Origin of the sequence: Streptomyces sp. NPDC005794 (assembly GCF_042871445.1) — a bacterium.
Classification (GTDB): domain Bacteria; phylum Actinomycetota; class Actinomycetes; order Streptomycetales; family Streptomycetaceae; genus Streptomyces.
In genome coordinates this window covers 285,512-342,408 of sequence record NZ_JBIAIN010000005.1, presented here as the reverse complement: position 1 = coordinate 342,408, position 56,897 = coordinate 285,512, and the positions used below count along the sequence as shown (strand labels likewise).

Genomic DNA, 56,897 nt, shown 5'->3' with positions numbered 1-56,897 from the left:
TCGGCGCGGCGCTCGCCGCGGCGGGCGAGCAGCTCGTCACGCCGGGGCGTGAACCGCCGGTGCAGCTCGGTCACGAACGCGAGGGCCGCATCGGTCAGGACCTCGTCCTGCCTCGGCAGGGGCTCGGCATCGACGATGGCCAGCGGGGACGGCGCTGGTGCGGACATGAGCTGTCACTCCTTCAGCGGGGTGGTACGACGGCATCCCACGGCCGCCGGGGCGCCCGGGACGGCACGGGGTGCCAGGGCTCCGAGATACGGCCATGGGTACCGCCGAGGACCGGAAGCGGAACCATGAGCTTCTGATTAGTGGATATTAGTTTCCTCATGGTGGAAGTTCAATGGTTTGTTGATGTCGAGATTCTCCGGGTCGACAGGCGTGCGGCCGCGGTGGCGCGGCGTGCCAGGTCCGACACGGTCCGTTCACTCCAGGTGGGTCAGGTCCTCGGTCGTGTCGATGTCGTACGCCTGAGCCACATCGGAACACTCGACGAGCCTGAGCGCATCGCGATGCGCCCGCAGGTACGCCCGCGCCCCCTGGTCGCCCACCGCACCCGTGGAGACGTCCGCCCACCGGTCGGCCCCGAACAGCACGGGATGGCCGCGCTCCCCGGCGTACGCGGCCGCCGCCAGGGCCGTCCGGGAGCGGTACGCCGAGCGGACCCGCGCCACCGCCTCCGCCCCGATGCCCGGCTGGTCGACCAGGAGCACGAGGGCGGCGTCCACGTCCGCGCCGGAGAGGGAAGCCAGCCCGGCCCGGAGCGAGGAGCCCATCCCCTCCTCCCACGACGGGTTCACCGTCACCGCGCACGCCGAGAGGTCCGCCAGGGCCTGCACCTCCTCGGCCGCCGCGCCCAGGACGACATGGACCGGGCCGCACCCCCCGTTGCGCAGCGCCCGCACCGCGTGCTCGACCAGGGGGCGGCCGCGGTGTTCCAGCAGGGCTTTCGGCCGTCCGCCGAGGCGACGGCCGCCACCTGCGGCGAGCAGCACTCCGGCGATCACGGGGGTTCGTTGTGTGTGAGCCATGTGCCCTGGATACCACTGCCCCGTCCGTAGCGGCAGCAGGGTTGTCACCCCTCGGAAGTAGGCTGATTCCTTGACCGCGCAGTGGCGCACGCCGCCTCGGATGGCGTTAACTTGCGGACGGCCCCAGGCGTTTGGCCGCCGCCCGGGGGCAGGCCGACGCACCGGCACGACGACGTGCGAGGGGGAGTGCTTTGTTGCGAAGTGTGGGGCAGGGGCGGTTGACCGGTAGTGACGAGGATCCGAGAGTGACGGAGCTGCGTACGGCCGTCTCCCGGCTCCGCCGAGAACTGGCCGGTCTTCCCGCCGAGTTCCCGGACCGGGGCATCGCCGAGGAGGAGCTGGCCTCGCTGGACGCCATGATGGTCAGCGGAGCGCCCGAGGTTCCACGCCTGCGCCGTTCGCTGCTGCTGGTCGCGGGGGCGGTCGGCTCGGTCAGCGCGCTGGCCCCGGGTCTCCAGGACGTACGCGTCGCCGTCGATCTCTTCGGGGAGCCGCCGCGCCGCACGTGACGTCAGCGACGCACATGGCGTCAGCGTCGGCCCGTGCGCGCATCGCGGGCAGTCCGAACCCGCCGCTGCTGCTCGTCACCGGTTCGGCAGCCGTGTCGAATCCGTGGCCGTCGTCCACCACGTCCAGGGACACCGATGTCTCCATGACGCTGAGTGTGATCTCTCCGCCTGCCGCGCGCCCGAGTGCCGCACCGCGTTGGCCAGAGCCGACTGCGCGGTACGCAGCAGCGCCACCTCGTACGGGGTGGGCAGCTCCACCGGTCTGCCGCTGACCGCGAACTGCACGATGAGCTCCGGTGCCGAGGTGCGGGAGGAGAGACGGGACAGGGCCGCCGCCAAGGAGCCCTGCTGCAGATCCGGCGGGGTCAGCGCGCGGACGAAGCGGCGTGCCTCGGCCAGATTGTCCTGGGCGGCCTCACGGGCCCGCCGGACGTGGGCCGTGGCGGGTGCGTCCTCGGGGAGCGAACGCCCGGCGGCCCGCAGCAGGAGCTGGATGCTGGACAGCCCTTGGGCGAGGGTGTCGTGGATCTCCCGGGCCAGCCGCTCCCGCTCGGCGAGGGTGCCCGCGGCGCGCTCCGCCCCGGCGAGTTCCGCTCGGGTGGACACCAGCTCGTCGATGAGCTCGCGGCGCCGCTCGCTCTCCCGGAACAGCGCGTCATAGCCGAGCACGGTCGCCACGGCCACCGCCGCCCCGAGCGGCGGGCCGATGAAGGTGCCGGGGGAGACCTCCTGCCCGTGCAGCAGGAAGCCGGTGATCGCCGCCCCGGCCGTGATCGTGACGGCGGGCAGGCCCCAGCGCACCGGCAGCAGGTGCAGCTGCAGGAAGGAGAGCGGGAAGGCCACCCACAGGGCGTCGGGAGACAGGGCGAGCATCGCCAGCCACACGGCGCCCAGCGCGGTGAGCCAGACGGCGGCGGCCCGGGTGTGCGGCTGGACGACGGGGGCGTTGACGACTCCCCCGAGGCGATCGGCTCCTACCGGGCCGAGAACGGCTCGCTCCAGCTGATGCGCGGCTTCCTCTTCGTCATCTCCGCGCTCGTCATCGGCGCCTTCTTCACCGTGTGGACCATCCAGCGCAGCGGTGACGTCGCCGTGCTCAAGGCGCTGGGCGCCTCCACCCCGTATCTGCTGAAGGACGCGCTCGGACAGGCCGTGGTGATGCTCGCCGCCGGTACGGGCCTGGGCACCGCGCTGGCCTCGGGGATCGGCGCGCTGGTCGGCGGGGACGACGACGCCGTGCCGTTCGTGCTCGACGCGTCGACCGTTCTCGTACCCGCCGGCGTGATGATCGTCCTCGGCGTGCTCGGGGCCGCCCTGTCCATCCGGCGGATCGCCGCCGTCGACCCCCTCACCGCACTCGGGAGCGCCCGATGACCCTCACCCTCACCGATGTCACCCTCACCTACGCCGACGGCGACACCCGGCTCACCGCACTGGACCGGGTCTCCCTGGACGTGCCCGCCGGCACGCTCACCGCGGTCGTCGGACCGTCCGGTTCGGGGAAGTCCAGCCTGCTCGCGGTGGCGGCCACGCTCGTCACGCCGGACCGTGGACGCGTCGTGGTGGCCGGTACGGAGATCGCGGGGCTCAGCCGCGCCGCCAAGGCGGCCCTGCGCCGCGACCGCATCGGCATCGTCTTCCAGCAGCCTCATCTGCTGCCGTCACTCACGGCCGCGGAACAGCTCCAGGTGATGGCCCATCTGTCGCGCGGTTCGGTACGCGCGGCACGGGGCCGGGCGCTGGATCTCCTGGACGCCGTCGGTCTGGCCGACAAGGCGGACCGCAGGCCGCACCAGCTGTCCGGCGGTCAGCGCCAGCGGATCAACATCGCCCGGGCCCTGGTGAACGAACCGTCGGTGCTGCTCGTCGACGAGCCGACCGGTGCCCTCGAGCACGAACGCGGCGCAGCGGTCCTCGACCTGCTGCTCGGCCTGACCCGGGAACGTTCGACGGCCACGGTCATGGTCACCCACGACCGGGCGCATCTGGACCGGGTGGACGGGACGGTCGGCATGGCGGACGGGCGCCTGTCGGAGCCCGCCCCGGCCTGAGGAGCCCACTGCGAACGGAGGGGGCTCGGTGCGGGCCGGTGTCAGCCGGCCGAGCCGCCGTTGCTCGCCAGCGCCTCGGACAGCTCCTTCGCGATCTGCTGCAGGATCGGCACGATCCGCTCGGTCGCCGTCTCCGTCACCCGGCCCGCGGGCCCGGAGATCGAGAGGGCGGCCGAGGTGGGGGAGTCCGGCACCGGGACCGCGAGGCAGCGGACCCCGATCTCCTGCTCGTTGTCGTCCACCGCGTAGCCCGCCCTCCGCACCTGTTCGAGCGCGTCGAGGAAGCCGTCCGGCGTGGTGATCGTCTTCTCGGTGGCCGCGGGCATGCCCGTACGGGCCAGCAGGGCCCGCACCTCGTCCGCCGGGGTGTACGCGAGGAGGGCCTTGCCGACACCGGTGGAGTGGGGGAGCACCCGGCGGCCGACCTCGGTGAACATCCGCATCGAGTGCTTCGACGGCACCTGGGCGACGTAGACGATCTCGTCCCCGTCGAGCAGCGCCATGTTCGCCGTCTCGCCCGTCTCCTCGACCAGCCGCTGGAGATACGGCCGCGCCCAGGTGCCCAGCAGCCGGGACGCGGACTCGCCGAGGCGGATCAGACGCGGACCCAGTGCGTAACGCCGGTTGGGCTGCTGGCGCACGTAGCCGCACACGACCAGGGTGCGCATCAGCCGGTGGATGGTAGGGAGGGGGAGTCCGCTGCTCGCGGAGAGTTCGCTGAGCCCGACCTCGCCCCCGGCATCCGCCATGCGCTCCAGCAGATCGAAGGCGCGCTCGAGGGACTGCACGCCGCCACTGGGGCCGGCGGGCTTGGAGTCGGAAGTGCTGGCGTGGGACGGCGGCACGTCAACGGTCCTTTCGAAGCGGAGGCAAGGCAGCAGCCTACCGGGCTGTTCCCGATCGGCCCACTGCTCCCGGTGCGGCGTCCTCGCCGGTCAGGGCCTGTTTGTCCTGGTGTCGGCGGTCCGGGCCGCGTTCGGCCCCGACGCGTGGTGGTGCCGCACCTGGCCCATTCTACGTTCCGTCTGTCGAAATTGAACTTTTACTTCGTGGAAATATCCAACCGATGTCGTTCGGGGTCCACGGGTTGCCGCGCGAGGGCGGGGAGGTCTTGACGGGGCGCTTTCCCGAGTGAAGACTCCTTCAACAAATCGTTGAATCTGCGTGAGGAGCACAGGTGCCCGGTGTGGACATGAAGCTGGTACTCCGCTCGACACGCGTCGTCACCCCTGAGGGCACCCGCGCCGCAGCGGTCCTCGTCGCCGACGGGGCGATCGAGGCGGTCCTGCCGTACGACACGGAGGCGCCCGGCGGTGCCCGCGTCGAGGACTTCGGCGACGACGTCCTGCTGCCGGGGCTCGTCGACACCCATGTCCATGTGAACGACCCCGGCCGCACCGAGTGGGAAGGCTTCTGGACCGCCACCCGCGCAGCGGCCGCGGGTGGCATCACGACCCTGCTCGACATGCCGCTCAACTCCCTCCCGCCGACCACCACGGTCGAACACCTGCGCGTCAAGCGGCAGGTGGCCGCTCCCAAGGCGCACATCGACACCGGCTTCTGGGGCGGCGCTGTCCCCTCCAACACCAAGGACCTGCGCCCGCTGCACGAGGCAGGGGTCTTCGGCTTCAAGTGCTTCCTCTCGCCTTCGGGTGTCGAGGAGTTCCCCGAGCTGGACCAGGAGCAGCTGGCCCGTTCCATGGCCGAGATCGCGGGCTTCGGCGGACTGCTGATCGTGCACGCCGAGGATCCGCGCCACCTGGCCGAGGCGCCGCAGCGGAGCGGGGAGAAGTACGCCGACTTCCTGGCCTCGCGCCCCCGCGACGCGGAGAACACCGCGATCGAGGGTCTCATCGCCCACGCCGAGCGGTTGAACGCCCGTGTCCACGTCCTGCACCTGTCCTCCAGCGACGCCCTGCCGCTGATCGCCGGGGCCAAGCGCGAGGGCGTACGCGTCACCGTCGAGTCGTGCCCGCACTTCCTCACCCTCACCGCCGAGGAAGTCCCGGACGGGGCAACGGAGTTCAAGTGCTGTCCGCCCATCCGTGAGGCCGCCAACCAGGACGCGCTCTGGGCCGGGCTCGCCGACGGCACGATCGACTGCGTCGTCTCCGACCACTCGCCCTGCACCACCGACCTCAAGACCCCGGACTTCGCCTCCGCGTGGGGCGGGATCTCGTCGCTGCAACTCGGCCTGCCGGCCGTCTGGACCGAGGCGCGCCGGCGCGGTCACACCCTCGACGACGTGGCCCGCTGGATGTCCGCGGCCCCGGCCGGCCTCGCCGGACTCACCCGCAAGGGCGCCATCGAGGCCGGGCGTGACGCGGACTTCGTGGTCCTCGCCCCCGACGAGACCTTCACCGTCGACCCGGCCGCTCTCCTCCACCGCAACCAGGTCACCGCCTACGCCGGCAGAACCCTGCACGGCGTCGTCAAGTCCACCTGGCTGCGCGGCACGCGGATCGCTGCCGACGGCGTACTCGCCGAACCAACCGGCCGGCTCCTCGAAAGGAACCACTGACCATGACGGCGACACCTCACTTCACCGGCGACGCGAGCCCGTACGGGGGAGGCGACCCGTACGCCGACTACCGCACCGCGGACTTCCCCTTCGCCTCCCTCGTGGACCTCGCGGACCGCCGCCTCGGCGCCGGTGTCATCGCCGCCAACGACGAGTTCTTCGCCGAGCGCGAGAACCTGCTGAAGCCGGGGCCCGCGGAGTTCGACCCCGAGCACTTCGGTCACAAGGGCAAGATCATGGACGGCTGGGAGACCCGCCGTCGACGTGGCGCGAGCGCCGCCGAGCCGCACCCCACCGACGAGGACCACGACTGGGCCCTCGTACGCCTCGGCGCTCCCGGTGTGGTGCGCGGACTGATCGTCGACACCGCGCACTTCCGCGGCAACTACCCGCAGTCGGTCTCCGTCGAGGCGACCTCGCTGCCCGGATCCCCGTCGCCCGAGGACCTCCTCGCGCCCGACGTGACGTGGACAACCCTCGTCCCCCGTACGGCCGTCGGCGGCCACGCGGCCAACGGCTTCGCCGTCGACGCGGAGCGGCGCTTCACCCACCTCCGGGTCAACCAGCACCCCGACGGCGGCATAGCCCGCCTGCGCGTCCACGGCGAGGTGGCCCCCGACCCGGCGTGGCTGGCCGCCCTCGGTACGTTCGACCTGGTGGCCCTGGAGAACGGCGGCGAGGCCGAGGACGCCTCCGACCGCTTCTACTCCCCGGCCACCAACACCATCGCGCCGGGTCGCTCCCGCAAGATGGACGACGGCTGGGAGACCCGCCGCCGGCGCGACAAGGGCAACGACTGGATCCGCTACCGGCTGGCCGAGCACGCGGAGATCCGGGCGGTCGAGATCGACACCGCCTACCTCAAGGGCAACGCGGCGGGCTGGGCGGAGATCTCGGTGAGCGACGGACAGGCCGGCGACCCGGTCCAGCTCCTGCCTCGCACCCGGCTGCAGCCCGACACGAACCACCGCTTCGTCCTGCCGGAGCCCGTACGCGGCACGCACGTCCGGATCGACATCTTCCCGGACGGCGGGATCTCGCGGCTGCGGCTCCTCGGCTCACTGACAGAGGAAGGGGCGGCGCGGCTGGCCGCCCGGCACGAGGAGCTCGGCGGATAGCCTCCCCGCGCGCTGCGCGGTCCGCGGGCGGGTGTGCCGGTTCATGACCGCCTGTGGGGATATGCGACCCTGGTCGGTACTTCGCCGCACCGACCAGGAGTCGTCATGATCTTCATCGCCGTCAAGTTCACCGTGCGTACCGCCGAGCGGGACAACTGGCTCCCGGCCGTCGAGGACTTCACCCTCGCCACCCGTCAGGAGCCGGGCAACGTCTTCTTCGACTGGTCCTACAGCGTCGAGAATCCGGACCAGTTCGTCCTGCTCGAGGCGTTCGCCTCGCAGGAGGCGGGCGTGGCGCACGTGAACTCCGAGCACTTCAAGGCGGCGATCGACACCATGTCGGATCTCGTCAGCGAGGTCCCGGAGATCATCAACGTCGAGGTGCCCGGCGACGACTGGTCCCGGATGTCGGAGGTCACCCCGCGCAACCGGTGACCGTCGCCGCCTCGTCGGCCGGTGGCCGCCGTCCTCAGAACTCCTCGTGGGTGTCGGGGTCCCCACCGAAGCGGTGCGGCGGACGGGCCCCGATGCGGTCCAGCTCCCGCTGCGTCAGCTCGAAACCGAACAGGTCGAGATTCTCCCGCTGCCGGCCGGGATCGGCGGACTTCGGGATCGGTACCGCGCCCAGCTGGGTGTGCCACCGCAGCACGACCTGGCCCGGCGTCACACCATGGGCCTCGGCGATGGAGATCACCTCCGGGGCCTCGAGCACCTGACGACCCCGGGCCAGCGGACTCCAGCTCTCCGTCACGATGCCCTTGGCGGCGTGCACCGCCCGCAACTCCTCCTGCGGGAGCAGGGGGTGCATCTCGATCTGGTTGACCACGGGCAGCACACCCGTTTCCCGCTCCAGCCGGTCCAGCTGCTCCGCCGTGAAGTTGGAGACGCCGATGGAGCGTACGAGGCCGTCGTCGCGGAGCTTGGCCATCGCCTTCCAGGTGTCCACGTACCTGTCCACCCGGGGCAGCGGCCAGTGGATGAGATACAGGTCGACGTACTCCAGCCCCAGCTTGCTCCGGGACTCCTCGAAGGAGGCCAGCGTCTCCTCGTAGCCGTGGTGGCGGCCGGGCACCTTGGTCGTGACGAAGACGTCCTGCCGCGGTACACCGGAGCGGGCGATGCCGCGCCCGGTGCCGGTCTCGTTCCTGTAGTTCAGCGCGGTGTCCACGAGCCGGTAGCCGAGCCGCAGCGCGTCGGCGACGGCCTTCTCGGCCGCGTCGTCGTCCAGTGGCCAGGTGCCGAGGCCCACCGCGGGGATCGTGCTGCCGTCGTGGAGGTTGCGGACCGGGGGCGGTGTCCGGCTCATGGTCTCCCCTTTCGTTCACGTACCGTCCCCGCCAGCGTAGGGCGGGGCACGGGACGCGGCTCCCTCAACAGAGGTCGTTGTGCCAGTCGCCGTCCTCCAGCACCCAGGAGGACCGCTCGTCGTACGTCGGCTCGCCGACGCCGTAGGTCACCTGCGCGTTGCTCGCGTGGATGTCGTCCACGGACAGCCGCCGCACGGTGTACGTCTTCCCGAGCTGCTCGGCCGTCTGTGAGGCCCGGTCGGCGAGCGCCCCGAACTGTTCCTCGGACCATTCCTTCCGGCAGCGCGTCGAGAGCAGCGCGTACGCGGCGCCGGTGTCGGGCCCGTAGTAGGCCTTCACGTACGCGCGCACGGACTCTTCCAGTGCCGCTGTGTCCACCGGGGGCGCGGAAGACGCCGGAGGCGAGCCGGTGGCGGGTGACCTGGACGGCGCGGCTCCAGGTGTTGCTTCCGGTTCCTGGGAGCAGGCGGTCAGCGCGGCCAGAGCGACGAGCGCGGGCAGTGCGGTACGGGTGATGTGTGTGGTGCGCATGCGCCCTCTCTATCGAAGATGTGTGCGAGATGTGGGTGATGTCCTCGATTCGTGGCCGTTGTGGGGGCGCGATGGCGGATTCCGTCGGGCGTACCGATGAGTTCCGGCCGAGAGTGGGGTCGGAACAGATGGAAGCTCACGGGCTGCCGGGATCCATGACTCGTGGCCCCTGGCGGCAAGGCGAAGGAGCGGGATCATGGCGAAGCTGACACTCACCACGTTGTTGTCCCTCGACGGCGTGATGCAGGCGCCCGGAGGCACCGACGAGGACACCACCGGCGGGTTCGAGTACGGCGGCTGGGTCGTGCCCTTCGTCGACGAGGGCATGCACGCCTTCGCCGGTGAGGTCTTCGACCGCGCGGGCGCCTTTCTCCTCGGGCGGCGTACGTATGACATCTTCTCGGCCTACTGGCCCAAGGTCACCGACCCGCAGGACCCGATCGCCTCACGTCTCAACACCCTGCCCAAGCACGTCGTCTCCACCACCCTGACCGACCCGGCGTGGGAGAACACGACCGTGGTCTCCCGGGACGTCCCGGCCGAGGTCGCGCGGCTCAAGGAGCGGACGGCGGAGGGCGAGCTCCAGATCCACGGCAGCGGCACACTGGCACAGTCCCTCCTCGGGCACGATCTGATCGACGAGGTCAACCTGCTCGTCTTCCCTGTCCACCTGGGCAGCGGCAGGCGGCTCTTCCCGGACGGCGGGCAGCCGACGGCCTACGAGCTGATCGGCGCCCGTACGACCGGAAGCGGCATCGCGATCCACACCTACCGGCCCACGGGACGGGCGCAGTTCGGCACCTTCGAGGTCGGGGTGTGACGGAACGCGGGCCGGGGACGCCGCGGCTCAGGGAACGGCCGGCAGCAGGGAAAGGTCGGCGTCGGCGGCGTGCAGCCGTCCCAGGATGGCCCGAGCCGCCTTGGTGTAGCCGGGGCTGTTGTTGTGCAGTACGGACTCCGCGTTGGCCAGCTCCATGAACGCGATGAGCTCGAAGGCGAGCTGCGAGACGTCCGTGTCCGTGGCGAGTTCGCCCCGCACCCTGGCCTCCTCGAGCGTCTCCTCCACGAAGGTGACCCAGCCGGTCTGCGTGGCGGCCAGTGCGTCGTGCACCTTGCCCTGCCTGGAGTCGAACTCGGCGATGGTCGCGTAGAAGAAGCAACCGCCGCTGAACACCCGGCGCCGCGAGTAGGAGAGCCAGCTCTCGCACATCCGCCAGACGCGCGCCAGGCCGGGCGGTGCCGCCCTCGTCGGAGTCAGCACGTGCTCGACGAAGACGGTCACGGCGGCGCGCACGGTGGCGAGCTGCAGCTCCTCCTTGGAGCCGAAGAGGGCGAACACGCCGCTCTTGCTCAGCTTCAGTTCCGTGGCGAGCCGGCCGAGCGACAGGCCCTCCAGCCCCTCGGTCGAGGCGACGTGGACCGCGCGCCCCAGCACCAGCTGTCTGGTCTGGTTCCCCCGCTCGACCCGTCCGTCCAGCCGCGCTCCACCCATGTGCCAACTCCGTGTGTCCGAGCGTCCCAAGACCGACATTCTAGGAGGACCCGGCACCGGCGGGAGACCGCTTCGACCGGTGGCAACCCCTGCGAACAGGTGGCCGAGTCACCCGGTGGACAGAGGTTCCCCGAGGGGAGGTGGCCGTTCGGTACGGTGATCGCTCCCCGTGTGAGCCGGCACAGGCGACGTCCTGATGCTGCTCGCGGCCCTCGCCCGTACGGCCCATGCCGTCTCGGCGCGCCGGGCGCGGTACTCGTCCTGGCGGGGGGTCCGCGTGGGGCGCCGCCGCGCTCCACCCGAGCGCCGCCACGGTCACGGCGCACGTCTCCCGGATCCTGGCCCGGCTCGAACTCAACAACCGTGTACAGGCAGCCCTGTTGGTGCAGGACGCGGGTCTCCTCCATGAGGACGAGGACGGGACGCGGGACGGCCGCCTAGGCTGAACCGATCAGACCGGATGAGGGGCGGGACGATGACAGTGATCGATCTGCGCGGGGCGCGGGACTTCAGCGCGAACCCGTATCCGTACTACGCGAAACTGCGCGCCGAGGGGCCGGCGCACGCCGTCCGTACCGATGACTTCGAGCGGGTCTGGTTGATCGTCGGTTACGAGGAGGCCCGCGCGGCCCTCGCGGACCAGCGGTTCAGCAAGGACTGGCGGACGACGGAACGCTTCTCGGCGACGAGCAACCCGATCAACGCCAACATGCTGGAGATGGACCCCCCGCACCACACCCGGCTGCGCAAACTCGTCGCACGCGAGTTCACCGCCCGGCGGATCGAGGCGATGCGCCCGCGCGTCGAGCAGATCACCGCGGACCTCCTCGACGCGATGGTGCCCGCCGGGAGCGCCGACCTCATCGACGCTTTCGCCTTCCCGCTGCCGATGACCGTGATCTGCGAGCTCCTCGGCGTACCCGACATCGACCGGGACGCCTTCCGCCTGCTGTCCAACGCCGTCGTGACGCCCGTCTCGCCGGAGAAGGAGAGCGAGGCGGTCCACGCCATGGGCGCCTACCTCGTCGAGCTGGTCGAGGGCAAGCGGCGTGCCCCGGGCGACGACCTGATGAGCGCCCTCATCCAGGCACGTGACGACGACGGTGACCGGCTGTCGCCGGACGAACTGATCGGCATGGCCTTCCTGCTCCTGGTGGCCGGACACGAGACCACCGTGAACCTGATCGCCAACGGCGTACGGGCCCTCCTCGACCATCCGGAGCAGCTGGCCCTGCTCCGCGCCGAGCCGGAGCTGATCGACGGGGCCGTCGAGGAGATGCTCCGCTACGAAGGGCCCGTCGAGACGGCGACCTTCCGCTTCACCCGCGAACCCGTCCAGGTCGGCCCGGTCGTCATACCGCGGGGTGAGGCGGTGCTGGTGGCCCTGGGCTCCGGGGACCACGACCCCGGCCGCTATCCGGATCCGGACACCTTCGACATCCGGCGTGAGGCGCAGGGGCATCTGGCCTTCGGGCACGGCATCCACTTCTGCCTGGGTGCACCTCTGGCCCGGATGGAGGGCCGCGTCGCGATCCGCGCGCTGCTGGAGCGCTGCCCCGGCCTCACACGGGACTCCGACGACGAGGACCTCGACTGGCTGCCCGGACTGCTGCTCCGGGGAGTCCGCCGTCTTCCGGTGCGCTGGTGAGGTGGGATGGCGTCCATGACTGAACTCTCCCTCGGCGCGGCGCGGCAGATCCTCGACAGCCAGCCGTTCAGCGGGCTCGTCGGCGCACGGATCACGGAGTTCGGGGACGGCGACGCCGTCCTCGAGGTGGATGTGCGCGAGGAGCTCACTCAGCAGAACGGATTCCTGCACGGCGGCGTGGTGTCCTACGCGGCCGACAACGCCCTGACCTTCGCCGCCGGGACCACCCTGGGGCCCGCCGTCCTGACCGGCGGTTTCTCCATCCAGTACGTGCGACCCGCGAGCGGCCGCACTCTGATCGCCCGCGCGTCGGTGGTGCACACGGGCCGCAGGCAGGCTGTGGTGCGCTGCGACCTGTACACCGCGGACGACACGGGGACCGAGACGCTGTGCGCGGTGGCCCAGGGAACCGTTCTCTCCGCCCGGCCGACCTGAAGGAAACCTCGGTGACCACGGAAACCACGCTCGACCTCGGGGCACTCGGCGACGACTTCATCCGCGACCCCTATCCGGTATACGCGGGGCTACGCGCCCGTGGTCCGGTGCACCGGGTCCGTATCCCGGAGGGTGCGGAGGCCTGGCTCGTCGTCGGGTACGAGGCGGGCAGGGCCCTCCTCGCCGACCAGCGACTCTCCAAGGACTGGGGCAGGGCGTCGCCCACACTGGGCCTCAGGAAGGTGTCCGCGGGGACGTCCATGCTGGGCTCGGACGCCCCGGCCCACACCCGGCTGCGCAGACTCGTGGCCAGGGAGTTCACCGCACGCCGGATGGAACAACTTGTGCCGCGTGTCCAGGAGATGACGGACTCCCTGCTCGACTCCATGCTGGCCGGGCCGGGCCGGAGCGCGGATCTGGTCGAGGCGCTGTCGTTCCCGCTGCCGATGGCCGTCATCTGTGAACTCCTGGGTGTGCCGTCCCTGGACCGGCAGGCCTTTCGCGAGTGGTCCAACACGGCGGTGTCGTCCCTTGACGCCGAGGCGCGGGGCCGGGCCACCGCGTCCATGACGGCGTACCTGGGCGACCTGATCACCGAGAGGCGCGCGGCACCGGGGGACGACCTGATGAGCGCGCTGATCCACACGGCCGACGACGGCGGCGACCGTCTCTCCGCCGAGGAACTCATCGGCATGGCGTGGCTGCTGCTCGTCGCCGGACACGAGACCACGGTCAACCTCATCTCCAACGGGGCCCTCTCGCTGCTGAACCACCCGCACCAACTGGCAGCACTGCGAGCCGACTTCGGCCTCATCGGCAACGCGGTCGAGGAGACACTCCGTTACGAGGGGCCCGTCGAGACGCCCACGTACCGCTTCACCACCGAAGCGCTGGACGTCGCGGGCACGGTGATCCCCGGCGGCGGCGAGCTCGTCCTGGTCGCCATGGCCGACTGCGACCGCGACCCCGCCCGCTTCCCGGACGCCGACCGCTTCGACATCACCCGGGACACCCGCGGGCACGTCGCCTTCGGCCACGGCATCCACTACTGCCTGGGTGCGCCCCTGGCCCGCATCGAGGCCCGCGTAGCCCTCCGGTCGCTCCTGGAACGCTGCCCGGAGCTGCGGCTCGACGCCGACCCGGCCGGCCTGTCCTGGCGCACGGGCATGCTGATCCGGGGGCCGTTGTCGCTGCCGGTGGCCTGGTAGAAGGGCTCAGACCTCGGCGATCTCCGTCATCCGTACGGGACGGTGCTGCTCGCGCGACAGCTCGCACGCCTCGGCAACGCGCAGCGCGTGCAGCGCCTCCCGGCCGTCGCACGGGTTCGGCAGTCCTCCGTCCACGACGCGCAGGAACGCGTCCAGTTCGGCCTCGTACGCCGGGGCGAACCGCTCCAGGAAGCCGGGCCACGGCTTGGCCGGCGCGGGCGGTCCCTGCGGCTCGGCCGAGGTCAGCGGCGTACGGTCGTCGAAACCGACCGCGATCTGGTCCTGCTCGCCCGCGAGTTCCATGCGTACGTCGTAACCCGCCCCGTTGCACCGGGTGGCCGTCGCCGTGGCCAGCGTGCCGTCGTCCAGCGTCAGCAGCGCCGCCGCCGTGTCCACATCGCCCGCCTCCCGGAACATCGCCGGGCCCGCGTCCGACCCGGTGGCGTACACCTCCGTCACCTCACGGCCCGTCACCCAGCGCAGGATGTCGAAGTCGTGCACCAGGCAGTCCCTGAACAGGCCGCCGGAGAGCGGCAGATACGCGGCCGGCGGGGGAGCGGGGTCGGACGTCGTCGCCCGTACGGTGTGCAGCCGGCCCAGTGCGCCGCCCCGCACGGCGGCACGCGCCGCGGCGTACCCCGCGTCGAACCGGCGCATGAACCCCAGCTGGAGCACACTGCCCGCCCGCTCGACCTCGCGCAGCGCGCCCAGGGTCCCCGCCAGGTCCAGGGCGATCGGCTTCTCGCAGAAGGCGGGCAGGCCGGCCCGTGCCGCCCGGCCGATGAGATCGGCGTGCGCCGAGGTGGCCGAGGTGATCACGACCGCGTCCACCCCCGCGCCGAGAACCTCCTCGGCTGACGCGACGGCGGTCGACCCCGTCCGCGCCGCGACCTGTGCGGCGCGGACGCCGTCCGGATCCGTCACCACCAGGCCGGCGACCCCGGGATGGCGTGCCAGGACGCCCGCGTGGAAGGAACCGATCCGGCCCGTGCCGATGAGTCCGATGCGCATGAACACAACGTGCCGCCCCCCGGGCGCACTGTCAACTATATGTCCTGACAAATCGAAGGGTGCGGCGCGACCGCAGGAGGTACGCTCCGTGCCGTGCCCAAACCCACCGCCGACTCCGCCGCCCTGGGGCTGGGCGTGGACCGCACCAGCCCCGTCCCCCTCTACTACCAGCTGGCCCAGCAACTGGAGGCGGCCATCGAGCACGGGCGACTCGCGCCCGGCAGCCTCCTCGGCAACGAACTGGAGCTCGCCGCACGGCTCGGACTGTCCCGGCCCACCGTCCGCCAGGCCATCCAGTCACTCGTCGACAAGGGGCTGATGGTGCGCCGGCGCGGTGTCGGTACCCAGGTCGTGCACAGCCGCATCAAGCGCCCGCTCGAACTGAGCAGCCTCTACGACGACCTCGAGACAGCCGGCCGCCACCCCACGACCCGGGTGCTGCGCAACACGGTCGAGCCGGCGACCCCCGAGGTCGCCGCCGCGCTCGGCGTCGAGGAGGGCAGTGATGTCCACCTCGTCGAGCGGGTGCGTTCCACGCATGACGAGCCCATGGCGCTGCTGCGCAACCACCTGCCGCCGAACCTGCTCGATCTCGGCACCGAGCGGCTGGAGTCCACCGGCCTGTACCGGATGATGCGTGCGACGGGGATCACGCTGCACAGCGCCCGGCAGTCCGTCGGGGCCCGTGCCGCCACCGCAGAGGAGGGCGAACTGCTCGCGGAGCCCGCGGGGGCGCCGCTGCTGACGATGGAGCGCACCACCTTCGACGACGGCGGCCGGGCGGTCGAATTCGGTTCGCACGTCTACCGGGCCTCGCGGTACGCCTTCGAGTTCCAGCTGCTGGTCCGGCCCTGAGATCTCCGGCGGACCGGTCTCGGGGGCGCCGGGTAAGAATGTTCGGACAAAAACATTGACGCGGTCATGCTCGGTCGCTAGAACGACGGGGGGGCGCGGCCCGCGCCCCTGCCGGGCCATGCCGGTCGGGGCTCGGGGATACTTGGCCCGCCGGGCGGCGAGTCCGCCGTCCACGGTTTCACCAGGCAGCACAGCGAGCAGCACAAGAAGGGCACGGCGTCGTGGCAAGGGTTCGGACAGGGGTACGCGCGATGGGCGCCGTTCTGGCAGCGGTACTGGCGGCCTCCCTCGCGGGATGCAGCAGCACCGGCGGCAAGCGGGCGGAGGAGCGCGCCCAGCAGGCCGCCGAGGGCCGGTCCGCGGTGAACACGCCCCGCTGGACGTTCGCCATGGTCACCCACTCGGGCGATGGCGACACCTTCTGGGACATCGTCCAGAAGGGTGCCGACCAGGCAGCCGACAAGGACAACATCAACTTCCTCTACTCGCACAACGACGAGGGCCAGCAGCAGGCCGAGCTCGTCCAGACCGCGATCGACAAGAAGGTCGACGGCCTGATCGTCTCGCTCGCCAAGCCCGACTCGATGAAGGCCGTCGTGGCCAAGGCGGTCAAGGCCGGCATCCCCGTGATCACGGTGAACTCCGGGTCCGCCGAGTCCAAGGCCTTCGGCGCGCTCACCCACATCGGCCAGGACGAGTCCATCGCGGGCGAGGCCGTCGGGGACGAGCTCGACGAGCGGGACCGCAAGAAGGCGCTCTGTGTCCTGCACGAGCAGGGCAACGTCGGCCACGAGCAGCGCTGCGCCGGGGCGAAGAAGTCCTTCGGCGGGACGATGCAGAACCTCTACGTCGACGGCACCAACATGCCCGACGTCCAGGCGTCCATCGAGGCCAAGCTCGACTCCGACCGGAGCATCGACGCGGTCGTCACTCTCGGCGCCCCCTTCGCCGCGGCCGCCGTCAAGGCGAAGCAGACCGCGGGCAGCAAGGCCGAGATCGACACCTTCGACCTCAACGCGAGTGTCGCCACCGGCCTGCAGAACGGATCGCTCGGCTTCGCCGTCGACCAGCAGCCCTTCCTCCAGGGGTACCAGGCAGTCGACCTGCTCTGGCTCTACCGCTACAACCAGAACGTGCTCGGCGGCGGCCGGCCCGTCCTGACCGGCCCGCAGGTCATCACCGCCGACGACGCCGACGCGCTCGCCGAGTACACGAAGCGGGGGACGCGATGACAGCGACCGGGCAACCGGCGGCGCCCCTCACCGACGAACGCCTGCTGCGCACCTCCCCCCTGCGTAAGCTGCTCGGCCGGCCCGAGCTCGGCTCGGTCGTCGGTGCCGCGGCCGTCTTCCTCTTCTTCGCGATCGTCGCCGACAGCTTCCTCCGGGCCTCCAGCCTCGGCACGGTGCTGTACGCGGCCTCCACCATCGGGATCATGGCGGTGCCCGTCGCGCTCCTGATGATCGGCGGCGAGTTCGACCTCTCCGCCGGCGTGATGGTGACCAGCTCCGCACTGATCTCCTCGATGTTCAGCTACCAGATGACCGCCAACGTCTGGGTGGGCGTCTTCGTGTCGCTGCTGGTCACCCTGGGGTTCGGTGCCTTCAACGGCTTCATGCTGACCCGCACCAAACTTCCGAGCTTCATCATCACGCTCGGCACGTTCCTGATGCTGACCGGCCTGAATCTGGGCTTCACCAAGCTGATCAGCGGCACCGTGTCGACCAAGGCCATCGGGGACATGGAGGGCTTCGACTCCGCCCGCAAGGTCTTCGCGTCCTACCTCACCCTCGGCGACGTCGAGCTGAAGGTCACCATCCTGTGGTGGGCGGTGCTCGTCGCGATCGCGACCTGGATCCTGATCCGTACGCGCTTCGGTAACTGGATCTTCGCCGTCGGCGGGGAGGCCGACGCCGCCCGCGCGGTCGGTGTGCCCGTGATCCGTACGCGGATCGGGCTCTACCTCGGTGTCGCCTTCGCCGCCTGGGTCTCCGGCCAGCACCTGCTGTTCTCCTACGACGTCGTGCAGTCCGGCGAGGGCGTCGGCAACGAGCTGATCTACATCATCGCGGCCGTCATCGGCGGCTGTCTGATCACCGGCGGATACGGTTCCGCGATCGGCTCCGCGGTCGGCGCGATCATCTTCGGCATGACCAGCAAGGGCATCGTGTACGCGGAGTGGAACCCCGACTGGTTCAAGTTCTTCCTGGGAGCGATGCTGCTCCTGGCCACCCTGCTCAACGCATGGGTACGCAAGCGTGCGGAGGCGACGAAATGACGGCCACCCAGGCTCCGGCTCCCCGGGACACGGCCGGCCCGGCGCTCGTCCAGCTCGACGACGTCAGCAAGTACTACGGCAACATCAAGGCCCTGGAGAACGTCTCGCTGGAGGTCCGCGCGGGCGAGATCTCCTGTGTCCTCGGCGACAACGGCGCCGGCAAGTCCACCCTCATCAAGATCATCGCGGGGCTGCACCGGCACGACGCCGGGACCTTCCTGATCGAGGGTGAGGAGACCACGCTCGTCAACCCGCGCGACGCCCTGGACCGGGGAATCGCCACCGTCTACCAGGACCTGGCCGTCGTCCCCCTCATGCCGGTCTGGCGCAACTTCTTCCTCGGCTCGGAGCCGACGAAGGGCTCAGGCCCGTTCAAGCGCCTCGACGTGCGGCGGATGCGGGAGACGACCCGCGCGGAACTGCTGCGTATGGGCATCGACCTGCGCGACGTCGACCAGCCCATCGGCACCCTGTCGGGCGGCGAACGCCAGTGCGTGGCCATCGCGCGGGCCGTGTACTTCGGTGCGAAGGTCCTCGTCCTCGACGAGCCGACCGCGGCGCTCGGCGTCAAGCAGTCGGGGGTCGTGCTCAAGTACGTCGCGGCTGCCAGGGACGCCGGACTCGGCGTGGTCCTCATCACGCACAACCCCCACCACGCCTACCTCGTGGGTGACCGGTTCGTGCTGCTCAAGCGTGGCGCGATGTCCGGGAGTCACACCAAGGACTCCGTCACGCTGGACGAACTGACCCGTCAGATGGCGGGTGGGAGTGAGCTCGACGAGCTCAGCCACGAGCTCGAACGGGCCCCTTCGCCGGACCACCTCGGCGGCGGCCCGACCGAGGATGACATCCCATAAGTCCTGTTTTGCATCCCCCGCTCCCGGGCCGGAGACCGATTCCAGGGGCGGGGGAATGGCAGAATCGTGTACGGCGGGCGCCGTCCGCCGCCGGACGGACCACCGACCGGCCCCCCGACCTGCGCAGGGACGATGAGCACGTACCGCGACTTCACACACCGCGGCTCCGCCCGCGCGACCGTCCTGCGGACCGTCGGCACCAGGGAGCGGCGCTCGCACCTCACAGCGCCCAGGGTTCCGACCGTCGGCATCGACATCGGCGGGACGAAGGTGATGGCCGGCGTCGTCGACGCCGACGGCAACATCCTGGAGACCCTGCGCACCGAGACGCCGGACAAGTCCAAGAGCCCCAAGGTCGTCGAGGACACCATCGTCGAGCTGGTCCTGGACCTCTCGGACCGGCACGATGTGCACGCCGTCGGCATCGGCGCCGCGGGCTGGGTCGACGCCGACCGCTCCAAGGTGCTGTTCGCCCCGCATCTCGCCTGGCGCGACGAACCCCTCCGCGACGCCATCGCCTCCCGGCTGGTGGTCCCCGTGATGGTCGACAACGACGCCAACACGGCGGCCTGGGCGGAATGGCGCTTCGGCGCCGGCCGCGGCGAGGATCACCTGGTCATGATCACGCTGGGTACCGGCATCGGCGGCGCGATCCTGGAGGACGGGCACGTCAAGCGCGGCAAGTACGGCGTCGCGGGTGAGTTCGGCCATATGCAGGTGGTGCCCGGCGGGCACCGCTGCCCCTGCGGCAACCGTGGCTGCTGGGAGCAGTACAGCTCGGGCAACGCCCTCGTACGCGAGGCCAGGGAACTGGCCGCCGCGGACTCCCCGGTGGCGCACGGCATCATCGAGCGGGTCAAGGGCAACATCCCCGACATCACCGGGCCGCTCATCACCGAACTGGCCCGCGAGGGCGACGCGATGTGCGTCGAGCTCCTCCAGGACATCGGCCAGTGGCTCGGCGTCGGCATCGCCAATCTCGCGGCCGCCCTGGACCCGTCCTGCTTCGTCATCGGCGGCGGGGTCAGCGCGGCCGACGACCTGCTGATCGGCCCGGCGAGGGACGCCTTCAAGCGCCACCTCACGGGCCGCGGCTACCGCCCGGAGGCCCGGATCGCGAAGGCCCAGCTCGGCCCCGAGGCGGGTATGGTCGGCGCCGCCGACCTCGCACGCCTGGTCGCCCGGAGGTTCCGGCGGACCAACCGCCGCCGGGTCGAGCGTTACGAGCGGTACGCGCAGTTCTACGACCAGGCCGCGAGCACCATCCGTAACACGCGCAGCACCCGTACCGCCGACTGATCCACGGGCCGCGCGCCGCGGCCCGGCCACCCGCACTCCGCTCCGTACCGCAGCTTCGAGGGATCACCGACCATGACCGCAGCCGAGCACCACATCGTGCCGCGCCAGCCCCCTTCGTCAGGCTCTTCGGGGTCCTCAGGCTCCTCCGGAGACGGCGACGGGACGCCTCCGCAGGACCGGCGCAGGGTGATCCGCCGACGCCTGATCACGCTGACCATCATCGTGCTGCTCATCGGGATCCCGGCCGGCTACCTGGTGATCTCCGCAGGACAGAGCCGCCGCTCCGGCAAGGACAAGGAGGCCGAGGCGGCCGCCCAGGGACTGCGCGAGGACTGGCCGTCCGGCATGCAGCGCCGGATCTTCGAACTGCCCATCCCGGGCAACGCGGCCGGAGTCCAGTACTACGAGACGAACAACTGGAAAGCCAGTCGGATGTACGTGAAGTTCCGTACGACCTCCGCCGGGCTCGACCGCTTCCTGAGCGGTGTCGGCACCGGCCGTGCCGCGCTGGAGACCGGCAAGGTCACCATCAGCGACCGGGACGTCAAGATCACCGGCTGGTACTTCGGGCCGGGTGTCGACTGGGCGGGCACGGTCCACAAGAACAAGGATCCGCGCCCCACCCAGAACATCACCGTCAACATGACCGATCCGGCGGCTCCGGTCGTCTACGTGGTCTCTGCGGCGACCCCCTGACGCGGAGCGGACGGGCCGCTCATTACCCTGGCGCGAGTGAGTGAAGTGAGCGAGACGACCCCGCAGCCCGCCCGGCCCCCGCGGACGGCCACCCCCGAGCCCCTTCAGGGCGAGGTGATCCGGCAGCTGCCCTCGGCTCCCCAGCAGGGGCAGCCGTACGCGCAGGCCCCCGGGCCGACAGCCGCACAGTCCCCGCAGGCGGCCACCCCGCCTCCGCGACAGGCGTCCGCTCCGCACTCGCAGCCGGCTCCCGGACCGCAGTACACCCAGCCGCAGGAGTACGCCCAGCCGCAGGCCGCCCAGCCGTACTCGCAGGCTCCCGGACCTCAGCAGGTGCCGCAGCACGCCCCAGGTCCGCAGCACGCCCCGCAGCAGCCTCATGGCGCCGACGGGGCGCAGCCGGGCGGCCCGGCGGCACAGGGGCCGCAGCACGGTCCCGGTCCTCAGGCCGCGCGGCAAGCGCAGCCCGGACGGGTGCTCCAGTACCGCTTCGACGGGCCGGAGGACGCCCCCGTCCTGGTCATCGGTCCCTCCCTGGGTACCACATGGCACATGTGGGACCGCCAGATACCCGAGCTGTCCCAGCACTGGCGGATCTTCCGCTACGACCTCCCCGGGCACGGCGGAGCCCCCGCCCACCCCGCCACCGCGGTCACCGAACTCGCCGACCGCCTCCTCGCCACGCTGGACAGCGTCGGCGTGCAGCGCTTCGGTTACGCGGGCTGTTCCATCGGCGGCGCCGTCGGTGCCGACCTCGCGCTGCGCCACCCCCACCGGGTCACGGCCCTGGCACTCGTCGCCGCGTCGCCGCGCTTCGGCACCGCCGACGAATTCCGTCAGCGCGGGGTGATCGTCCGCAGCAACGGCCTGGAGCCGATCGCCCGTACCTCTCCGGAACGCTGGTTCACCCCTGGCTTCGCCGCGGCCCAGCCCGCCATCGTCGAGTGGGCCGTACAGATGGTCCGTACCACCGATCCCGGCTGCTACATCGCCTCCTGCGAGGCGCTGGCCGCCTTCGACATCCGTACGCAACTTCCCCGCATCGGTGTGCCGACCCTCGTCCTGGTCGGTGCCGAGGACAAGGTCACCGGGCCGGCCGAGGCCCGGACCCTGGTCGCGGGTATCCCGGACGCCCGGCTCGCCCTCGTCCCCGGTGCCTCCCACCTGGCGCCGGTCGAACAGCCGGCCGCCGTCACCGATCTGCTGCTCATGCACTTCTCGACCGCCTGGCAGGACACCCTCACGTCGATGCCCGTACCGCCGTCCCCGTCCCCGGGTTTCGCCGCTCCGTTCGCCCCCGTCGTCCCCGTCGCGGAGATCGCCGCCGCGGCCGAACTGCCCGACACTTCCCCCACGGGACGCAGCGACCGTTTCGACCGGGGGATGAAGGTCCGGCGCGAGGTACTGGGCGATGCCCATGTGGACGCCGCGGCGGCCGCGTCCGACGGCTTCACCGAGGACTTCCAGGAACTCCTCACCCGCTACGCCTGGGGCGAGATCTGGAGCAGGGAGGGCCTCGACCGCAGGGCCCGCAGCTGCGTCTCCCTCACCGCGGTCGTCGCGTCCGGGCACCTGGGCGGGCTCGCCCAGCACGTCAGGGCGGCCCTCCGTAACGGGCTCACACCCGTCGAGATCAAGGAGGTGCTCCTCCAGACGGCCGTCTACTGCGGCATCCCGGCGGCAGGCGCGGCGTTCGAGATCGCGCAGTCGGTGATCCAGGAGGAAACCACCCCGCACGCGTAGCAGGATGGTGGCATGAACGCTTCGTCTCTCACGCTCACCAAGAAGACCCACTCCTGCGTCCGCCTGGAGCGGAACGGCCAGTCGCTCGTCATCGACCCCGGCGGATTCACCGAGGACGACGCCGCGGTCGGCGCGGACGCGATCCTGGTGACGCACGAACACCCCGACCACTTCAACGAGGCGCGGCTGCGTGCCGCGTTGGAGTCCAATCCCGCCGCACGGGTGTGGACCCTGCGCAGTGTGGCCGAGCAGGTGTCCGCCGCGTTCCCGGGGCGCGTGACCACGGTCGGCCACGGCGACACGTTCACCGCCGCGGGACTCGAGGTACAGGTGCACGGCGAACTGCACGCGGTGATCCACCCGGACATCCCGAGGGTCACCAACATCGGTTTCCTCGTGGATGGTTCGGTCTTCCACCCGGGCGACGCCCTCACGGTGCCCGACCACCCGGTGGACACGCTGATGCTGCCGGTCATGGCCCCCTGGAACAAGATCTCGGAGGTCATCGACTACGTACGCGAGGTGAAGCCGCGCCGTGCGATCGACATCCACGACGCCCTGCTCACCGACCTGGCCCGCCCGATCTACGACATGCAGATCGGCGCACTGGGCGGGGCGGACCACGGCCGGCTGAGCCCAGGCGACGCGACCCGTCTCTGACCCGATTGTCAGTGGGAGCGGTTAGGTTTACCGCATGCGCATCGCCACCTGGAACGTCAATTCCATCACCGCCCGGCTTCCGAGGCTGCTGGCCTGGCTGGAGAGCAGCGGCACCGACGTGCTGTGCCTCCAGGAGACCAAGTGCACGCTCGAGCAGTTCCCCGCCGAAGCACTGCGCGAGGCGGGTTACGAGTCGGCGGTCAACGCCACAGGCCGGTGGAACGGCGTCGCGCTGCTCTCCCGCGTGGGCCTCGCGGACGTCGTGACGGGCCTGCCCGACGGCCCGGAGTACGAGGGCGTGCAGGAGCCGAGGGCGGTCTCCGCGACCTGCGGGCCCGCCCGCGTCTGGTCGGTCTACGTGCCCAACGGCCGTGAGGTCGCCCACGACCACTACGCCTACAAGCTGCGCTGGCTGGAGGCCCTGCAGAAGGCCGTCGCCGGGGACGCGGCGGGGGCGCTGCCCTTCGCGGTCCTCGGCGACTTCAACATCGCACCGTCCGACGAGGACGTGTGGGACCCGGCTCTCTTCGTGGGCGCCACCCACGTCACCCCCGCCGAGCGGGCGGCGCTCGCCACGCTGCGCGAGGAGGGACTCTCCGACGTGGTGCCGCGCCCTCTCAAGTACGACCACCCGTACACCTACTGGGACTACCGCCAGCTCAGCTTCCCGAAGAACAAGGGCATGCGCATCGACCTCGTCTACGGGAACGCCGCCTTCGCGGCGGCGGTCAAGGACAGCTACGTCGACCGCGAGGAGCGTAAGGGCAAGGGAGCCTCCGACCACGCCCCGGTGGTCGTGGACCTCGACCTCTGACGGCACTGTCAATGACGGGTTGACGCACTCCGAGTGTCAACCTAGGGTTGCCTCATGACGAAACCGCTGCGCGCCAACCCGCCCATCCGTCTCGACGACCTGATCGACGCGATCAAGGGAACCCACACCGACACGCTGGAACAGCTCTCCGGAGCCGTGGTCGCCGCGGATCACCTGGGTGAGATCGCCGATCACCTCATCGGCCACTTCGTGGACCAGGCGCGCCGATCCGGCGCGTCCTGGACGGACATCGGCCGGAGCATGGGGGTCACCCGGCAGGCCGCCCAGAAGAGGTTCGTGCCCAAGAAGCCCGGCGAGGCCTCGGACCTGGATCCGAGCCAGGGCTTCGGCCAGTTCGACCAGCAGGCCAGGAACGTCGTCATGGGTGCGAACAACGAGGCCCACGCCGCCCGTAATGACGAGGTGGGGGTGGAGCACCTGGTCCTGGGACTCCTGGCGGAGCCGGACTCGCCCGGCGCCCAGGCGATCGTCGGACAGGGGGTCCCGCTGGAGGCGGTCCGGGAGGCGGCGGCACTCGCCCTGCCGGCCGCGGCCGGCGACGTCCCCGAGCTGATTCCGTACGACGCCGGGGCCCGCAAGGTCCTGGAGCTCACCTTCCGGGAGGCGCTGCGACTCGGCCACCACGTCATCGGGACGGGGCACATCGTGCTGGCCGTGCTGGAATTCGAAGGGGGCGCCGGCGTCCTGTCGGGGCTGGGGATCGACAAGGACGTGGCGTCGTCCGATGTCGCCGCGGCGGTCGCCGCCGAAACAGAGGGCGCGACTCCGGGAAGCGAAGGCTGAGGTTGCCGCCCGGCGCCCGGCGCGCAGGCAACGGTTGCGCCGGGGCGACGCGGGTGCCTCCCCTCGCCGGGGCGGCCCCCGCGTCCTCGGGCCGCCTCAGTGCACCGAGAACCCGCCGTCGACGAACAGGGACTGCCCGGTGACGTAGGAGGAGGCGGCGCTCGCCAGGAACACCGCGGCGCCGGCGAAGTCCCCGGCCAGCCCGTTGCGTCCCGCCATCGTGCGAGCGGCCAGCGCCGCCACCCGCTCCGGGTCGGACGACAGGCGCTCGTTGAGCGGCGTCATCACGAATCCGGGCACCAACGTGTTGCAGGTGACACCGTGCGGCGACCAGGCCTCGGCCTGCGAGCGGGCCAGTGACTCCAGCGCCCCCTTGGAGACTCCGTACGCACCGCTCTGCACGAAGGCCCGATGCGCCTGCTGCGACGTGATGTGGATGATCCGGCCGAAGCCCCGCTCCGCCATACCCGGGCCGAACCTGCGGCCCAGCAGATAGGGCGCCTTGAGGTTCACCGTCATCGTGGTGTCCCAGACGTCCTCGTCGAGCTCGCTCATCGGCGGCCGCAGGTTGACCCCCGCGCAGTTGACGAGGATGTCGGGCTCACCGAACGCGGACGCCGCCTCCTCGCCGGCCGTACGCACGCCCTCGGAGGTCCCGAGGTCGGCGCTCACCCAGGCCGCCCGGCAGCCGTCGTCGGTGAGTTCACCGACGGTGCGCACCAGTTCCGCCTCCCTGCGTGCCACGACCACCACGCTCGCGCCGGCATGTGCCAGCGCTCCCGTGATGGCCCGGCCGATGCCGGAACTGCCGCCGGTCACCACGGCGACCCGGCCTTCCAGCGAGAAGAGTTCGGAAAGATAGTTCTGCGACGTCATGCCCCTATCCTAGATATATGACCAGGTCATGTACGGGGCAGGTCCCGGAGTGGGCGCAGTCGCGCGCCTTGTGATGCGGGAGGCGCCCGGGATGGGATCCTGGTCGGATGAACATCCCTTTCCTGGACAACTGGCGTAAGCGCCAGGGCGGTGCGCGGGAGGTGGCTCTCGCGGCCGCCGTCGAGACCGATCCGGACGGCGTCGCCGAGCTGTTCGCGGAATGCGAGTTGCTGCGTGCCCGGGCGGGGCAGTGCGGCCTCGAACTCGACGACACTCCCGTCTCGTTGTCCGCGCTCGACCAACTGCCGCCCATCTGGCGCGACGATCCCGAGGAGCTGCCCTGGGTGGGGAACGACGCCGGCCTCTACCTCGGCACCGTACTGGTGCGTACCGTCCCCGGAGCCGTCTGGGACATCCTGGCGGGCGGAAAGCCGGTGGTGCGTCTGGCGTCGGGGCGCGAGATCGATGTGGTCGCCGCCGGTCTGGACTGGGCGATGTCGGGGAGCCCCGAGCTCTCCGAGATGTACGCGGAGTCGGCGGAGAGCGGCCCCGAGGCCAAAACGCGATAAACAGCCTTATGCGCTTCCGGTGCGTGTCGGCGCCGAAGTGCGCCTCCGCCCCGGATAGTTTGCGCTGACCTCGACACCAGCGATAAGTGGGTAGGGCAGCGTATGGCCGTCGATCCGTTGATCGAACTGCGGGACGTCAACAAGCACTTCGGGAAGTTGCACGTACTGCAGGACATCAATCTCACCGTCGGCCGCGGGGAGGTGGTGGTGGTCATCGGCCCCTCCGGATCGGGCAAATCGACGCTCTGTCGGACCATCAACCGGCTGGAGACGATCGAGTCCGGCTATATCGCCATCGACGGGAGGCCGCTCCCCGAGGAGGGGAAGGGGCTCGCGGAGCTCCGGGCCGAAGTGGGCATGGTCTTCCAGTCGTTCAACTTGTTCGCCCACAAGACCGTGCTGGCGAACGTCTCGCTCGCCCAGCTCAAGGTCCGCAAGCGCAAGAAGGACGAGGCCGACCGGCGCTCCCGGGAGCTGCTGGAGCGGGTCGGGCTCGCCTCGCAGGCGGACAAGCTGCCCGCCCAGCTCTCCGGGGGCCAGCAGCAGCGCGTCGCCATCGCCCGCGCCCTCGCCATGGATCCCAAGGCCCTCCTCTTCGACGAGCCCACCTCCGCGCTCGACCCGGAGATGATCAACGAGGTCCTCGAGGTCATGCAGCAGCTCGCCCGGGAGGGCATGACCATGATGGTCGTCACGCACGAGATGGGCTTCGCCCGCTCCGCCGCCAACCGCGTGGTCTTCATGTCCGACGGACGCATCATCGAGAACCGCACTCCGGAGGACTTCTTCACCTCCCCGGAGAGCGACCGCGCCAAGGACTTCCTGTCCAAGATCCTCAAGCACTGACAGGGGGGCACCGTGTTGCGTACGAGGAACATCGCCGCCGTGCTGGTCTGCCTCCTGATCGCCGCGCTCTCCGCCGGCTGCGGCAGAGAGGGCAGCCCGCCGGTCAAGGGCCCGAAGGCCGGAGCGCTGCCCCAGTACAAGGTCGACACCGGCTTCGAGCTGCCGGAGTCGAAGACCTGGAGAAAGGCCAAGAAGCGTGGCCACCTGGTCGTCGGCGCCAAGGAGGACCAGCCGTACCTCGGCGAGAAGGATCCGGCCACCGGGATCTACTCAGGCTTCGACATCGAGATCGCCCGCATGATGGCGGCCTCGCTCGGCTTCGATCCGGACACGATCCGCTTCCGGACCATCGCCTCCGCCAACCGTGAGACGGCGCTCCAGAACGGGCAGATCGACTACTACGTCGGCACCTACACGATCAACGACATGCGCAAGAAGATCGTCGGCTTCGCCGGGCCGTACTACATGGCCGGGCAGGGGCTGTTGGTGCGCACCGACGAGAACGACATCCACGGACCGCAGGACCTGGCGGGCAGGACCGTCTGCTCGGCGGCCGGGTCCACGCCGTACCAGCGCATCGCGGCGGACTTTCCCGAAGCGGACCTCGTCGCGTACGACACCTACTCGATCTGTGTCGACAACCTGCTGACCTTCCAGGTAGACGCCGTCACCACGGACGACGCCATCCTGCTGGGCTTCGCGGCCAAGGCGCCGGAGGAGATGAAGGTGGTCGGCAAACCCTTCTCCGAGGAGCCGTACGGCATCGGCGTCCCGCGCGCCGACAACGCGCTGCGCGCCGCGCTCGACGACGCCCTGGAGGCCAACGAGAAGGACGGCAACTGGAAGAAGGCGTTCGAGGCGACCCTCGGCCTGTCCGGAGTGCCCGCGCCGAGACCCCCGACCATCGACCGTTACCCGGCGAACTGAGGGGCCGGCCACCACCATGGACGTACTGACAGAGAACTTCTCGCTCTACGGCAAGGGCTTCCTCGGCACCGTCGAGCTCACCGTCTACGCCTCGGTTCTGGCGCTGGTGCTCGGCTTCGCCATGGCGTCCTTCCGGGTCGCGCCCGTCGGCTCGCTCCGGGTGATCGGCACCGTCTGGGTGGCGGTGCTCCGCAACACCCCGCTGACGCTGCTGTTCTTCGCCGTACTGCTGGGTCTGCCCCGCTTCGGACTGGTCCTGCCCTTCCAGGTCTTCGCGGTCCTCGCACTCGGCTGCTACACCTCGGCCTTCATCTGCGAGGCCCTGCGCTCCGGTATCAACACCGTGCCAACCGGGCAGGGCGAAGCGGCTCGGAGCCTCGGGATGTCCTTCGGACAGACGCTGGGCAACGTGGTGCTCCCACAGGCCTTCCGGTCGGTGATCCCCCCGGTCGGCTCGACGCTCATCGCCCTCGCCAAGAACTCCGCGATCGCCGGGGCCTTCAGCGTCACCGAGCTGCTGGGCACCTACAAGACCCTCAACGAACTCGGTTACAGCATCATCTGGTCCTTCATCTGGATCGCCGTCGGATATCTGATCATCACCCTCGCCATCAGCGCACTCTTCAACGTGTTGGAGAAGCGCTGGGGAGTCGCCCGATGACCCACTCCACCGCCTCCGCCACCGCCCTCTACGACATTCCCGGGCCCGTCACCCGCAAGCGGCACTTCCTCTACGGTGTCCTCTCGACGGCCGTGATCCTCGCGCTGTTCGGCTGGATCCTCTATCTTCTCTTCGACACGGACCAGTTCACCGGTGCCAAGTGGACGCCCTTCACGTACAAGGGCATCCAGGAGCTGCTGCTGCGCGGTCTGGGGAACACGCTGAAGGCCTTCGCCTACGCGGCGGTCCTCTCCCTGGCCCTGGGGGCCGTGCTCGCCGTCGGCCGGCTCTCCGCCCACAAGCCGGTGCGCTGGATCTCGACGCTGCTGGTCGAGTTCTTCAGGGCCATGCCCGTGCTGGTGATGATCTTCTTCATCTTCGTCGCGCTCAAGGTCCAGCCGCTGCCGGCGCTGGTGGCCGGGCTGACCCTCTACAACGGGTCCGTGCTCGCGGAGGTCTTCCGTACGGGGATCAACTCCGTGGAGAGGGGGCAACGGGAGGCGGCGTACGCGCTGGGTATGCGCAAGACACAGGTCACCACCCACGTCCTGGCGCCGCAGGCCGTCCGGGCCATGCTGCCCACCATCATCAGCCAGCTGGTGGTGGCACTCAAGGACACCTCGCTGGGCTATCTGATCACCTACGAGGAGTTCCTCCACGCGGGCAAGCTGATCGCGTCGAACCTCGACTACGATCTGCCGTTCATCCCCGTGGTCATGGTGATCTCGCCCATCTACATCGGCATGTGCATGCTGCTCTCCTGGTTCGCCACCTGGGTGGCGAGACGGCAGCGGCGCAACCCGAAGACGGAAGGGACCGGCGTCGCGCCCGCCGAGCCGGGAACGCTCATGCCGGGCCGCTCGCGGTAGCCTTCGGCCGACCCGCCCGGCAGCAGCCGGTGATCACTCCTCGTACCGTGGAACCGGGACGCGATCCGTATCCGTGTGCGGTGGGGGAGAAGGTCAGCTGCGAGCCGGCCGGGTCGCGGCCGATGCGACGAGGGCCGGCGCAGGTCACCGGGTGGCATGTGGCCGGCCCGGACGCCGTGGACGTGGAGCGTGGTTCCACGCCCACGGCGTCCAGGCAACCGGTGCCGCAGGCGCACCCCTGGAGCGCGATCGTGGAATTTTCGCGTGGGAACGGCGAACGCCCGTTTTCGCGGGAGGAGTTGTCATGCGGTACGCCGACGGGCCGAGCACACATCGCGAGGTCCGGATCTCCGTCGGCCCCGCGCGCGTCCGGGGATCCTGGCCGACGTCGAGGCCATGGCCGGGTGGAGCCCCGAGCCGGTGAGGGGTGGAGCGGCTGGACGGCGCCGCCCCCGGCGGCCGGCGCTCCTTGCGTCAACCTCAACGCGCCTCCCATGAACGGAAGTTGGCGTGCTGTCGCCCACTTTCACCGCGTTCGAACCCGGCAACACGCTCACCTGGTGCGTTCTGGGCGTCGGCGGCCGTCACGGCACGCCGGTCGACGACCTGGACCTTCGCACGCACGCCGGACGCGGCGGAGCGCCGAGTGCGCGGCGTCCCGGACCTCAGCTGGTGGGCCGGTGAGAAGTCCGGGGCGCAGCGGGCAGCGGTGACTGTGCCGCCCGTGTCACATCGCCGACCAGCTCGACGGCATCGGGGCCGTACGCCTGGGAGTTGACCACGTTCAGGAGCAGTACGAAGGAGCCGTCGCGGTGCTTTCGCTGCAGTTTCTCGTAGGTGCGCATGAGGCAGCGCGAGGCGGCCTGGTCGGTGATGGCGCGCTGTCCGCAGAGCAGGAACACGGGCCGGGCATCCACGGGTCTCGGTCAGGGATCCTGGACGCTCGAGACATGCACGAGGTCGTCGAACGCCTCCGTGTGGTGATGGACGACGGCGGACAGAGGCGCGACGGTGAATTGCGCTCGCTGGACGGAAGGCGACGGGTGCGCCATGCCGGAACCCGTTGCGGAAGAAGTGGGTCGCCTCCGCCGGGACGTTCACCTCAGACCAGGCTGCCCAGCCGGCGATGAACGGCGAGGGCGGTGGCGCGGGCGTGCTCGTCCAGCATGGTGAAGTGGTCCCCGGGCACGGTCACCTCGGCGTGCGGCAGGCTCCAGCGCGGTGCCGGCTCTGCGCCCGGCAGCAGGTCCCGCGCCCGCACGTACAGGGTGGGGCAGGTGAGCGAAGCGGGTTTCCAGGCCTCGAAGAGCTTGAAGTACGCGGCCATGGCGGTGAGCCGGCCGAGGTCGGCCGAGGCGAACTCCGCTGCTCGACGCAGCATGTCCGACGTCATCGCGGACAGTGTCCCGTGCCGGTCGCCGTGACCAGGGGGATACGTGTCCAGCAGGACGACGGCCACCGGGGCGGCACCCTCGGCCTCCAGCCGCTCGGCGACGGCATGAGCCACCCAGCCACCGGCCGAACGCCCCAGCAGTACCAGGGGCTCGCCGGCCGCGGCGGTGCGGACGGCGGCGGTCTGCGCGGTGACGAGGGCGTCCAGCGTGGCGGGCAGTGCCTCCCCGGGCCCGAACCCCGGATGCCGTACGGCGGAGGCCGGCCGGAGGTCACGGAACCCGGCACCGAGGCGTGCGTACTCCTGCGGTCCGGAGAGCGCGCTGAGCGCGGGTAAGCAGACCAGCCGCGTTCCCTTGCCGCCCGCGGCGAGTGTGACCGGTCCGACCGTCGCGTCGAGCGCCCCGTCCCGGTCGAAGACCGGGCGGAGGCGGGCGGCGACGGTGAGCAGTGCCATGCCGTCCCAGCTCTGTCCCCGGGCGCACGCGGTACGGAAGAGCGCCCCCACGGAGTCCGGAGATTCCCCGGTGTCCGGTCCGTCCGCGGACCGCACCCCGAGGTCCGGCCGGGCGGCCCCACCCGGGTCGCGGCCCGTGCCGCCGTCCACCGATCGGCCGAGGGAGCTCGACGAACGTGCGGCGCCGACCCTTGTCGGGCTGTCGGTCGCCGGGCCGTTGGTTCCCGCGCTGTGGGCCTCGGCGCCCGGGCCAGGTGCCTCGACGGCGTACCGGCGCGTCAGCTCGGCGGCGAGCGAGCGCGGCACGGGGAAGTCGAACAGCAGCGTGGACGGCAGGTCCAGCCCCGTCGCCGCCGCGAGCTCGTTGCGCAGATCTACCGCGGCGAGGGAGTCCAGCCCCAGGTCCGTCAGCAGGACGTCCTCGTCGATGGCGCTCGCCCCCTCCGGATGGCCCAGCACCCGAGCTGCCAGGGTCCGGACCTCCGTGAGCAGTACCTCGGCCCGATCGCCGGGGGAAGCAGTGGCCAGCACCCGGCTGAGCCGGTGCCCACCCTCGCCGGCCGTGGGTGTTCCCAGCGGGCTCGGCGCCGGGCCGCCGCCGCGGAGAGCGGCCACCTCGAGACGGGCCGCCACCACCACGGGGTCGTCACCGGCCACGGCGGCGTCGAAGAGGGCCAGCCCCTCCTGCGTCCCGAGCGGCGCGAACCCGGCGCGGGTCATCCGCCGGCGGTCCGCGTCGCCGAGGTGTGCCGTCATGCCGTCGCTCTGCCGCCAGGGGCCCCAGACGATCGAGGTACCGGTCAGGCCGAGCCGCCGCCGATGCCGTGCCAGGGCGTCCAGGACACAGTTGGCCGCGGCGTAGTTGGCCTGGCCCGCGGAGCCGAAGGTGCCCGCCACCGAGGAGAACAGCGCGAACATGGCAAGGTCCTGCTCCCGGGTCAGGTCGTGCAACGCGAGAGCGGCGTTCACCTTGGGGCGCAGCACCCGCTCCAGGCGGGCGGTGGTGAGCCCCGCGACGACACCGTCGTCCAGTACCCCTGCGGCGTGCACCACGCCGGTCAGGGGGTGAGCCTCCGGGACGGCGTCGAGCAGGGCGGCCAGCGAGGTCCGGTCCGCCACGTCGCAGGCGCGCACGGTCACCCGGGCGCCCGCCTCACCCAGCTCCGCGACGAGCTCCCGCACCCCCGGTGCGTCCGGACCACGACGGCCGACCAGCAGCAGCTGCCGGACACCGTGGGCGGTGACCAGGTGCCGTGCCACCCGCAGCCCCAGTGATCCGGTGCCGCCGGTGACCAGGACAGTGCCCTCAGGGCGTAGCGACGGCCGGGTTCCGGGCTCCGCCGGGCCCGGTGGCCGTCGGACGCCGGGCTGTGACCCCGTGCCGGGCAGGGGCACCAGCTCCGGCACGTACACCGTCCCCCGGTGCACGGCCGCCTCCGGCAGCGACGCGGCTGCCACGGAGGGCACGGCACCCCAGGAGCACGGGTCCTCGTCCACGTCGATCAGGGCGAAGCGACCCGGGTTCTCCCGCAGGGCCGAGCGGACCAGGCCCCACACCGGCGTGTGTGAGGGCACGGACTCGGTCAGGCCGGGCTGCCCGGCCTTCCGGCGATCGGTGTCCTCCGCACGAGCACCGTCGGCGGTGGGTGTGACGGCGCCGGAGGTGACGAGGACGAGGCGACAACCGGAAAGGTGCGGTTCGGCGAGCCACCGCTGTACGAGGTCCAGCGCCCAGCTCGTCATCCACAGCAGCGCGGCGGCCGGGTCCTGCCCGCCGTCGCAGGCCGTGCCGGGGGGTGGAGGGCAGGGCGCCACGACCACCTCGGCCGACGCGTCGCACGCGGCCGGATCGGAGTAGACCGGGACACCGCTGCCCGGCGGCGCCAGGGAGTCCACGCTTTCGGTGCCCGCCGTTCCCAGCACCGCCCACCGCGCCGCCGCGGGGGCGGGCGCGGGCGGTCCGGCGAGCGGCACCCAGTCCGTCCGGTGCAGGATGCCGGCGGGAGCATCCCTCGCCGGCGACCCGGTTCGTGGCAGAGGCCGCAGTGTCAGCGCACGCACCGTCGCCACCGGTGCTCCCGTCTCGTCGGTCAGCTCCACCACGGCCCGTCCGTCGGCCTCGTGCGTCGTCCGGACCCGTACCCGTTCCACGCGGGCGGTGCGCACGCGCACACTCACTCCGCCGAAGGCGAACGGCAGTGACAGCCCGGTGCCGGCCCGGGCGGGCCGTCCGGGCGGGCCGTCCGGTTCGGCAGGGTCCGCGGCGAGGCCGTCCAAGGCCAGGCTGTGCAGCGCCGCGTCGAGCAGCGCGGGGTGCAGGAGAAACCGCGGGCCGTCCCTCTCCGGACGCGGGTCCCGGGCGGCGTCGGGCAGCGCGACCTCGGCGTACAGCTCCTCGCCGTGTCGCCAAGCGGCCCGCATGCCCTGGAACGCGGGGCCGTATCGCAGCCCGGCGGCGGCCAGCCGCTCGTACGGTCCTGCCCCCGGAGCGTCGTCCGACGCGTGCAGTGGCATCGCCCCTTCCGGCGGCCAGGCCACCTGCGGCCGTGACGGGTCGACGTGGGGTGCGGCGGCCTCCCCGTCCGCGGGCTGCCGCTGTGGCGCGAGTGTGCCGACGGCGTGCCGGAGCCACGGCCGGTCACCCATCGGGGCGTACGGTCGCGAGTGGAAGAGCACGGTCCGCCGCCCCGCGTCGTCCGGTCCTCCGACCTTCACCTGCAACTCGACGGCACCCGTCGAGGGCAGCGTCAGCGGCGTGGTCAGGACGAGTTCGTCGACGACCGTCGCGTCCGTCGCCTCGCCGGCGTGGAGGGCCATCTCCACGAAGGCGGCCGCCGGCAGCAGTACCTCCCCCGTCACCACGTGGTCGGCCAGCCAGGGCTGGTCGTGCACCGAGAGCACGCCGGTCAGCAGCAGCCCGTCGTCGTCGGCCGTCCGGGTCGCCGACCGCAGGAACGGATGTCCGGGCCCTGCGGGCCAGGAAGGGGAAGGACGCTCGGTGTCCGGCTCCAGCCAGTACCGCCGGCGCTGGAAGGCGTACGTGGGCAGGGCAACGCGTCTGCCGTCGCGCCCGCCGTAGACGGCCCGCCAGTCGACGGGCACGCCGTGCGTGTGCAGCGCGGCAAGTGTGCCGAGTAACGCGTCCGGCTCCGGCCGCCTGCCCCGCAGCGTCGGCAGGACCTGCGGTGCCGTTCCCCGTCCGCCGTCGGCCGCCGTGTCCACCTCCTGCCGCGTCGCGGCCCCTCCGGATGTGGCGAGGCAGTCCCGCACCAGGCCGGTGAGCACTCCGTCCGGCCCCAACTCGACGTAGTGGGCCGTCTCCCGTCTGCGCAGGTGCGCCACCGACTCGGCGAAGCGGACCGGGCGGCGGACGTGGTCCACCCAGAACTCGGGTGTACGCAGCTCCTCCTCGGTGGCTTCCCGGCCCGGCAGGGCGGTGATCAGCGGCAGCCGGGGCGCGGCGAAGGACAGTCGCCCGACCACTTCCGCGAAGTCGGCGAGCACGGGTTCCATCCGGGCGGAGTGGAAGGCCTGGCCGACGCGCAGCGGCGCCGCCGGACGGCCGAGCTCCCTGAAGTGCGCGACGACCGTCCGCACCGCGTCCTCGTCGCCGGAGACGACCACCGAGGAGGGCCCGTTGACCGCGGCGACCTCCGCGGCCCACCCGGTCGCGGCGAGCCGGGCGGCCACCTCCTCGGGACCGGCTGCCACGGAGGCCATCGCGCCACCCGACGGCAGCGCGTCCATCAGCCGGCCGCGGGCCGCCACCAGCGTGCAGGCGTCCGCGAGGGACAGCACCCCGGCGACGTGCGCCGCCGTCACCTCGCCGACCGAGTGGCCGGCCACCAGGTCGGGGCGCACCCCCCAGGCCTCGAACTGCCGGAACAGGGACGTCTCCAGGGCGAAGAGCGCCGGTTGCGTGTAACGGGTCGTGTGCAGGAGCGCACCCGTCTTCGTACCGGAACCTGCGAACACGACGTCCCGCAGGGGCACCGGCAGCAGCGGGTCGAGCAGAGCACAGCACGCGTCGAACGAAGCGGCGAAGGCCGGATGCAGCTCCCGCGACGCGTACAGCTCGCGGCCCATGCCCGCACGCTGGCTGCCCTGACCGGTGAACAGCACAGCCAGCGGGCCCCGCCTGCGTGAGGTGCCTGTGTGCACTTCGTGCGGGCCGCCGTCCTCCGCTGCGGCCCGCACGCCGCTCCGGGCCACGGCTCGCAGGGAGCCGAGCAGCTCGGCGCGGTCCCGGGCCACCACCACCGCCCGGTGCTCGAACGCCGTGCGGGTGGTGGCGAGCGAGTACCCGATGTCCGACAGGTCGCTCTCAGGGGCGGCGGCCACGTGGTCGTACAGTCGGCGTGCCTGCTCCTGCAGTCCCGGCACGCTTCTGGACGACAGGGGCAGGGCCACCGCGGCGGGTCCGTCCCGCCTCCCTCCCGTCCGTGTGGGTGTCCTGTCCCTCGGTGGCTCTTCGAGCAGCACGTGTGCGTTGGTGCCGCTGATGCCGAAGGAGGACACACCCGCTCGGCGCGGCCGGTCCGTCACGGGCCACTCCACCGCCCGGTCCAGCAGCGCGATCCGCCCCGTCGACCAGTCGACCCGGGGTGTCGGCTCGTCGGCGTGCAGCGTACGGGGCAGTACCCCCTGTTCCATCGACTGCACCATCTTGATCACACCGGCCACCCCCGCGGCGGCCTGGGTGTGCCCGATGTTCGACTTCACCGAGCCCAGCCGCAGTGGACGCGCTCGCGCCTGACGCCCGTACGTCGCGAAGAACGCCTCCGCCTCGATGACGTCTCCCAGCCGGGTACCGGTGCCGTGCGCCTCCACCGCGTCGACGTCCCCGGGCTCGAGCCCCGCGTCGGCGAGCGCCTGCCGGATCACCCGCTGCTGCGCCGGCCCGTGCGGTGCAGTCAGCCCGTTGCTCGCCCCATCCTGGTTCACCGCCGAACCGCGGACCACGGCCAGCACCGGAAGTCCGGCGCGGTGCGCGTCGGACAGCCGGCCCAGCAGCAGCATCCCGGCGCCCTCGGCCCACCCCGTACCGTCGGCGGACGCGCCGAACGCCTTGCAGCGCCCGTCCGGGGCCAGCGCCCGCTGCCGGCTGAACTCGACGAACGACGACGGCCCCGACATCACCGTGGCCCCGCCCGCCAACGCGAAGGCGCACTCACCCCGGCGCAGCGCCTGAGCCGCCAGGTGCAGGGCCACCAGGGACGAGGAACACGCGGTGTCCACGGTGAGGGCCGGCCCTTCGAGGCCGAACGTGTAGGCGATACGACCCGAGGCGACGCTTCCGGCGTTGCCGAGGCCGAGGTATCCCTCGACGTGCGCGGGGGTCCGCGTCAGGCGGCGGGCGTAGTCGCTGTACATCAGTCCGACGTACACCCCGGTCGCCGTGCCGCGCAGGTCGGCGGGGAGGAGTCCGGCGTGCTCGAAGGCCTCCCACGCCACTTCGAGGAGCAGCCGGTGCTGCGGGTCCATGGCCGGCGCCTCGCGGGGGGAGATGCCGAAGAAGGCGGGGTCGAAGCGGTCCACGCCGCTCAGGAAGCCGCCCTCGCGGACATACGTCTTCCCGGGTCGTCCCGGCTCCGGGTCGTACAGCTCCCGGGTGTCCCAGCCCCGGTCGGCGGGGAACGGACCGATGGCGTCCCTGCCGTCGGCCACCAGTCGCCACAGGTCCGCGGGCGAGGTCACGCCCCCCGGGTAACGGCAGGCCATGCCCACGATCACCACGGGGTCCTCGTCCGGCCGGACCGCGCTCCGCAGCGCGACCCCGGCGCCGGCCGGTGCGGCGGCACCGCGCGAGCCCAGGTGGGCGGCGAGCGCGGCGGCCGTGGGGAAGTCGAAGGCCACGGCCTCGGAGAGCGGCAGCCCGGTCACCGCCGACAGCCGCTCCCGCAGCACCGTCGCCGTCAGGGAGTCCATCCCCAGGTCCCGCAGTGCCGTTTCGGGTTCCACCGCCTGGGCCGTACATCCGAGTACGGCCGCGACCTCGTCGCGCACCAGGGAGAGCAGGCCCTGGGCCGGTCTCTCGGATGCCTTCGCGCCCAGCACCCGCGCCGGCCGGTCGGCGAGATCCCGCCGGCGGATCTTCCCGGAGCCGGTACGGGGGATGTCCGCCACCTCGTACAGCTCGGCGGGAACCTTGTATCCGGACAGCTCCGCCCGGCAGGCGGCGAGTACACGTCCCCGGTCCGGTGCGCCGCCGCCCGGCTCGGGCACGAGGTAACCGACCGGCACCTCGCCGAAGACGGGGTGTGGGCGCCCGGCCACGGCGGCGTCCGCCACCCCCGGCAGCCGCCGTAGCACCGCCTCCACCTCCGAGGGGTGGACGTTCACCCCGCCCCGGACGATCAGATCACTCACCCGGCCGACGACCGTGAGTTCGCCCCGGGCGTCGATCCTGGCCAGGTCACCCGTACGGAACCAGCCGTCGCTCAGTACCTCGGCGGTCGCCTCCGGCCTGCCGTGGTAACCAGCCATCACGCCGGGCCCCCTGACCCACAGCTCGCCCTCGCCCGTGTCGCGCCCGTCGGCGCCACCGCCGACCCGAGCCCGGGTGCCGGGCAGCACCCGGCCGCACGCACCGGGCGCCGTCGCCTCACCCGGTGCCGCCATGGTGACCGGGCCTGCCTCCGTGCTGCCGTAGTGCTCCAGATAGGGAACCCGGCAGACCGCCTCGAAGGACTTCCGGAACCCGGGACCCGCCGCGGCGCCGCCGCTGACGCATCCGCGTAACGAGGGCGCCCCGAGACCGCCGACAGCCTTGCCGCCTCCCTCGCCCCGGACCGCGTCGAGCAGCGCCGAGAACGTCGTCGGCACTCCACCGAGCAAGGTGAACGGCGCGCCCTCACCGCGCAGTTCGCCGAGCACCCCCGCCACCGTGAACCGGGGCAGGAGCATGGCGCTCGCCCCCACGGCGATCACCCCGAGGACGCACACCACCTGGCTCAACGCGTGGTGCAGGGGCAACGGCCACAGCACACGGTCCCGTTCGGACAGACCCAGGACGCCGACGAGACCCGCCGAGACCGGCGCCAGACGATTGCGTTGGGTGGACAGGACGCCCTTGGGCGCACCGGAGGAACCGGAGGTGTAGAGCAGCCAGGCCACCTCGTCCAGCGCCAGGTCGTCCCGGGCCGCTGTCAGCGGCTCCGTGCCCGCCAACTCCTCATAGCGCAGCACTCCGTCCGGGGCCGAGAGGGGCGAGGCCGTCCCGGGCCCGGCGCCCGTCCCGTCCGCGTCCTGCCCGCCCCGGGCTGCCACGACGGTCAGCCCGGGGCGGGACAGCAGTCCGCGTCGTCGCGCCAGGCACGCGTCGTCGGTGATGAGCACCCGTGCCCCACTGTCGTCCAGCAGGCGTGACAGCTCGGGCTCCGAACAGTCCGGGTCCAGGGGGACGCCCACACCACTCGCGCGGATGACGGCGAGCAGGCTCTCGACGGCCTCGACACGGTTGCCGAGCAGGATCGCCACCCGCTCGCCCCGAGTCAGGCCCAGCGCGGACAGGTGGCCGGCCAGCCGGCCGGTCCTGCGCTCCAGCTCCCGATAGGTCACCTGGGTGATCCGGTCCTGGCAGCAGACCTTGTCCCCGAGACGCCGGGCGTGCTCCCTCAGCAGCGTGGGCAGTGGCGTGACGATCCCGGTGTGCGTACCCATCGCGTTTCCCCTCCGTCGACCCGTGGTTGAGGACGACCGCACGGCCCATCGGGTTGCCTCCCGGCGGCCCGGAGAGCGAGGGCTCCGCCGGCGGCCCCTCGCAGCGTGGCCGAGTACCGTGGTTCGCCCGGCCTGAACCCTGCGGCCGGTCGAGGCGCTGGGGGCCGCCCTCAGCGGTGAGGTGTGCGTGGACGGCTGGGTCCGCACGCGCGATCGCAGCAGGCTCGATGCCTGGGGCCCGCTGTGGCTCACCGGGCGGACCTGGAACGTGGTGGATGCCGACGTCACGGTCCCCGACGACGGCACGGGTGAGGTCGTACACGCCATTGGCGTGCCACGGACGGACCGGTAGACACGCAGAGTGGCCGGACCCATTCGAGATCCAGGTCACCCTGTGACCGGCCGACACAGAACTCCGTACGTTCCCCGAACCCCTGTTGGGCGGTGTCGTGGGACACGATCTGCGCGTGGGCGGCACAATCCTTGATGAGAGCCGAGAGTTCGAGCAGGGCGAAGACGTCGAGCGGGCATATGAGCGGTCCGTTCGGACGTGTGGCCGAGGTGGCCCTGACGATAGGAGTGGTGCGGCGATACCCTGCGCGGACGATCTTTTACAGGAGGTACGGATGCGTCATTCCGTCGGCCGGAATGTGTCGTTCCCAATCGTGCTAGCCGTCATCGGCTCACTCGGCGCCGCGGCCCCCGCGGCCTCGGCGTCACCCGTACCGACCCCCAAGTCGCCGGTGGCGGTGGGCTACGGGGGAGCGGTCTCGAGCGTCGACCCGGACGCCTCGGCGGCCGGTATCGAGGTACTCCGCAAGGGAGGCAACGCCGTTGACGCGGCCGTCGCCACCGCCGCCGCACTGGGCGTCACCGAGCCCTACTCGGCGGGCATCGGCGGCGGCGGGTACTTCGTCCACTACGACGCCAGGACGGGGCGCGTACAGACCGTCGACGGCCGAGAGACCGCACCCCGCAGCGCGGACTCCTCGCTCTTCCTGGAGAACGGGCAGCCGATCCCCTTCAACGACGCCGTCACCAGCGGACTGGGGGTCGGCACCCCCGGCACGCCCGCCACCTGGGAGAAGGCGCTCGACGCCTGGGGCAGCAAGCCGCTCGGGCAACTGCTCCGGCCGGCCGAGCGGCTGGCCAGCGAGGGGTTCGTCGTGGACGAGACCTTCCGCTCCCAGACCGCGGCCAACCAGGCGCGGTTCGCCGACTTCCCGGCTTCCGCCGAACTCTTCCTGCCCGGTGGCCAGTTGCCGGTCACCGGATCGGTGTTCAAGAACCCCGACCTCGCCCGTACCTACAGGACGCTGGGCCGCGAGGGCGTCGACGAGCTGTACCGGGGCGAGCTGGCCCGGGACATCGTCTCGACGGTGCGGAAGCCGCCCGTGGACCCGGAGGCCACGCGTGTGGTGCGACCGGGAGATCTGACGACCGGGGATCTGAAGGCGTACCGCGCACTGCGCCAGGCTCCGACGAAGACCGCCTACCGGGGCCTCGACGTCTACGGCATCGCGCCGTCCTCGTCCGGGGGCACCAGCGTGGCCGAGGCCCTCAACATCCTTGAGTCCACCGACCTTTCGAAGGCGAGCGAGGCCCAGTACCTGCACCGCTTCATCGAGGCGAGCCGGATCGCCTTCGCGGACCGGGGCCGCTGGGTCGGCGACCCGGCGTTCGAGGACGTGCCGACGCGGGAACTGCTCAGCCAGCGCTTCGCCGACTCGCGCGAGTGCCTCATCAAGGACGACGCGGTGCTCACCAGCCCGCTCGCCCCAGGCGATCCACGCGACCCCGCCCGCTGCGCCACCGGGGGCAAGGCCACCCCGACGACGTACGAGGGCGAGAACACGACTCATCTGACCACCGCCGACAAGTGGGGCAACGTCGTCGCGTACACCCTGACGATCGAGACGACGGGCGGCAGCGGCATCACCGTGCCGGGGCGGGGCTTCCTGCTCAACAACGAACTGACCGACTTCTCGTTCGCGCCCGTCGACCCGGCGGTCCATGACCCGAACCTGCCCGGTCCGTCCAAGCGTCCGCGCTCCTCGATCTCACCGACCATCGTGCTGGAGCACGGAAAGCCCGTACTGGCCCTGGGATCGCCGGGCGGTGCCACGATCATCACCACCGTCCTGCAGTCGATGACCGGTTACCTGGACCGGGGGCTGCCACTGGTCGACGCGATCGCCGCGCCGCGAGCCAGCCAGCGCAACTCGGCCACGACCGAGATCGAGCCGGGGCTGTGGAACAGCCCGGTGCGCGCGGAGCTCGAAGCGCTCGGACACGTGTTCAAGGCGAACCCGGAGATCGGGGCCGCCACGGGCATCCAGCGCCTCCCCGGCGGACGCTGGCTCGCGGCCGCCGAAAAGGTGCGGCGCGGTGGTGGCTCGGCGATGGTGGTGCATCCGAGCGGCCGTCCGTGACCGATCGGCAGCAGTAGCGGCCCCGGGGCCGGTAGGCCGCGCTCAGCCGCGTCGTACCGGCCCCGGGTCCGTGACGCGGCAGGGACCGCCCCCGGCCGCGCGGGAAGGAAGGACCCCCCACGGTGCGTACGCGAATGCTCGCCCTCTCCGCCGTCTCCGGCGCGGCTCTGCTCGTCCCCACAGCCGTTCCCGCCGCGGCCGGCGATGCCGACGGCGTGGCCGGGACGGACTCGGTCAGCGCTGCCGAGCTGCTGGCCCGGGTGAAGACCTGCACCCGGATCTCCGACGGGAAGTACCGAACGGACCAAGGCGGCCCCGCGAAGGTGCCGGTGTGCGGGACGAAGGGAGCCGTGTTCTGGGAGGCGGACATGGACATCGACTGCGACGGCCGTGTCACCAGGGCCTGCAACAGCAGGACCGACCCCTCCTTCCTGCCGGAGACGGCGTTCCGGACGTCGGCGGGCAAGCCCTTGGACTCCGCCCGGCTGCCGTACGTCGTCGTACCGGGGCCAGGGCCGCTCTGGAAGTACACGGAGTCCGGGATCAGCGGCGGCGGTGTGGCCGCCGTCGTCTACCGGGACAAGGTGCAGTACGCCGTCGTGGGGGACACCGGGCCCACCGGGATCATCGGTGAGGCCTCGTACGCCGCGGCCGAGGCACTCGGTATCGACCCGGACCCGAAGAGCGGCGGAACCGCGTCCGGCGTCACCTACATCCTGTTCAGGAACTCCAGGGTGTCGCCGATCGAGGACCACCGGGCCGCCGTCGCCGCCGGCCAGGTGCTGGCCCGTTCGTTCGTCGACGGGCACCGGTGACGGGGACCTTCGGGCAGGCCGATGGGATGGCCCTCAACAGCTGTGCGGCGAGAGGGAGTCGGCGGGCTTTCGGAAGTGCTGCCGTCCGCCCGGAGGGGGTTTCCGGACAGGCGGGACTTTCGAAACCCGCCCTCGGGGCCCTCGGCAGGGACGGGGAGCTGCGGCTCATCGCCCAGGCCGAGTAGGGTCGCGCCCGTGACTCTCCAGGACTTCGCCCGCAGTGAGTACGTCAGCCTGACCACGTACCGGAAGGACGGCACGCCCGTCGCCACGCCCGTCTGGGCCGCGGCGGACGGAGGTGTGCTGTACGTCTGGACCCGCTCAGACTCATGGAAGGTCAAGCGGCTGCGCAACGACAGCCGGATCCTCGTCACCGTCTGCGACGCCCGCGGCCGGATCGCCGAGGGTGCGCCGAGCGCCGAGGGGACGGCCCGGCTCCTCGACAGCGACGGGACCGCGGCGGTGCGCAAGCTGCTCGCCCGCAAGTACACCTGGAAGTTCTGGCTCGTGGACTGGCCCGCCATGGTCGTGCGGCTCGGCAAGCGGCCCCACACCGGGATCGCCGTCACCCTCTGACGGGGGGCGCACCGGCACCGGTCGTGCTCCGGCCGCACCGTGCCGGAAAAGCGCGCGTAGTCCGCCCGTAACACGCCTGCGGTCGAATGCCCGCGGACTGGAGTGCTCCAGTCCCGGGCGACCGATGAGGGCGACGATGACAGAGCATCAGCACGCAGTGGCAGTACGGGCGTTCGCGCAGTACCTACGGGATCTGGCTGCCTCGCTCGATCCCGGGAAGGGCTGGTACGGAGTCTTCCTCGCACGCGATCCCGAGGGCATGCGCGCCTGCTTCGACGGCTCGGAGGTCCCGCCCTGGGACGTGGTCGAGTCGCTGCTCCAGGACCTCGCCGCGGTGTGCGGCACCGCGTTCGCCGCGCGGGAATCCGTACACGCCGCCGAACTGTGCGCCGCGTCGGCGGCCGCGCACGACAGGCGCCCGGGCGGGCGGCAGGCCCTCGCCGACCGGCTGGGCGTGATGCTCCAGGAGCAGGCGTACGCGGCCCGGCGGGTGAGCGCCGCCGGTGCGGACGGGGAGACGGAGGTGCTCGCCTGGGCGCGCGACGACCACGCCCGTGCGACAGCGCGCTGCGCGGAACTCCGCAACCGGCTGGCGGCGGTGGAGCGGACGGTGCCGGACGACTGGTTCCGGGAGCACGGGGACGTGAACGTGCCGGGCACCGGCAACGTGCCCACGGTCCCGGTCCCCCGCAGAGCGGAAGCGTCCGGGGCCGACGGCGCGCAGCCCGACGCGGAGGCCCGGCCCACCGCCGCGAAGAAGCGCGGGAAGCCGCGCGGGGCGCGCTTCGCGGGCCTGGAGATCGAGGACGACACGGAAGCAGGTCCGCCCCCGTCGGAGGTACCCGTGCTGCCGGTCCCCTCGTCGCCCGCCGCCCTGCCACGCGGCGCCCGCTTCGGTGGCGTCCCGGCCGAGGAGGCCATCGGGCCGGCCGCACCGCAGGCCCCGGCGCCCGGCCCCGCCGCGCGCCGGGCCGCCGCCGACGCCGTCGCCCTGCTCTTACGGCTGCGCGCGGAGGGTCGCAGCGGTGAGGCGCACGCCGTGCTCTGCGAGGCTGCCGGATGGCCGGCCGGGCATCTGCCGGTGCTGGCCGTCGCCTTGTGCGAGGCGGGCCTGGGCGCCGACTGGGCGACCCTGCTGTGGGAGGTGTCCTCCCTGTCGCCGGCCGAACTCGCCGCCGCCGCAGGGGCGCTGGCCGCCGCGGGCCGCGCCGAGGACTGCGGGCAGTTGCTCCGGCAGGGGGTGGCCCGGCCCGCGGGTGAGATCGCCGACGCCGTCCTGGCCCTCGACCGGGCGGGCTTGGAACCGGAGGCGCGGGCGCTGCTGGGTGCGTTCGTCCGCGTGCGGACTCCGCAGGACGCGGCGCGCATCGCCGAGGGTGGGCCACGCCATCTCGTCCCCCAACTGCTCGCCGCGGCCCGTGAGGTGTCCGTGGCGCGGGAGTGGGACCTGGTCCACGCGCTGCGGGTGGCGGGCATCGCGGCGCCGTAGGGCTCCCGTGGTGCGCGCGACCGGGGTGTCACCGGCCCAGTGGCCCATGCATGTCGCCAGTACTCACGGGCTTGGGGAGATAAATCCGCTTTGACCCTTTATCGTCGGTCAAGGCGTGACCACACACGTGGTACACGCTCTCCCCTCAGTGATGTGGAGGCACCCATGCTTACCCAGCAGATCACTCTCACCGCGACGCCGACCCAGACCGACACGCTGGGCGCACTGATGACGGAGCCCGAGGCCACCGTCAGCGACGCCCCGCTCTACGCCCCCGAGGCCGCGGGTGTGCTGCTCGCGCTGCTGCTCCTGTCTCCCAAGGAGCCGAAGGAGTCCCGGGGCAAGTGAGTTCCCACTCCGCATTCGCCGCGGCGGCCGACGCCCTGGCGGCCGGTGTCCTCGGTGCCCTCAGCGGCACCGGGGGCGCTGTGCAGCTCGCCCGGTACGTCGACGACGCCCCCGACACCCTCGCGGCGCTGGCCGCTGTCCGGGTGCTGGGAGCCGACGTCTTCAGCCCTCACCTCCTGGTGGAACAGCCCTTCCAGACGCAGGACGCGGCCGTCGTGGCCAAGGCCTTCGACGCCTTCCCCGCGAACGACGCCTCGGAAGAGACGACGGTCGCCCGGCGCGACCACGCCACCGCCGTCCTGCTCGCCCGGCTCTCCGGGGACGACACCCTGCGCACGCTCGCACCCGCACCGACGGACGACGCCGGGCTCGCCGGCACCGCCGGGTGGAGCGGCTGGTGCGTACGCATGGCACAACTCGCCCCGCTCGCCACGCTCGGCCTCGACGGCCCCGCCCACGAGGCGGCCCGTGACGGGGTCCTGCCGCTGTGCCGGGGTGTCAGCCGATCGATCCTGCGGCGCGACTTCCCCACCGCCGTACGCCTCGTCCGCTGGCTGGCCTGGCTGCGCCACGAAGGCGCCGAACTCCCCCTGGACCCGGGCCTCGTCGCGGAGCACGCCCTCCTGGTGGGCGGGGCGGGCCCGCGCAGCGCTCTGGACCTGGAGATCGCCCGCCACCTCCTCGAACGGCGGCCCGGCACGGACGCGAAGGCGGCACACACATGACGACGATCCCCGAGCCGGTCACCCGGGCGGCCCGCGGCATGGCCGACCGGGCGCTGTCATGGCTGCACGCACACCGCGAACTCGGCGGTCTGCCGGCCGACACCACCGAGACGATGGCCGACCCCGACAGCGCCTACAAGCCGCTGGGGGAGACCACACTCGCCGCCTCCCTCATCCTGCGCGACGGCGTCGCCGGGCCGGGCCGTCTGGTCGCCGCCCAGAGTCTGATGGACTTCACCTGGGAGCAGTTCCGGCGAGGCGACATGATCTACGAGCGCCAGCTCCGCCACACGCTGATGACGGATCCGCTGGAGATGTACGCCCCCTTCGTCCGCTGCGGCTACCGCCACGAGGGGCTCGACCGCATCCTCGCGCACCGGTCCCGCATGCGGTCGGTGAACAGCGTAGAGGTACTCCCGAACCGTCGGCTCGCCGTCGCCAACGCGGCCCGGGTCGTGGGTCTGGAGCACACCGAGGACATGAAGGCGCTGGCCGGCGCCACCTGGCTCGGCGCGAGGCCCGAGCCCTGGGCGATCAACTGGATCACGGCCTACGCGATGACCCACACCGTCTTCCACCTCACCGACTGGGGCGGGAACCCGGGCGGGCTGCCGCCCGAACTGGCCTCCTACCTTCACACCTGGCTCCCCGTGTGGATCGACGTCTGGCGCGAGGTGGGGCAGTGGGACCTCGTCACGGAACTGCTCATCGTCGGCGCCTCGCTGGAGGACCCGTACTGCCCGCCGGAGGACTGGGAGGCGATCGCCGCCCTCCAGCACGAGGACGGCTTCGTTCCCCGTGACAGCGATCCGGTGGACGACGACCCGCAACGGCGGTTCACGGACCACCAGCACACCGTCGTCGTCACCGCCGTGGCCGGATCCATCGCGCTGGCCAGGGCGGCGGGGCGATGAGGCCGTGACGGAGGCGCCGCTGACCGCACGCCTCCAGCCCCTCCTGACCGTCGCCCGTGGCCCGGGGGCGGCGGTCGCCGCGGTGCGGGGCGCCGAGCGCGCGGTGCTCTGCAGCGGTCCGGTGGGGGAGGGCACCCGGTTCGAGACGGGCTCCCTGACGAAGACCTTCACCGCCCTGCTGCTCGCCGAGATGGCCGCCAGAGGCGAGGTCCGCTCCACCGACCGTGCCGACCTCTACCTCCCCTTCCGGCTGCCCGGGCCGCCGCTCACCCTGCTCCACCTCGCCACACACACCTCCGGTCTGCCCCGCCTGCCCCCGGGGATGCTCACCCGGGCGGTCCGCAGCGGATGGCTCAGCAACCCGTACGCCGGCTTCTCCGAGGACGACCTGCTCGCCTCGCTGCGCCGCACCAGACTCCGGCACCGGCCGGGCAGCCGGGTCCTGTACTCGAACTTCGGCGGGGGCCTGCTCGGCCACGTACTCGCCAGGGCGGCCGGCGGCACCGGCGGCGACTATCCCGCACTGCTGGCCGAGCGCGTCACCGGCCCGCTCGGCCTCGCCGACACGGACTGCGATCCCAACCGGCCCCAGGCGACCGGGCATTGGCACGGCCGCCCACGTCCCGCCCTGCTGATGCCCGGGCTGACCGCGGCCGGAGCCGTACGGTCCAGCGCCCGGGACCTGCTGAGCGTCCTGGCCGCGCTCCTGGACCCGGACACCGCCCCGAACCCCGCGCTGCGCACGGCGCTGGCCGAGGTGCAGCGGCCCCGGCTGAGCGTGCCGAGGACCGGATCCCGGCTGTGCCTCATCTGGAACCTCCGCCCGGGGCCGGGCGGCGCGCTGCTGCACCACTCCGGGGGGACCCGCGGTTTCACCGCCTTCGCCGGCTTCCTTCCCGGCTCGGGTGCGGGCCTCGTGGCCCTCACGAACACGGCTCCGACCCCGCTCGCACCGTTCATCCAGTCCGCGTACGGAACTTTGCGCGGACTGGAGTCCACAGCCCCGGGGAAGGTGTGGACCGCTCGGGTGTGAAACATGATCGACTTCGCCGGTTCACGGCGATGGTCTTGCCCCGTTGTGTGACGGGGCTTACGTTCTCCTCCTACGCACCGTGTCTACGGGCGTAGAGAACGAGTGAAGGCTCTCTGACGCCGCGTCGAAGGAGCAGCTCATGTCCCACGTCGTACGCGCCGCACTGGTCCAGGCGACCTGGACCGGCGATACCGAATCGATGATCGCCAAGCATGAGGAACACGCGCGCGAGGCCGCCCGGCAGGGCGCGAGGATCATCGGCTTCCAGGAGGTGTTCAACGCCCCCTACTTCTGCCAGGTCCAGGAGCCCGAGCACTACCGCTGGGCCGAACCCGTCCCGGACGGGCCGACGGTCCGGCGCATGCGGGACCTGGCCCGTGAGACCGGCATGGTGATCGTCGTGCCGGTCTTCGAGCTCGAGCAATCCGGCTTCTACTACAACACCGCGGCGGTGATCGACGCCGACGGCTCGTACCTCGGCAAGTACCGCAAGCACCACATCCCCCAGGTCAAGGGCTTTTGGGAGAAGTACTACTTCAAGCCCGGCAACGCCGGCTGGCCGGTCTTCGACACCGCCGTCGGCAAGGTCGGCGTGTACATCTGCTACGACCGGCACTTCCCGGAAGGCTGGCGCCAACTCGGGCTCAACGGAGCTCAGTTGGTGTACAACCCGTCCGCAACCTCGCGGGGGCTCTCCGGTCATCTCTGGCAGCTGGAACAGCCCGCGTCCGCCGTCGCCAACGAATACTTCGTCGCCGCGATCAACCGCGTCGGCCAGGAGGAGTACGGCGACAACGACTTCTACGGCACGAGCTACTTCGTCGACCCGCGCGGGCAGTTCGTCGGCGATGTCGCGAGCGACAAGGAGGAGGAACTCGTCGTGCGTGACCTGGACTTCGGACTGATCGAGGAGGTCCGCCGGCAGTGGGCGTTCTACCGGGACCGCAGGCCGGACGCGTACGACGGGCTGGTGGAGCCGTGACCGGACTGCACGAGCGGCACCTGGCCGTCAGCCCCGAATGGCTGGCGCTCTACTACCGGCACCCCCTGGAACTCACCCACGGCGAGGGCCGCCACGTCTGGGACGCGGACGGCAACCGCTACCTCGACTTCTTCGGCGGCATCCTCACCACGATGACCGCGCACGCCCTGCCCGAGGTGACCAAGGCCGTCTCCGAGCAGGCGGGCCGGCTCATCCACTCCTCGACCCTCTACCTCAACCGCCCGATGGTCGAACTCGCCGAGCGGGTCGCCACGCTGTCCGGTATCCCGGACGCCCGGGTCTTCTTCACCACGTCGGGCACCGAGGCCAACGACACCGCCCTGCTGCTCGCCACCGCCCACCGCGGGTCCAACCAGATCCTGGCGATGCGCAACAGCTACCACGGCAGGTCGTTCTCGGCGGTGTCCGTCACCGGCAACAAGGCCTGGTCGACCACCGGCCTGTCGCCCCTGCAGACGCTGTACGTCCATGGCGGGGTCCGCAGCCGGGGACCGTACGCGGAACTGAGCGACGAACGGTTCATCGAGGCCTGTGTGGCCGATCTGGAAGACCTGCTCGGGCACACCAGGGGTGTCGCTGCGCTGATCGCCGAACCCGTGCAGGGAGTCGGCGGGTTCACCGCGCCGCCGGACGGGCTGTACGCGGCATTCCGCGAGGTCCTCGACCGGCACGGCATCCTGTGGATCTCCGACGAGGTGCAGACCGGATGGGGGCGTACGGGCGACCACTTCTGGGGCTGGCAGGCGCACGCGGAGAACGGGCCCCCGGACATCCTCACCTTCGCCAAGGGCATCGGCAACGGCATGTCCATCGGTGGCGTGGTCGCCCGCGCCGAGGTCATGAACTGCCTGGACGCCAACTCCATTTCGACGTTCGGCGGATCCCCGGTCACCATGGCGGCCGGGCTCGCCAACCTCTCGTACCTGCTGGAGCACGACCTCCAGGGCAACGCCCGGCGGGTCGGCGGCCTGCTCATCGAGCGGCTCCGGGCGGTCGGCGCGTGCTCGCCGGCCGTACGGGAGGTGCGAGGCAGAGGGCTCATGATCGGCATCGAGCTGGCGAAGCCCGGCACCGACGAGGCCGACCCGGAGGCCGCGGCGGCCGTACTCGAAGCGGCCCGCGCCGGCGGGCTGCTCATCGGGAAGGGCGGCGGCCACAACACGAGCGTCCTGCGGATCGCACCGCCCCTGTCCCTCACCGTCGCCGAGGCCGAGGAAGGCGCGGAGATCCTGGGCGAGGCGCTGCGCGCGGCCGGGTGACACGCGTGGTCGGGGGACGAACGGAAGCGCCTTCATCGGCGAGCGGAACCGGTAGCGCCACAGCGAGGAGGGGTGCATGAGCCGCACCGTCATCCACGCCGCCGGCCCTTGTGGATGCCAACCCTTGATCCGAAGCGAAGGGAGTTGAGCTGTGGCACGCACTCTGATCACCGGTGGTCTCGTCATCACCGCGTCCGACGAACTCCACGTGGACGTGCTCGTCGAGGAGAGCCGGGTCGTTGCGCTGGCGACTCCCGACAGTCATGGGTGGACGGCTGACCGAGTCATCGACGCGCGAGGGAAGTACGTCCTCCCGGGCGGGGTGGACGGCCACACCCATATGGAGATGCCGTTCGGCGGCACCATGTCCTCCGACACCTTTGAAACGGGAACGAAGGCGGCCGCCTGGGGAGGCACCACCACGATCGTCGACTTCGCCATTCAGTCGAAGGGCGGCTCGCTCCAGCAAGGGCTCGACACGTGGCACGAGAAGGCCGAAGGCACATGTGCCATCGACTACGGCTTTCACATGATCATGTCCGATGTGAATGACTCGTCCCTCAAACAGATGGACAAGCTGATCGAGGCCGGCGTGACCTCGTTCAAGCTCTTCACGGCGTATCCCGGAGTGTTCTATTCGGATGATGGCCAGATTCTCCGGGCGATGCAGCGAGCAGGCGCAAACGGCGGTCTGGTCATGATGCACGCCGAGAACGGTATCGCCATCGATGTCCTCGTGGAGCAGGCACTCGCCCAAGGGGAACGTGACCCGCGCTACCACGGAGAGGTGCGCAAAGCTCTCTTGGAAGCCGAAGCGACACACCGTGTCATCCGGCTGAGTCAGGTCGCCGGTGCCCCCGTCTACGTCGTTCACGTCTCCGCCCGGGAAGCTCTCGCGGAATTGACGCGGGCCCGTGACGAGGGCTTGCCGGTGTTCGGCGAGACGTGCCCGCAGTACCTTTTCCTGTCCACCGAGAACCTCGCTGAGCCGGACTTCGAGGGCGCCAAATACGTCTGTTCGACGCCGCTCCGGCCGCAGGAGCACCAGTCGGCCTTGTGGCGGGGGCTGCGGACCAATGACCTGCAGGTCGTCTCGACGGACCACTGCCCGTTCTGTTTCAAGGGCCAGAAGGACATGGGTATCGGCGATTTCTCGAAGATTCCCAACGGCATGCCGGGTGTGGAGCACCGGATGGATCTGCTGCACCAGGCGGTGGTGGACGGGCACATCTCCCGCCGCCGCTGGATCGAGATCGCCTGCGCCGCTCCGGCCCGGATGTTCGGCCTCTACCCGAGGAAGGGAACGATCGCGCCGGGCACGGACGCGGACATCGTCGTCTACGACCCGGAGGCCGAGCAGACGATCTCAGCCGAGACGCACCACATGAACGTGGACTACTCCGCGTACGAGGGCAAGCGGATCACCGGGCGGGTCGAGACGGTTCTGTCACGTGGCGTCCCGGTGATCGAGGGCGGCGCGTACGTAGGCCGCGCGGGGCACGGGACTTACGTACCAAGGGGGTTGTGCCACTACCTGTGAGTCGAGGGGGTGCGAGGCGGGGTCCCAGGTGGCGGCGTGCTGGACGCCGGTGCGTCCGGAAGCGGTCCAGGATCGGCCCCCGCGACGCGCGTTCCGATGAGCCGCGGCAGCAGGCAGCCGAGGGCATCGTCCGCCGTCTTTCCGCCCGCGCCATGTGTCAGTACTTCGAGTAGGAGCATCTGTCATGGATTTTGGACTCGTCCTCCAGACCGACCCGCCCGCCTCGGCCGTCGTCGGACTCATGCGCCGCGCGGAACGGAACGGGTTCCGCTACGGCTGGACCTTCGACTCGGCCGTGCTGTGGCAGGAGCCCTTCGTCATCTACAGCCGGATCCTGGAGCACACCGAACGGCTGATCGTCGGGCCCATGGTGACGAACCCGGGGACCCGCACCTGGGAGGTCACCGCCTCCACGTTCGCCACGCTCAACGAGATGTACGGCAACCGCACCGTCTGCGGCATCGGGCGCGGCGACTCGGCGATGCGAGTGGCCGGCCGCAAGCCGAACACCTTGGCCGGACTGGGCGAGGCCATCGAGGTGATCCGGGACCTCGCCGAAGGGCGCGAGGCCACCGTCGACGGACAGCCGGTCCGGATCCCGTGGGTGAAGGACGGCAGGCTGCCCGTCTGGATGGGTGCGTACGGGCCCAAGGCCCTCGCTCTGGCCGGGGAGAAGGCCGACGGCTTCATCCTCCAGCTGGCCGATCCCTACCTCACCGAATGGATGATCAAGGCGGTACGCGACGCGGCCGCCGCGGCCGGCCGCGACCCCGGCTCCGTCACCATCTGCGTCGCCGCGCCCGCGTACGTGAGCGAGGACCTGGACCACGCGCGCGAGCAGTGCCGATGGTTCGGCGGGATGGTCGGCAACCACGTGGCCGACCTCGTCTCCCGGTACGGGGAGCACTCCGGCCTCGTGCCCGAGGCCCTCACGGCGTACATCGCCGGACGCTCCGGATACGACTACAGCCACCACGGCCGCACCGGAAACCCTGACACGGCCTTCGTCCCCGACGAGGTCGTGGACCGGTTCTGTCTGCTGGGGCCCGCCGAGGCCCACATCGAGAAGCTCCAGGTCCTGCGCGACCTGGGCGTCGACCAGTTCGCCCTCTACAACATGCACGACGCGCGCGAGGCGACCATCGACGCCTACGGTTCGACGGTCATCCCCGCACTGTCCGCCTGAGCCCCCCCAGGTACGCGCAGTGGCGAATCCGGGGCAGGCGGGCCGCCGTCGAAGGACCATGAGCGAGCCTTCCGAGGCCGCCACCATGGCGAAGCGGAACCGGTCGAGCTCGGGGAGGGAAAACGTGTGGCCCCCACCCACGGGTGGGGGCCACACCTCGACAACCGGTTGGAAGGGCCCTCTCCGGGCCTGTGCGCGGAAGACCGGACGTTCAGGCGTCCTGTTTGGCCCGCGCCATCTCCTGCACCCGGCCCCGGACGAGGAACCAGCCGCCGACCAGCGCAGCCGCGATCAGCGGCAGGCACGTCACGGTCGTCCGGCCGACGCCGCCGCCCCACCACATCAGGAAGACCACTCCGATGAGGAACAGCAGGGTGACGATCTGCGTGTACGGGGCCCAGGGCAGGCGGTAGGCGGGCCTCGTGACCTGGCCGTGCTGCGAGCGGTGCCAGAACACCAGGGAACAGAGCATGATCATGCCCCAGGTCCCGAGGATCCCGATCGACGCGAAGTTCAGCACGATCTCGAACGCCTGGCCGGGCATCACGTAGTTCAGCCCGACTCCCAGAACCCCGAAGCCCGCGGTCAGCAGAATGCCGCCGTAGGGTACCTGCCCCTTGTTCATCAGGCCGGTGAAGCGGGGTGCGGATCCGGACAGAGCCATGGAGCGCAGGATGCGGCCGGTGGAGTAGAGACCGGAGTTCAGACTGGACAGGGCCGCCGTCAGCACGACCAGATTCATCACGCCGGCCGCACCGGGTACGCCGAGCTTGTCCATGACGGTGACGAACGGGCTCTGGTCCCCGGAGTAGGCGGTGTAGGGCAGCAGCAGCGCGAGCAGGACGACCGAGCCGACGTAGAAGAGTCCGACCCGCCACATGATGGAGTTGATCGCGCCAGGCATGATCTTCTCGGGGTTCTCGGTCTCGCCGGCGGCGACGCCGCACAGCTCCACGGAGGCGTAGGCGAAGACGACGCCCTGGATCACGAGCAGCATCGGAAGTGTGCCGAGGGGGAAGACACCGGTGTCCGAGACGGTGGACAGACCTGGGGTGTGGCCGTCCACCGGATGCTGGGTGACGACGAGGAAGATGCCGACCAGCATGAAGGCGACGAGGGCCGCCACCTTGATGATCGCGAACCAGAACTCCATCTCGCCGAAGTACTTCACCGAGATCAGGTTGGCCGTGAGCACCACGGCGAGGGCGATCAACGCGAGGATCCACTGCGGGATGTCGCTGAACATGCCCCAGAAGTGGGCGTACGTCGCCGCCGCGGTGATGTCCGCGATCGCAGTGGTCGACCAGTTGAGGAAGTACAGCCAGCCGGCCGCGAAGGCACCCTTCTCACCCATGAACTCACGGGCGTAGGAGACGAAGGCGCCGGATGACGGGCGGTAGAGGATCAGCTCACCCAGCGCGCGTACGACGAAGAACGCGAAGACACCGCAGACGGCGTAGGCGATGGCGAGTGAGGGCCCGGCGTCGGCGAGACGCCCGCCCGCACCCAGGAAGAGCCCGGTGCCGATCGCGCCGCCGATGGCGATCATGTTGATGTGGCGGGACTTGAGGTCCTTGCTGTAACCGGCGTCGCCGGCGTCCACATGGGGGGAGCCCGCCGCCGGTGCACCGGCGGCGGGCTGATCGGCTGCTGTGATGCTGCCGTCACTCATGGAGGGGGTTCGCCTTTGTGAGGGGAAGATGGTCGGTCCCGGCCGGGGGCCCGTGGGGGGAGTCATCCGGCGATGGCCTGGGGCGCATGATCAGGAGCCCTGTGATTCTGACAGTGCGCTGTACCCGACGAAAACAAATCTGAGGTATTTCAGAGGTTTCGGTACGGCAAAGAAGGCAGGTCCGCTTTCTCGGCGGGGTGAGGCCGACGCGGTTCTCGCGGCTGGCCCGCACCGCCCCTGGCGGGCCTCCGCCGGGGAACGCCGGTGACGCCCACTGCGGTCACTCCCTCAGGCAGGCCCTGCCGCCTCGGCGTCGACGGGGATGCCCAGCCGTTCGGTCACCGTGGTGAGGGCCGTTCCCAGCGGGAGCGCGATGCGGGTGACGGCGTGCCGGTCGCCCCGGGTCGGGTCCCGGTTGACGATCAGTACCGGCTTTCCGGCCTGGGCCGCCTGGCGGACGAACCGGAGCCCGGACATCACCGTCAGTGAGGACCCCAGGACCAGCAGCGAGGACGCCTCGCGGACCAGTTCGCGGCAGAACTCGACCCGCCGCGGGGGCACGGCTTCGCCGAAGAACACCACGTCCGGTTTGAGGATGCCGTCGCAGACCGTGCAGGACACCACGCGGAAGTCCCCGACCTGTTCGTCGGTGAGGTCCGCGTCACCGTCCGGGTTGATCGCGGCGGCCACCGGCCGGAAGCCCGCGTTGGCCTCCTCCAGCCGCCGGGCGAGCTCGCGACGCGGGCTGAAGGCACCGCAGGACAGGCAGACCACCCGGTCCAGGCCTCCGTGGAGTTCCACGACGCCCTCGCTGCCGGCCGCCTGGTGCAGGCCGTCGACGTTCTGGGTGATCACACCGGAGAGCAGGCCGCACCGCCCGAACGCGGCCACGGCCCGGTGCCCCGCGTTGGGGCGGGCACGGCCGAAGGTGCGCCAGCCGAGGTGGCTGCGCGCCCAGTACCGGCGCCGTGCCTTGGCCCCGGCGGTGAAGTCCTGGTAGGTCATCGGGGTGTGACGGCTCAGGCTCCCGCCCTCGCCCCGGTAGTCGGGGATGCCCGACTCCGTGGAGATGCCCGCCCCGCTGAGCACCAGCACACCGCCGGCGCTCAGCGCGTCGGCGACCGGCTCCGGATCCGTGGTGCCCGGCGACAGGTCCTCGTCAGGGGTCCAGCTCAGTGTGGGGCGCATACGCATGACCCCCAGCGTACGGAACAGGCTGCCACCTCCCGCGTCCGTCGCCTCGCGCGCCTCGTACGCCCCGCCGCCCGGTGGCGATCGCGCCCGCGGCGCCGAGCCCCGAGCCGCAGCGGCCCTGTGGATATCCCCCGCAGGAGACTGCGGGTGGCAGGCTGTCCGAAGCCTCCCGCCCACCGGCAGCCTTGATCCATGCCTGTATCGCAGAGATCACATCGATCGCCTCGGTTACTCCTGCTCCTGCTCCTGCTGGTGATGACACTCGAGGTCAGCACACTGACGGGCGCCGCCCGACCGGCGCACGCGAAGACGACCGCCACCGCTGACCCGGTACGCGAACTGGCCCGGGTCGCGGAGCCGCTGCGCTCCACGGTGCCGGGCGCACCCGACAGCGATCTGCGCCCGCTCGGCCGCATGATCGGCTCGGCGAAGATCGTCGGGCTGGGTGAGGCCACGCACAGCTCCCGGCAGTTCTTCACGATGAAGCAGCGCGTCTTCCAGTACCTCGTCGAGGAGAAGGGCTTCACCACCTTCGCACTGGAGGCGCCCTGGTCCACCGGCCTGGTGCTCAACGAGTACGTGGTGCACGGCAAGGGTGACCCGGAGAAGCTCATGCGGAAGGAGTTCCAGAGCTCCTACCGGATATGGAACACCCGCGAGTACCTCGGTCTGCTGAAGTGGATGCGCGCGCACAACGTCCGCCATCCCGACCGCCCCGTGCGGTTCATGGGTGAGGACAACGGCTACGCGGGACCTGAACTCTTCGACGAGGTCACGGACTACGTGTCCGCGCGTCATCCGGAGCTGCTGCCGGAATTCCGCCGTCTTTACCACGGGTTCAGGCCGACGGGGAGCGTGGAGGAGACCGTCAACGGGAACATGACCAAGCCCATCGCCGAGCGCGAGCGGACGGCCGCACTCGTGGGGCGCGCCTACGAACTGCTTCGCAAGCAGGGGCCGGGCGGGGACCAGCAGGCGTACGAGTGGGTCCTCCAGCACGCCAGGGCCATCTCCCAGACCGGCACCCTCTACGCCTACTACGACTTCTCCGACCCGGAGAAGATCGCTCGGGCCATGCTCTACCGTGACCGGGTCATGGCCGAGAACACCGTGTGGTGGCAGCGGCACACCGGCCACCGGATGCTGCTGTCGGCCCACAACGGCCATGTCTCCTACGAGTCCGACAACCCCGAGCAGTATCCGAAGACCCAGGGCGAGTTCCTGCGTGAGGCGGTCGGGGCCGAGTACATGAACATCGGCTACACCTTCGGGCGCGGCTCGTTCAACGCGATGGATCTGACGGACCCGGAGGAGCCCTACCGCCGCTTCTCCGTGGAACCGCTGGGCGTGGGCAGTAATGAGGAGGTGCTGGAGCGGGTCCTGCGCCGGGACTACTACGTCGATCTGCGGGCCGTACCCGAGCCGACCCGGGACTGGCTGACGGCGAAGCGACTGACCCGCTCCATCGGGAACGCCTGGCCGGAGGACCCCTATCTGACCTCGCTCGGGCGCCAGTTCGACGTGCTGATACACCTCCATCGCGTCACGGCCGCGGATCTCCTGCCGACCACCTGATAGCGGCGGGGC

Annotated in this window: 50 protein-coding genes and 4 pseudogenes (1 of these 54 cut by a window edge); 41 read left to right on the top strand and 13 right to left on the bottom strand. The window is 71.3% G+C overall.

Annotated features, from left to right (window positions below):
• On the bottom strand, positions 1-167 hold the 5' portion of the coding sequence (gene aceB / locus ACFYQ5_RS10820) for a malate synthase A (RefSeq protein WP_389196190.1). 1,453 nt of this gene lie to the left of the window's left edge; only the first 167 of its 1,620 coding nucleotides appear in the window; it begins with the start codon at positions 165-167; its stop codon lies beyond the left edge, outside the window.
• 255 nt (positions 168-422) lie between these two features.
• The gene (locus tag ACFYQ5_RS10815) at positions 423-1,028 is read right to left on the bottom strand and encodes an NTP transferase domain-containing protein (protein WP_389196188.1); all 606 of its coding nucleotides are present in this window, start codon (positions 1,026-1,028) and stop codon (positions 423-425) included.
• Between the two features lie 191 nt (positions 1,029-1,219).
• Between ACFYQ5_RS10815 and ACFYQ5_RS10810 the strand changes: the two genes are divergently transcribed.
• On the top strand, positions 1,220-1,537 hold the full coding sequence (locus ACFYQ5_RS10810; protein ID WP_389196186.1) for a DUF5955 family protein: 318 nt from the start codon (positions 1,220-1,222) through the stop codon (positions 1,535-1,537).
• Here the strand turns inward: ACFYQ5_RS10810 and ACFYQ5_RS10805 are convergent.
• Positions 1,461-2,539 (bottom strand): annotated as a pseudogene (locus ACFYQ5_RS10805) (sensor histidine kinase). The gene ACFYQ5_RS10810 and the pseudogene ACFYQ5_RS10805 sit on opposite strands and share 77 nt — an antisense overlap.
• Here ACFYQ5_RS10805 and ACFYQ5_RS10800 point away from each other — a divergent pair.
• A pseudogene (locus tag ACFYQ5_RS10800) lies at positions 2,483-2,911 on the top strand (ABC transporter permease); the annotation flags it as partial. The pseudogenes ACFYQ5_RS10805 and ACFYQ5_RS10800 sit on opposite strands and share 57 nt — an antisense overlap.
• On the top strand, positions 2,908-3,588 hold the full coding sequence (locus tag ACFYQ5_RS10795) for an ABC transporter ATP-binding protein (RefSeq protein WP_389196184.1): 681 nt from the start codon (positions 2,908-2,910) through the stop codon (positions 3,586-3,588). The pseudogene ACFYQ5_RS10800 and the gene ACFYQ5_RS10795, both read left to right, overlap by 4 nt.
• A 41-nt stretch (positions 3,589-3,629) precedes the next feature.
• Here the strand turns inward: ACFYQ5_RS10795 and ACFYQ5_RS10790 are convergent, their stop codons facing one another.
• A complete protein-coding gene (locus ACFYQ5_RS10790; protein WP_389196182.1) occupies positions 3,630-4,433 on the bottom strand; it encodes an IclR family transcriptional regulator in 804 nt (267 codons plus the stop codon).
• Positions 4,434-4,780: 347 nt separating this feature from the next.
• On the opposite strand from ACFYQ5_RS10790, the gene allB reads away from it, so the two are divergent.
• From allB to ACFYQ5_RS10775, 3 genes are all read left to right on the top strand, one after another.
• Positions 4,781-6,109, top strand: a complete 1,329-nt coding sequence (gene allB / locus ACFYQ5_RS10785) for an allantoinase AllB (RefSeq protein WP_389196180.1) — start codon at positions 4,781-4,783, stop codon at positions 6,107-6,109.
• 2 nt (positions 6,110-6,111) lie between these two features.
• Entirely contained in the window at positions 6,112-7,227 is a 1,116-nt protein-coding gene (gene alc / locus ACFYQ5_RS10780) for an allantoicase (protein WP_389196178.1), read from the top strand.
• A gap of 105 nt (positions 7,228-7,332) precedes the next feature.
• Positions 7,333-7,662: a putative quinol monooxygenase gene (locus ACFYQ5_RS10775; RefSeq protein ID WP_389196176.1), complete on the top strand. Its 330-nt coding sequence runs from the start codon at positions 7,333-7,335 to the stop codon at positions 7,660-7,662.
• A gap of 34 nt (positions 7,663-7,696) precedes the next feature.
• Here the strand turns inward: ACFYQ5_RS10775 and ACFYQ5_RS10770 are convergent, their stop codons facing one another.
• Together ACFYQ5_RS10770 and ACFYQ5_RS10765 are read right to left on the bottom strand one after the other, a co-directional pair.
• On the bottom strand, positions 7,697-8,533 hold the full coding sequence (locus ACFYQ5_RS10770; protein WP_389196174.1) for an aldo/keto reductase: 837 nt from the start codon (positions 8,531-8,533) through the stop codon (positions 7,697-7,699).
• Between the two features lie 64 nt (positions 8,534-8,597).
• Complete coding sequence (locus tag ACFYQ5_RS10765; RefSeq protein WP_389196172.1) at positions 8,598-9,065, bottom strand: hypothetical protein; 468 nt, start codon at positions 9,063-9,065, stop codon at positions 8,598-8,600.
• Between the two features lie 196 nt (positions 9,066-9,261).
• On the opposite strand from ACFYQ5_RS10765, the gene ACFYQ5_RS10760 reads away from it, so the two are divergent.
• Positions 9,262-9,885 carry a dihydrofolate reductase family protein gene (locus tag ACFYQ5_RS10760; RefSeq protein ID WP_389196170.1) on the top strand — a complete coding sequence of 208 codons (624 nt, stop codon included), beginning with the start codon at positions 9,262-9,264 and terminating at the stop codon, positions 9,883-9,885.
• A 27-nt stretch (positions 9,886-9,912) separates the two neighbouring features.
• Here the strand turns inward: ACFYQ5_RS10760 and ACFYQ5_RS10755 are convergent, their stop codons facing one another.
• Complete coding sequence (locus ACFYQ5_RS10755) at positions 9,913-10,557, bottom strand: TetR/AcrR family transcriptional regulator (RefSeq protein WP_389196168.1); 645 nt, start codon at positions 10,555-10,557, stop codon at positions 9,913-9,915.
• A 263-nt stretch (positions 10,558-10,820) separates the two neighbouring features.
• Here ACFYQ5_RS10755 and ACFYQ5_RS10750 point away from each other — a divergent pair.
• The 4 genes and pseudogenes from ACFYQ5_RS10750 to ACFYQ5_RS10735 all read left to right on the top strand — a co-directional run.
• Positions 10,821-11,003, top strand: a pseudogene (locus tag ACFYQ5_RS10750) (LuxR C-terminal-related transcriptional regulator); the annotation flags it as partial.
• Positions 11,004-11,032: 29 nt separating this feature from the next.
• Entirely contained in the window at positions 11,033-12,205 is a 1,173-nt protein-coding gene (locus ACFYQ5_RS10745) for a cytochrome P450 (RefSeq protein WP_389196166.1), read from the top strand.
• 15 nt (positions 12,206-12,220) lie between these two features.
• A complete protein-coding gene (locus ACFYQ5_RS10740) occupies positions 12,221-12,640 on the top strand; it encodes a PaaI family thioesterase (protein WP_389196164.1) in 420 nt (139 codons plus the stop codon).
• Between the two features lie 11 nt (positions 12,641-12,651).
• On the top strand, positions 12,652-13,848 hold the full coding sequence (locus tag ACFYQ5_RS10735) for a cytochrome P450 (protein WP_389196162.1): 1,197 nt from the start codon (positions 12,652-12,654) through the stop codon (positions 13,846-13,848).
• Positions 13,849-13,854: 6 nt separating this feature from the next.
• Here ACFYQ5_RS10735 and ACFYQ5_RS10730 read toward each other — a convergent pair whose 3' ends face one another.
• Complete coding sequence (locus ACFYQ5_RS10730) at positions 13,855-14,859, bottom strand: Gfo/Idh/MocA family oxidoreductase (protein WP_389196160.1); 1,005 nt, start codon at positions 14,857-14,859, stop codon at positions 13,855-13,857.
• Between the two features lie 93 nt (positions 14,860-14,952).
• On the opposite strand from ACFYQ5_RS10730, the gene ACFYQ5_RS10725 reads away from it, so the two are divergent.
• From ACFYQ5_RS10725 to ACFYQ5_RS10680, 10 genes are all read left to right on the top strand, one after another.
• On the top strand, positions 14,953-15,714 hold the full coding sequence (locus tag ACFYQ5_RS10725) for a GntR family transcriptional regulator (protein ID WP_389196158.1): 762 nt from the start codon (positions 14,953-14,955) through the stop codon (positions 15,712-15,714).
• A gap of 251 nt (positions 15,715-15,965) precedes the next feature.
• The gene (locus tag ACFYQ5_RS10720) at positions 15,966-16,946 is read left to right on the top strand and encodes a substrate-binding domain-containing protein (RefSeq protein ID WP_389196156.1); all 981 of its coding nucleotides are present in this window, start codon (positions 15,966-15,968) and stop codon (positions 16,944-16,946) included.
• Positions 16,943-17,992 carry an ABC transporter permease gene (locus tag ACFYQ5_RS10715; RefSeq protein ID WP_389196154.1) on the top strand — a complete coding sequence of 350 codons (1,050 nt, stop codon included), beginning with the start codon at positions 16,943-16,945 and terminating at the stop codon, positions 17,990-17,992. The genes ACFYQ5_RS10720 and ACFYQ5_RS10715 overlap by 4 nt, the downstream gene beginning before the upstream one ends.
• A complete protein-coding gene (locus ACFYQ5_RS10710) occupies positions 17,989-18,849 on the top strand; it encodes an ATP-binding cassette domain-containing protein (RefSeq protein WP_389196152.1) in 861 nt (286 codons plus the stop codon). The genes ACFYQ5_RS10715 and ACFYQ5_RS10710 overlap by 4 nt, the downstream gene beginning before the upstream one ends.
• Positions 18,850-18,981: 132 nt before the next feature.
• Positions 18,982-20,148, top strand: coding sequence for an ROK family glucokinase (locus ACFYQ5_RS10705; RefSeq protein ID WP_033300401.1), 1,167 nt, complete (start codon positions 18,982-18,984; stop codon positions 20,146-20,148).
• A gap of 72 nt (positions 20,149-20,220) precedes the next feature.
• Positions 20,221-20,844: a hypothetical protein gene (locus tag ACFYQ5_RS10700; RefSeq protein ID WP_389196150.1), complete on the top strand. Its 624-nt coding sequence runs from the start codon at positions 20,221-20,223 to the stop codon at positions 20,842-20,844.
• A 36-nt stretch (positions 20,845-20,880) separates the two neighbouring features.
• Positions 20,881-22,587 (top strand): alpha/beta fold hydrolase, encoded by a 1,707-nt coding sequence (locus ACFYQ5_RS10695; RefSeq protein ID WP_389196148.1) that lies wholly within the window; start codon positions 20,881-20,883, stop codon positions 22,585-22,587.
• 12 nt (positions 22,588-22,599) lie between these two features.
• Positions 22,600-23,247: an MBL fold metallo-hydrolase gene (locus ACFYQ5_RS10690; protein WP_389196146.1), complete on the top strand. Its 648-nt coding sequence runs from the start codon at positions 22,600-22,602 to the stop codon at positions 23,245-23,247.
• Positions 23,248-23,281: 34 nt separating this feature from the next.
• Positions 23,282-24,061, top strand: coding sequence for an exodeoxyribonuclease III (locus ACFYQ5_RS10685; protein ID WP_389196144.1), 780 nt, complete (start codon positions 23,282-23,284; stop codon positions 24,059-24,061).
• Positions 24,062-24,115: 54 nt separating this feature from the next.
• On the top strand, positions 24,116-24,865 hold the full coding sequence (locus tag ACFYQ5_RS10680) for a Clp protease N-terminal domain-containing protein (RefSeq protein WP_389196142.1): 750 nt from the start codon (positions 24,116-24,118) through the stop codon (positions 24,863-24,865).
• A 96-nt stretch (positions 24,866-24,961) separates the two neighbouring features.
• Here the strand turns inward: ACFYQ5_RS10680 and ACFYQ5_RS10675 are convergent, their stop codons facing one another.
• Entirely contained in the window at positions 24,962-25,741 is a 780-nt protein-coding gene (locus ACFYQ5_RS10675; protein ID WP_389196139.1) for an SDR family NAD(P)-dependent oxidoreductase, read from the bottom strand.
• Between the two features lie 107 nt (positions 25,742-25,848).
• Here ACFYQ5_RS10675 and ACFYQ5_RS10670 point away from each other — a divergent pair, with 107 nt between their 5' ends.
• The 6 genes from ACFYQ5_RS10670 to ACFYQ5_RS10645 all read left to right on the top strand — a co-directional run bounded on the left by ACFYQ5_RS10670 (position 25,849) and on the right by ACFYQ5_RS10645 (position 30,297).
• Positions 25,849-26,310, top strand: coding sequence for a DUF6278 family protein (locus ACFYQ5_RS10670; RefSeq protein WP_389196136.1), 462 nt, complete (start codon positions 25,849-25,851; stop codon positions 26,308-26,310).
• A 102-nt stretch (positions 26,311-26,412) separates the two neighbouring features.
• On the top strand, positions 26,413-27,156 hold the full coding sequence (locus ACFYQ5_RS10665) for an amino acid ABC transporter ATP-binding protein (RefSeq protein WP_389196132.1): 744 nt from the start codon (positions 26,413-26,415) through the stop codon (positions 27,154-27,156).
• A gap of 12 nt (positions 27,157-27,168) precedes the next feature.
• On the top strand, positions 27,169-28,083 hold the full coding sequence (locus ACFYQ5_RS10660; protein ID WP_389196129.1) for a glutamate ABC transporter substrate-binding protein: 915 nt from the start codon (positions 27,169-27,171) through the stop codon (positions 28,081-28,083).
• A 16-nt stretch (positions 28,084-28,099) separates the two neighbouring features.
• The gene (locus tag ACFYQ5_RS10655; protein ID WP_389196126.1) at positions 28,100-28,744 is read left to right on the top strand and encodes an amino acid ABC transporter permease; all 645 of its coding nucleotides are present in this window, start codon (positions 28,100-28,102) and stop codon (positions 28,742-28,744) included.
• A complete protein-coding gene (locus tag ACFYQ5_RS10650; protein WP_389196123.1) occupies positions 28,741-29,613 on the top strand; it encodes an amino acid ABC transporter permease in 873 nt (290 codons plus the stop codon). Before ACFYQ5_RS10655 ends, ACFYQ5_RS10650 begins: the two co-directional genes overlap by 4 nt.
• Before the next feature lie 510 nt (positions 29,614-30,123).
• Positions 30,124-30,297 (top strand): hypothetical protein, encoded by a 174-nt coding sequence (locus tag ACFYQ5_RS10645; RefSeq protein ID WP_389196120.1) that lies wholly within the window; start codon positions 30,124-30,126, stop codon positions 30,295-30,297.
• On the opposite strand, the pseudogene ACFYQ5_RS10640 reads toward ACFYQ5_RS10645, so the two are convergent.
• Together ACFYQ5_RS10640 and ACFYQ5_RS10635 are read right to left on the bottom strand one after the other, a co-directional pair.
• Positions 30,279-30,527 (bottom strand): annotated as a pseudogene (locus ACFYQ5_RS10640) (hypothetical protein); the annotation flags it as partial. The gene ACFYQ5_RS10645 and the pseudogene ACFYQ5_RS10640 sit on opposite strands and share 19 nt — an antisense overlap.
• Before the next feature lie 188 nt (positions 30,528-30,715).
• Complete coding sequence (locus ACFYQ5_RS10635) at positions 30,716-39,124, bottom strand: type I polyketide synthase (RefSeq protein WP_389196118.1); 8,409 nt, start codon at positions 39,122-39,124, stop codon at positions 30,716-30,718.
• Between the two features lie 187 nt (positions 39,125-39,311).
• Between ACFYQ5_RS10635 and ACFYQ5_RS10630 the strand changes: the two genes are divergently transcribed.
• The 13 genes from ACFYQ5_RS10630 to ACFYQ5_RS10570 all read left to right on the top strand — a co-directional run bounded on the left by ACFYQ5_RS10630 (position 39,312) and on the right by ACFYQ5_RS10570 (position 52,444).
• On the top strand, positions 39,312-39,476 hold the full coding sequence (locus tag ACFYQ5_RS10630; RefSeq protein WP_389196115.1) for a hypothetical protein: 165 nt from the start codon (positions 39,312-39,314) through the stop codon (positions 39,474-39,476).
• Between the two features lie 274 nt (positions 39,477-39,750).
• Positions 39,751-41,556 carry a gamma-glutamyltransferase gene (ggt, locus tag ACFYQ5_RS10625; protein ID WP_389196112.1) on the top strand — a complete coding sequence of 602 codons (1,806 nt, stop codon included), beginning with the start codon at positions 39,751-39,753 and terminating at the stop codon, positions 41,554-41,556.
• A 122-nt stretch (positions 41,557-41,678) separates the two neighbouring features.
• Entirely contained in the window at positions 41,679-42,371 is a 693-nt protein-coding gene (locus ACFYQ5_RS10620) for a glycoside hydrolase family 75 protein (RefSeq protein ID WP_389196109.1), read from the top strand.
• A 195-nt stretch (positions 42,372-42,566) separates the two neighbouring features.
• Entirely contained in the window at positions 42,567-42,947 is a 381-nt protein-coding gene (locus ACFYQ5_RS10615; RefSeq protein ID WP_389196106.1) for a PPOX class F420-dependent oxidoreductase, read from the top strand.
• A gap of 136 nt (positions 42,948-43,083) precedes the next feature.
• Positions 43,084-44,436: a hypothetical protein gene (locus ACFYQ5_RS10610; protein WP_389196103.1), complete on the top strand. Its 1,353-nt coding sequence runs from the start codon at positions 43,084-43,086 to the stop codon at positions 44,434-44,436.
• A gap of 165 nt (positions 44,437-44,601) precedes the next feature.
• On the top strand, positions 44,602-44,784 hold the full coding sequence (locus ACFYQ5_RS10605; protein WP_389196100.1) for a hypothetical protein: 183 nt from the start codon (positions 44,602-44,604) through the stop codon (positions 44,782-44,784).
• Entirely contained in the window at positions 44,781-45,509 is a 729-nt protein-coding gene (locus ACFYQ5_RS10600) for a hypothetical protein (protein WP_389196097.1), read from the top strand. The genes ACFYQ5_RS10605 and ACFYQ5_RS10600 overlap by 4 nt, the downstream gene beginning before the upstream one ends.
• Positions 45,506-46,423 carry a DUF6895 family protein gene (locus tag ACFYQ5_RS10595; protein ID WP_389196094.1) on the top strand — a complete coding sequence of 306 codons (918 nt, stop codon included), beginning with the start codon at positions 45,506-45,508 and terminating at the stop codon, positions 46,421-46,423. The genes ACFYQ5_RS10600 and ACFYQ5_RS10595 overlap by 4 nt, the downstream gene beginning before the upstream one ends.
• Positions 46,424-46,427: 4 nt before the next feature.
• Entirely contained in the window at positions 46,428-47,456 is a 1,029-nt protein-coding gene (locus ACFYQ5_RS10590) for a serine hydrolase domain-containing protein (protein WP_389196091.1), read from the top strand.
• A gap of 139 nt (positions 47,457-47,595) precedes the next feature.
• Entirely contained in the window at positions 47,596-48,438 is an 843-nt protein-coding gene (locus tag ACFYQ5_RS10585; protein WP_389196087.1) for a nitrilase-related carbon-nitrogen hydrolase, read from the top strand.
• Positions 48,435-49,718, top strand: a complete 1,284-nt coding sequence (locus tag ACFYQ5_RS10580; RefSeq protein ID WP_389196084.1) for an aspartate aminotransferase family protein — start codon at positions 48,435-48,437, stop codon at positions 49,716-49,718. The genes ACFYQ5_RS10585 and ACFYQ5_RS10580 overlap by 4 nt, the downstream gene beginning before the upstream one ends.
• Before the next feature lie 151 nt (positions 49,719-49,869).
• Complete coding sequence (hydA, locus tag ACFYQ5_RS10575; protein ID WP_389196081.1) at positions 49,870-51,258, top strand: dihydropyrimidinase; 1,389 nt, start codon at positions 49,870-49,872, stop codon at positions 51,256-51,258.
• A 184-nt stretch (positions 51,259-51,442) separates the two neighbouring features.
• Positions 51,443-52,444 carry a TIGR03842 family LLM class F420-dependent oxidoreductase gene (locus ACFYQ5_RS10570; RefSeq protein WP_389196078.1) on the top strand — a complete coding sequence of 334 codons (1,002 nt, stop codon included), beginning with the start codon at positions 51,443-51,445 and terminating at the stop codon, positions 52,442-52,444.
• A 211-nt stretch (positions 52,445-52,655) separates the two neighbouring features.
• Here the strand turns inward: ACFYQ5_RS10570 and ACFYQ5_RS10565 are convergent, their stop codons facing one another.
• Positions 52,656-54,116: an amino acid permease gene (locus ACFYQ5_RS10565; RefSeq protein WP_389196075.1), complete on the bottom strand. Its 1,461-nt coding sequence runs from the start codon at positions 54,114-54,116 to the stop codon at positions 52,656-52,658.
• A 288-nt stretch (positions 54,117-54,404) separates the two neighbouring features.
• Positions 54,405-55,310 (bottom strand): NAD-dependent protein deacetylase, encoded by a 906-nt coding sequence (locus tag ACFYQ5_RS10560; protein WP_389196072.1) that lies wholly within the window; start codon positions 55,308-55,310, stop codon positions 54,405-54,407.
• Between the two features lie 192 nt (positions 55,311-55,502).
• Between ACFYQ5_RS10560 and ACFYQ5_RS10555 the strand changes: the two genes are divergently transcribed.
• Positions 55,503-56,885 (top strand): erythromycin esterase family protein, encoded by a 1,383-nt coding sequence (locus ACFYQ5_RS10555; protein ID WP_389196069.1) that lies wholly within the window; start codon positions 55,503-55,505, stop codon positions 56,883-56,885.
• Positions 56,886-56,897 lie beyond the last annotated feature (12 nt).

Coding starts and splice junctions, on each gene's coding strand:
- ACFYQ5_RS10815 (WP_389196188.1), bottom strand. CDS start 1,028: ATGGCTCACACACAACGAACCCCCGTGATCGCCGGAGTGCTGCTCGCC.
- ACFYQ5_RS10795 (WP_389196184.1), top strand. CDS start 2,908: ATGACCCTCACCCTCACCGATGTCACCCTCACCTACGCCGACGGCGAC.
- allB (WP_389196180.1), top strand. CDS start 4,781: ATGAAGCTGGTACTCCGCTCGACACGCGTCGTCACCCCTGAGGGCACC.
- alc (WP_389196178.1), top strand. CDS start 6,112: ATGACGGCGACACCTCACTTCACCGGCGACGCGAGCCCGTACGGGGGA.
- ACFYQ5_RS10775 (WP_389196176.1), top strand. CDS start 7,333: ATGATCTTCATCGCCGTCAAGTTCACCGTGCGTACCGCCGAGCGGGAC.
- ACFYQ5_RS10770 (WP_389196174.1), bottom strand. CDS start 8,533: ATGAGCCGGACACCGCCCCCGGTCCGCAACCTCCACGACGGCAGCACG.
- ACFYQ5_RS10765 (WP_389196172.1), bottom strand. CDS start 9,065: ATGCGCACCACACACATCACCCGTACCGCACTGCCCGCGCTCGTCGCT.
- ACFYQ5_RS10760 (WP_389196170.1), top strand. CDS start 9,262: ATGGCGAAGCTGACACTCACCACGTTGTTGTCCCTCGACGGCGTGATG.
- ACFYQ5_RS10755 (WP_389196168.1), bottom strand. CDS start 10,557: ATGGGTGGAGCGCGGCTGGACGGACGGGTCGAGCGGGGGAACCAGACC.
- ACFYQ5_RS10745 (WP_389196166.1), top strand. CDS start 11,033: ATGACAGTGATCGATCTGCGCGGGGCGCGGGACTTCAGCGCGAACCCG.
- ACFYQ5_RS10740 (WP_389196164.1), top strand. CDS start 12,221: ATGACTGAACTCTCCCTCGGCGCGGCGCGGCAGATCCTCGACAGCCAG.
- ACFYQ5_RS10730 (WP_389196160.1), bottom strand. CDS start 14,859: ATGCGCATCGGACTCATCGGCACGGGCCGGATCGGTTCCTTCCACGCG.
- ACFYQ5_RS10720 (WP_389196156.1), top strand. CDS start 15,966: ATGGGCGCCGTTCTGGCAGCGGTACTGGCGGCCTCCCTCGCGGGATGC.
- ACFYQ5_RS10715 (WP_389196154.1), top strand. CDS start 16,943: ATGACAGCGACCGGGCAACCGGCGGCGCCCCTCACCGACGAACGCCTG.
- ACFYQ5_RS10710 (WP_389196152.1), top strand. CDS start 17,989: ATGACGGCCACCCAGGCTCCGGCTCCCCGGGACACGGCCGGCCCGGCG.
- ACFYQ5_RS10705 (WP_033300401.1), top strand. CDS start 18,982: ATGAGCACGTACCGCGACTTCACACACCGCGGCTCCGCCCGCGCGACC.
- ACFYQ5_RS10700 (WP_389196150.1), top strand. CDS start 20,221: ATGACCGCAGCCGAGCACCACATCGTGCCGCGCCAGCCCCCTTCGTCA.
- ACFYQ5_RS10690 (WP_389196146.1), top strand. CDS start 22,600: ATGAACGCTTCGTCTCTCACGCTCACCAAGAAGACCCACTCCTGCGTC.
- ACFYQ5_RS10685 (WP_389196144.1), top strand. CDS start 23,282: ATGCGCATCGCCACCTGGAACGTCAATTCCATCACCGCCCGGCTTCCG.
- ACFYQ5_RS10680 (WP_389196142.1), top strand. CDS start 24,116: ATGACGAAACCGCTGCGCGCCAACCCGCCCATCCGTCTCGACGACCTG.
- ACFYQ5_RS10675 (WP_389196139.1), bottom strand. CDS start 25,741: ATGACGTCGCAGAACTATCTTTCCGAACTCTTCTCGCTGGAAGGCCGG.
- ACFYQ5_RS10670 (WP_389196136.1), top strand. CDS start 25,849: ATGAACATCCCTTTCCTGGACAACTGGCGTAAGCGCCAGGGCGGTGCG.
- ACFYQ5_RS10665 (WP_389196132.1), top strand. CDS start 26,413: ATGGCCGTCGATCCGTTGATCGAACTGCGGGACGTCAACAAGCACTTC.
- ACFYQ5_RS10655 (WP_389196126.1), top strand. CDS start 28,100: ATGGACGTACTGACAGAGAACTTCTCGCTCTACGGCAAGGGCTTCCTC.
- ACFYQ5_RS10650 (WP_389196123.1), top strand. CDS start 28,741: ATGACCCACTCCACCGCCTCCGCCACCGCCCTCTACGACATTCCCGGG.
- ACFYQ5_RS10635 (WP_389196118.1), bottom strand. CDS start 39,124: ATGGGTACGCACACCGGGATCGTCACGCCACTGCCCACGCTGCTGAGG.
- ggt (WP_389196112.1), top strand. CDS start 39,751: ATGCGTCATTCCGTCGGCCGGAATGTGTCGTTCCCAATCGTGCTAGCC.
- ACFYQ5_RS10610 (WP_389196103.1), top strand. CDS start 43,084: ATGACAGAGCATCAGCACGCAGTGGCAGTACGGGCGTTCGCGCAGTAC.
- ACFYQ5_RS10605 (WP_389196100.1), top strand. CDS start 44,602: ATGCTTACCCAGCAGATCACTCTCACCGCGACGCCGACCCAGACCGAC.
- ACFYQ5_RS10595 (WP_389196094.1), top strand. CDS start 45,506: ATGACGACGATCCCCGAGCCGGTCACCCGGGCGGCCCGCGGCATGGCC.
- ACFYQ5_RS10585 (WP_389196087.1), top strand. CDS start 47,596: ATGTCCCACGTCGTACGCGCCGCACTGGTCCAGGCGACCTGGACCGGC.
- ACFYQ5_RS10570 (WP_389196078.1), top strand. CDS start 51,443: ATGGATTTTGGACTCGTCCTCCAGACCGACCCGCCCGCCTCGGCCGTC.
- ACFYQ5_RS10565 (WP_389196075.1), bottom strand. CDS start 54,116: ATGAGTGACGGCAGCATCACAGCAGCCGATCAGCCCGCCGCCGGTGCA.
- ACFYQ5_RS10560 (WP_389196072.1), bottom strand. CDS start 55,310: ATGCGTATGCGCCCCACACTGAGCTGGACCCCTGACGAGGACCTGTCG.
- ACFYQ5_RS10555 (WP_389196069.1), top strand. CDS start 55,503: ATGCCTGTATCGCAGAGATCACATCGATCGCCTCGGTTACTCCTGCTC.